The sequence below is a fragment of the Pseudomonas sp. 05N433 genome, assembly GCF_056396925.1.
Map to the genome: position 1 here is coordinate 1 of NZ_JBFTML010000041.1, position 57,474 is coordinate 57,474.

At 59.8% G+C, this 57,474-nt stretch carries 50 protein-coding genes and 2 pseudogenes (1 of these 52 only partly in view); 31 read left to right on the forward strand and 21 right to left on the reverse strand.

Going from position 1 to position 57,474, the window contains the following annotated elements; all coding sequences use genetic code 11:
* The coding region (locus AC1DIS_RS20550) for a VCBS domain-containing protein (protein WP_477781051.1) at window positions 1-2,300 on the reverse strand (2,300 nt) is incomplete at its 3' end.
* Window positions 2,301-3,038: 738 nt separating this feature from the next.
* Between AC1DIS_RS20550 and AC1DIS_RS20555 the strand changes: the two genes are divergently transcribed.
* On the forward strand, window positions 3,039-3,578 hold the full coding sequence (locus AC1DIS_RS20555) for a hypothetical protein (protein WP_086944554.1): 540 nt from the start codon (window positions 3,039-3,041) through the stop codon (window positions 3,576-3,578).
* Window position 3,579: 1 nt separating this feature from the next.
* On the opposite strand, the gene AC1DIS_RS20560 is transcribed toward AC1DIS_RS20555, so the two are convergent.
* Window positions 3,580-7,728 carry a CheR family methyltransferase gene (locus tag AC1DIS_RS20560; RefSeq protein ID WP_477743508.1) on the reverse strand — a complete coding sequence of 1,383 codons (4,149 nt, stop codon included), beginning with the start codon at window positions 7,726-7,728 and terminating at the stop codon, window positions 3,580-3,582.
* A 370-nt stretch (window positions 7,729-8,098) separates the two neighbouring features.
* Between AC1DIS_RS20560 and AC1DIS_RS20565 the strand changes: the two genes are divergently transcribed.
* From AC1DIS_RS20565 to AC1DIS_RS20580, 4 genes are all read left to right on the forward strand, one after another.
* Window positions 8,099-9,703 (forward strand): tetratricopeptide repeat-containing response regulator, encoded by a 1,605-nt coding sequence (locus tag AC1DIS_RS20565; RefSeq protein WP_019650359.1) that lies wholly within the window; start codon window positions 8,099-8,101, stop codon window positions 9,701-9,703.
* A complete protein-coding gene (locus AC1DIS_RS20570) occupies window positions 9,700-10,392 on the forward strand; it encodes a sensor histidine kinase (RefSeq protein ID WP_064616474.1) in 693 nt (230 codons plus the stop codon). The genes AC1DIS_RS20565 and AC1DIS_RS20570 overlap by 4 nt, the downstream gene beginning before the upstream one ends.
* A 221-nt stretch (window positions 10,393-10,613) precedes the next feature.
* Window positions 10,614-11,855 (forward strand): glutamine synthetase family protein, encoded by a 1,242-nt coding sequence (locus AC1DIS_RS20575; protein ID WP_477781055.1) that lies wholly within the window; start codon window positions 10,614-10,616, stop codon window positions 11,853-11,855.
* Window positions 11,856-11,925: 70 nt separating this feature from the next.
* Window positions 11,926-13,308: an MFS transporter gene (locus tag AC1DIS_RS20580; protein WP_064616477.1), complete on the forward strand. Its 1,383-nt coding sequence runs from the start codon at window positions 11,926-11,928 to the stop codon at window positions 13,306-13,308.
* Between the two features lie 63 nt (window positions 13,309-13,371).
* Here AC1DIS_RS20580 and AC1DIS_RS20585 read toward each other — a convergent pair whose 3' ends face one another.
* From AC1DIS_RS20585 to flgA, 4 genes are all read right to left on the reverse strand, one after another.
* Window positions 13,372-14,118 (reverse strand): flagellar brake protein, encoded by a 747-nt coding sequence (locus AC1DIS_RS20585; protein WP_064616479.1) that lies wholly within the window; start codon window positions 14,116-14,118, stop codon window positions 13,372-13,374.
* A gap of 88 nt (window positions 14,119-14,206) precedes the next feature.
* Window positions 14,207-14,674 (reverse strand): flagella synthesis protein FlgN, encoded by a 468-nt coding sequence (locus tag AC1DIS_RS20590; protein WP_064616481.1) that lies wholly within the window; start codon window positions 14,672-14,674, stop codon window positions 14,207-14,209.
* 48 nt (window positions 14,675-14,722) lie between these two features.
* Complete coding sequence (flgM, locus tag AC1DIS_RS20595; RefSeq protein WP_007937499.1) at window positions 14,723-15,049, reverse strand: flagellar biosynthesis anti-sigma factor FlgM; 327 nt, start codon at window positions 15,047-15,049, stop codon at window positions 14,723-14,725.
* A 167-nt stretch (window positions 15,050-15,216) separates the two neighbouring features.
* A complete protein-coding gene (gene flgA, locus AC1DIS_RS20600; RefSeq protein ID WP_064616483.1) occupies window positions 15,217-15,978 on the reverse strand; it encodes a flagellar basal body P-ring formation chaperone FlgA in 762 nt (253 codons plus the stop codon).
* 81 nt (window positions 15,979-16,059) lie between these two features.
* On the opposite strand from flgA, the gene AC1DIS_RS20605 reads away from it, so the two are divergent.
* From AC1DIS_RS20605 to flgE, 6 genes are all read left to right on the forward strand, one after another.
* Complete coding sequence (locus AC1DIS_RS20605; protein WP_007937503.1) at window positions 16,060-16,992, forward strand: chemotaxis protein CheV; 933 nt, start codon at window positions 16,060-16,062, stop codon at window positions 16,990-16,992.
* 46 nt (window positions 16,993-17,038) lie between these two features.
* Window positions 17,039-17,866, forward strand: a complete 828-nt coding sequence (gene cheR, locus AC1DIS_RS20610; RefSeq protein WP_026286437.1) for a protein-glutamate O-methyltransferase CheR — start codon at window positions 17,039-17,041, stop codon at window positions 17,864-17,866.
* A gap of 265 nt (window positions 17,867-18,131) precedes the next feature.
* Complete coding sequence (flgB, locus tag AC1DIS_RS20615; RefSeq protein WP_007937506.1) at window positions 18,132-18,539, forward strand: flagellar basal body rod protein FlgB; 408 nt, start codon at window positions 18,132-18,134, stop codon at window positions 18,537-18,539.
* A gap of 3 nt (window positions 18,540-18,542) precedes the next feature.
* The gene (gene flgC, locus AC1DIS_RS20620) at window positions 18,543-18,986 is read left to right on the forward strand and encodes a flagellar basal body rod protein FlgC (protein WP_007937507.1); all 444 of its coding nucleotides are present in this window, start codon (window positions 18,543-18,545) and stop codon (window positions 18,984-18,986) included.
* A 16-nt stretch (window positions 18,987-19,002) separates the two neighbouring features.
* Window positions 19,003-19,725: a flagellar hook assembly protein FlgD gene (flgD, locus tag AC1DIS_RS20625; RefSeq protein WP_064616485.1), complete on the forward strand. Its 723-nt coding sequence runs from the start codon at window positions 19,003-19,005 to the stop codon at window positions 19,723-19,725.
* Between the two features lie 31 nt (window positions 19,726-19,756).
* Window positions 19,757-21,070 (forward strand): flagellar hook protein FlgE, encoded by a 1,314-nt coding sequence (gene flgE, locus AC1DIS_RS20630; RefSeq protein ID WP_064616487.1) that lies wholly within the window; start codon window positions 19,757-19,759, stop codon window positions 21,068-21,070.
* Window positions 21,071-21,233: 163 nt separating this feature from the next.
* On the opposite strand, the gene AC1DIS_RS20635 is transcribed toward flgE, so the two are convergent.
* Entirely contained in the window at window positions 21,234-24,128 is a 2,895-nt protein-coding gene (locus AC1DIS_RS20635) for a ribonucleoside-diphosphate reductase subunit alpha (protein WP_018926318.1), read from the reverse strand.
* A 738-nt stretch (window positions 24,129-24,866) separates the two neighbouring features.
* Here AC1DIS_RS20635 and AC1DIS_RS20640 point away from each other — a divergent pair.
* Window positions 24,867-25,580 carry a response regulator gene (locus AC1DIS_RS20640; protein WP_086944557.1) on the forward strand — a complete coding sequence of 238 codons (714 nt, stop codon included), beginning with the start codon at window positions 24,867-24,869 and terminating at the stop codon, window positions 25,578-25,580.
* Window positions 25,577-27,187, forward strand: coding sequence for an ATP-binding protein (locus tag AC1DIS_RS20645; protein WP_138866965.1), 1,611 nt, complete (start codon window positions 25,577-25,579; stop codon window positions 27,185-27,187). Before AC1DIS_RS20640 ends, AC1DIS_RS20645 begins: the two co-directional genes overlap by 4 nt.
* Before the next feature lie 143 nt (window positions 27,188-27,330).
* Here the strand turns inward: AC1DIS_RS20645 and AC1DIS_RS20650 are convergent, their stop codons facing one another.
* Together AC1DIS_RS20650 and AC1DIS_RS20655 are read right to left on the reverse strand one after the other, a co-directional pair.
* Complete coding sequence (locus AC1DIS_RS20650; RefSeq protein WP_218281489.1) at window positions 27,331-28,056, reverse strand: 4'-phosphopantetheinyl transferase family protein; 726 nt, start codon at window positions 28,054-28,056, stop codon at window positions 27,331-27,333.
* Window positions 28,057-28,277: 221 nt separating this feature from the next.
* A complete protein-coding gene (locus AC1DIS_RS20655) occupies window positions 28,278-29,069 on the reverse strand; it encodes a dienelactone hydrolase family protein (protein ID WP_477743505.1) in 792 nt (263 codons plus the stop codon).
* A 147-nt stretch (window positions 29,070-29,216) separates the two neighbouring features.
* On the opposite strand from AC1DIS_RS20655, the gene AC1DIS_RS20660 reads away from it, so the two are divergent.
* The 4 genes from AC1DIS_RS20660 to AC1DIS_RS20675 all read left to right on the forward strand — a co-directional run bounded on the left by AC1DIS_RS20660 (window position 29,217) and on the right by AC1DIS_RS20675 (window position 32,659).
* Window positions 29,217-29,819 carry a hypothetical protein gene (locus tag AC1DIS_RS20660; protein ID WP_442115360.1) on the forward strand — a complete coding sequence of 201 codons (603 nt, stop codon included), beginning with the start codon at window positions 29,217-29,219 and terminating at the stop codon, window positions 29,817-29,819.
* 92 nt (window positions 29,820-29,911) lie between these two features.
* A complete protein-coding gene (locus AC1DIS_RS20665) occupies window positions 29,912-30,589 on the forward strand; it encodes a response regulator transcription factor (protein ID WP_064616498.1) in 678 nt (225 codons plus the stop codon).
* Window positions 30,586-31,932, forward strand: coding sequence for an ATP-binding protein (locus tag AC1DIS_RS20670; protein WP_064616500.1), 1,347 nt, complete (start codon window positions 30,586-30,588; stop codon window positions 31,930-31,932). Before AC1DIS_RS20665 ends, AC1DIS_RS20670 begins: the two co-directional genes overlap by 4 nt.
* Before the next feature lie 367 nt (window positions 31,933-32,299).
* Window positions 32,300-32,659 (forward strand): DUF6124 family protein, encoded by a 360-nt coding sequence (locus tag AC1DIS_RS20675; protein ID WP_019581235.1) that lies wholly within the window; start codon window positions 32,300-32,302, stop codon window positions 32,657-32,659.
* Window positions 32,660-32,847: 188 nt separating this feature from the next.
* On the opposite strand, the gene AC1DIS_RS20680 is transcribed toward AC1DIS_RS20675, so the two are convergent.
* Window positions 32,848-33,846 (reverse strand): AraC family transcriptional regulator, encoded by a 999-nt coding sequence (locus AC1DIS_RS20680; protein ID WP_018926307.1) that lies wholly within the window; start codon window positions 33,844-33,846, stop codon window positions 32,848-32,850.
* Window positions 33,847-34,183: 337 nt separating this feature from the next.
* Between AC1DIS_RS20680 and AC1DIS_RS20685 the strand changes: the two genes are divergently transcribed.
* Both AC1DIS_RS20685 and AC1DIS_RS20690 read left to right on the forward strand, forming a co-directional pair.
* Entirely contained in the window at window positions 34,184-35,518 is a 1,335-nt protein-coding gene (locus AC1DIS_RS20685) for a dicarboxylate/amino acid:cation symporter (protein WP_111455173.1), read from the forward strand.
* 144 nt (window positions 35,519-35,662) lie between these two features.
* Window positions 35,663-36,844: a CaiB/BaiF CoA transferase family protein gene (locus tag AC1DIS_RS20690; protein ID WP_477781052.1), complete on the forward strand. Its 1,182-nt coding sequence runs from the start codon at window positions 35,663-35,665 to the stop codon at window positions 36,842-36,844.
* Between the two features lie 24 nt (window positions 36,845-36,868).
* On the opposite strand, the gene AC1DIS_RS20695 is transcribed toward AC1DIS_RS20690, so the two are convergent.
* Both AC1DIS_RS20695 and AC1DIS_RS20700 read right to left on the reverse strand, forming a co-directional pair.
* Window positions 36,869-37,363: a SprT family zinc-dependent metalloprotease gene (locus tag AC1DIS_RS20695; RefSeq protein WP_007937535.1), complete on the reverse strand. Its 495-nt coding sequence runs from the start codon at window positions 37,361-37,363 to the stop codon at window positions 36,869-36,871.
* A gap of 149 nt (window positions 37,364-37,512) precedes the next feature.
* Entirely contained in the window at window positions 37,513-38,115 is a 603-nt protein-coding gene (locus AC1DIS_RS20700) for a Yip1 family protein (RefSeq protein WP_018926304.1), read from the reverse strand.
* 431 nt (window positions 38,116-38,546) lie between these two features.
* Between AC1DIS_RS20700 and ttcA the strand changes: the two genes are divergently transcribed.
* Window positions 38,547-39,371 (forward strand): tRNA 2-thiocytidine(32) synthetase TtcA, encoded by an 825-nt coding sequence (gene ttcA / locus AC1DIS_RS20705; protein WP_007937538.1) that lies wholly within the window; start codon window positions 38,547-38,549, stop codon window positions 39,369-39,371.
* 67 nt (window positions 39,372-39,438) lie between these two features.
* A complete protein-coding gene (locus tag AC1DIS_RS20710; protein ID WP_007937540.1) occupies window positions 39,439-40,113 on the forward strand; it encodes a DNA-3-methyladenine glycosylase I in 675 nt (224 codons plus the stop codon).
* 51 nt (window positions 40,114-40,164) lie between these two features.
* Here AC1DIS_RS20710 and AC1DIS_RS20715 read toward each other — a convergent pair whose 3' ends face one another.
* From AC1DIS_RS20715 to arsC, 3 genes are read right to left on the reverse strand one after another with little or no spacing between them, the layout of a single operon-like run.
* Window positions 40,165-40,590, reverse strand: a complete 426-nt coding sequence (locus tag AC1DIS_RS20715) for a DUF2069 domain-containing protein (RefSeq protein ID WP_477781053.1) — start codon at window positions 40,588-40,590, stop codon at window positions 40,165-40,167.
* Window positions 40,583-41,188 (reverse strand): NAD(P)H:quinone oxidoreductase, encoded by a 606-nt coding sequence (gene wrbA / locus AC1DIS_RS20720; protein WP_018926302.1) that lies wholly within the window; start codon window positions 41,186-41,188, stop codon window positions 40,583-40,585. The genes AC1DIS_RS20715 and wrbA overlap by 8 nt, the downstream gene beginning before the upstream one ends.
* Complete coding sequence (gene arsC / locus AC1DIS_RS20725) at window positions 41,185-41,538, reverse strand: arsenate reductase (glutaredoxin) (protein ID WP_018926301.1); 354 nt, start codon at window positions 41,536-41,538, stop codon at window positions 41,185-41,187. The genes wrbA and arsC overlap by 4 nt, the downstream gene beginning before the upstream one ends.
* A 114-nt stretch (window positions 41,539-41,652) precedes the next feature.
* Between arsC and AC1DIS_RS20730 the strand changes: the two genes are divergently transcribed.
* Entirely contained in the window at window positions 41,653-42,120 is a 468-nt protein-coding gene (locus tag AC1DIS_RS20730) for a TlpA family protein disulfide reductase (protein ID WP_477743503.1), read from the forward strand.
* Window positions 42,121-42,205: 85 nt separating this feature from the next.
* Here AC1DIS_RS20730 and AC1DIS_RS20735 read toward each other — a convergent pair whose 3' ends face one another.
* Both AC1DIS_RS20735 and AC1DIS_RS20740 read right to left on the reverse strand, forming a co-directional pair.
* A complete protein-coding gene (locus AC1DIS_RS20735; protein WP_007937547.1) occupies window positions 42,206-42,610 on the reverse strand; it encodes an META domain-containing protein in 405 nt (134 codons plus the stop codon).
* Window positions 42,610-43,044 (reverse strand): hypothetical protein, encoded by a 435-nt coding sequence (locus AC1DIS_RS20740; protein WP_018926299.1) that lies wholly within the window; start codon window positions 43,042-43,044, stop codon window positions 42,610-42,612. The genes AC1DIS_RS20735 and AC1DIS_RS20740 overlap by 1 nt, the downstream gene beginning before the upstream one ends.
* Before the next feature lie 134 nt (window positions 43,045-43,178).
* On the opposite strand from AC1DIS_RS20740, the gene AC1DIS_RS20745 reads away from it, so the two are divergent.
* Entirely contained in the window at window positions 43,179-43,574 is a 396-nt protein-coding gene (locus AC1DIS_RS20745) for a hypothetical protein (RefSeq protein ID WP_477743502.1), read from the forward strand.
* Between the two features lie 5 nt (window positions 43,575-43,579).
* Here the strand turns inward: AC1DIS_RS20745 and AC1DIS_RS20750 are convergent, their stop codons facing one another.
* Both AC1DIS_RS20750 and AC1DIS_RS20755 read right to left on the reverse strand, forming a co-directional pair.
* Window positions 43,580-44,569, reverse strand: a complete 990-nt coding sequence (locus tag AC1DIS_RS20750) for a 2-hydroxyacid dehydrogenase (RefSeq protein ID WP_477743501.1) — start codon at window positions 44,567-44,569, stop codon at window positions 43,580-43,582.
* A 97-nt stretch (window positions 44,570-44,666) separates the two neighbouring features.
* Window positions 44,667-47,417: a response regulator gene (locus AC1DIS_RS20755; RefSeq protein WP_018926296.1), complete on the reverse strand. Its 2,751-nt coding sequence runs from the start codon at window positions 47,415-47,417 to the stop codon at window positions 44,667-44,669.
* A 215-nt stretch (window positions 47,418-47,632) separates the two neighbouring features.
* Between AC1DIS_RS20755 and AC1DIS_RS20760 the strand changes: the two genes are divergently transcribed.
* The 8 genes and pseudogenes from AC1DIS_RS20760 (at window position 47,633) to AC1DIS_RS20795 (ending at window position 56,247) form a co-directional block, all read left to right on the forward strand.
* Window positions 47,633-48,355, forward strand: a complete 723-nt coding sequence (locus AC1DIS_RS20760) for a response regulator transcription factor (RefSeq protein WP_018926295.1) — start codon at window positions 47,633-47,635, stop codon at window positions 48,353-48,355.
* Window positions 48,356-48,368: 13 nt separating this feature from the next.
* Window positions 48,369-49,085 (forward strand): annotated as a pseudogene (locus AC1DIS_RS20765) (sensor histidine kinase); the annotation flags it as partial.
* Window positions 49,086-49,230: 145 nt separating this feature from the next.
* Window positions 49,231-50,010, forward strand: a pseudogene (locus AC1DIS_RS20770) (PDDEXK nuclease domain-containing protein).
* 104 nt (window positions 50,011-50,114) lie between these two features.
* Complete coding sequence (cysM, locus tag AC1DIS_RS20775; protein ID WP_477743499.1) at window positions 50,115-51,017, forward strand: cysteine synthase CysM; 903 nt, start codon at window positions 50,115-50,117, stop codon at window positions 51,015-51,017.
* The gene (rlmD, locus tag AC1DIS_RS20780; RefSeq protein WP_477743498.1) at window positions 51,017-52,369 is read left to right on the forward strand and encodes a 23S rRNA (uracil(1939)-C(5))-methyltransferase RlmD; all 1,353 of its coding nucleotides are present in this window, start codon (window positions 51,017-51,019) and stop codon (window positions 52,367-52,369) included. The genes cysM and rlmD overlap by 1 nt, the downstream gene beginning before the upstream one ends.
* Window positions 52,370-52,490: 121 nt before the next feature.
* Entirely contained in the window at window positions 52,491-54,734 is a 2,244-nt protein-coding gene (gene relA, locus AC1DIS_RS20785; protein ID WP_477743497.1) for a GTP diphosphokinase, read from the forward strand.
* A 111-nt stretch (window positions 54,735-54,845) separates the two neighbouring features.
* Window positions 54,846-55,679 carry a nucleoside triphosphate pyrophosphohydrolase gene (mazG, locus tag AC1DIS_RS20790; RefSeq protein WP_018926289.1) on the forward strand — a complete coding sequence of 278 codons (834 nt, stop codon included), beginning with the start codon at window positions 54,846-54,848 and terminating at the stop codon, window positions 55,677-55,679.
* A gap of 25 nt (window positions 55,680-55,704) precedes the next feature.
* Window positions 55,705-56,247 (forward strand): DUF2058 domain-containing protein, encoded by a 543-nt coding sequence (locus tag AC1DIS_RS20795; RefSeq protein WP_018926288.1) that lies wholly within the window; start codon window positions 55,705-55,707, stop codon window positions 56,245-56,247.
* A gap of 66 nt (window positions 56,248-56,313) precedes the next feature.
* On the opposite strand, the gene AC1DIS_RS20800 is transcribed toward AC1DIS_RS20795, so the two are convergent.
* Entirely contained in the window at window positions 56,314-56,502 is a 189-nt protein-coding gene (locus AC1DIS_RS20800; protein ID WP_018926287.1) for a hypothetical protein, read from the reverse strand.
* Window positions 56,503-56,780: 278 nt separating this feature from the next.
* Window positions 56,781-57,474: the 3' portion of a beta-ketoacyl-ACP synthase I gene (fabB, locus tag AC1DIS_RS20805; protein WP_007937568.1), read on the reverse strand. It continues 527 nt past the right edge of the window; only the last 694 of its 1,221 coding nucleotides appear in the window; the start codon falls outside the window, past its right edge; the stop codon is at window positions 56,781-56,783.

Here is a 57,474-nt window from a genome sequence, read left to right on the forward strand (position 1 = left end):
CCGCTGGCGAAGCTGAGCACCGGCGCATCGTTGCTGCCGGTGACGGTGACAGTCACCAGATGGGTGGCGACGCCACCGAGGCCATCACTGACCTGCACACTGAACACTTCGTTGTGACTCTCGCCAGCCTTCAGTGATTGCACCGCACTGGCAACACCATCGGTGCCGTTGGCCAGGGTGTAGGTCCACTTACCGCTGCTGTCCACCGCGATCGAGCCATAGCTGCCGGTGTTTGACCCGGCAATGCTCCAGGTCGCGGTGGCTGCATGATCGATGTCGCTTGAACTGAACTGGCCGCTGACGCTGAGGGTGGTGTCTTCCTGCACGGCGCCGACATCGTTGCCGCTGGCGAAGCTGAGCACCGGCGCATCGTTGCTGCCGGTGACGGTGACAGTCACCTGCTGGGTGGCGACGCCACCGAGGCCATCGCTGACCTGCACGCTGAACACTTCGTTGTGACTCTCGCCAACCTTCAGTGATTGCACCGCACTGGCAACACCATCGGTGCCGTTGGCCAGGGTGTAGGTCCACTTACCGCTGCTGTCCACCGCGATCGAGCCGTAGGTGCCAGTATTGGACCCGGCAATGCTCCAGGTGGCGGTGGCCGCGTGATCGATGTCGCTCGAGCTGAACTGGCCACTGACACTGAGGGTGGTGTCTTCCTTCACGGCGCCGGCATCGTTGCCGCTCGCGAAGCTGAGCACCGGTGCGTCATTGCTGCCAGTAATGGTGATGGTCACAGTCTGCGTCGCCGAAGCAGCGTTAGCCGCGCCGCTGTTGTCGGTGGCGACCACGGTGTACGAGAAGGTGACGGTTTCACCCGCGCCGAGGAAATCGAGGTTCTGGCTGGTGCTGTAGTCCCAGCTGTTGTGATCAACCGAGAACCCGGCGACCAGTGCTGAGGCCACACCCGCATCGAGCGTGCCGCCGCTCCAGGCGATGTTGCCGTTGGAGGCGTGCGACACAGTCACCACGTCGATGTTGTCCACATCGGCAAAGCTCAGTGCGCCGCTGTCGCTCAGTGTGGCCGTACCGTTGCCTTCGCTCATGGCGCCGGTGGTGTCGGCAATCGTCAGCGTCGGCCGGTCGTTGGTGCCAGTGATGGTAATGGTCACGGTCTGTACCGTGCCGTCGCCGATCGCCACGTTATAAGTCTGGGTGAGGATCTGGCCTTCGCCCAGGAACTGCACGGCGGCGTTGTCTACCGCGAAGTGCCAGCCCAGCGAACCGCTACCGGTGCCGGTGCTGTCGTGCAGTGGATCTGTGGTGAAGCTGCCCAGGTAGCCGGAAGCGCCCGGTGTGACGGTGACGCTGTGGGTGTCGATCAGGTCGGCGTCGGTGAAGGTGATGCTGCCGTTGGCGGCGTAGTCGCCACTGTCTTCCTTGGCATCGCCGGTCTGCACGCCGCTGGTGATGTGCACCTGGTCGTTGGTGCCGGTGATGGTGATGATCACATTTTGCGTTGTCGACGAACCATGCCCATCACTGACGGTGACCACATAGGTTTCGGTAGCTGTCTGACCCTGGGCCAGGTACTGGGCTGCCGCATTGTTCACGGTGTAAGTCCAGTTAACGGTGCCGTTGGCCGCATTGGCCGCTTCAATGACAGAGGCAAGGCTGAAGTTGCCCAGCGCTGTGGTATTGCCTCCCGCCGCCACGAATGAAGCGGTATGCGTGTCGCTCAGATCGACATCGCTAAATGCAATCGTGCCTGTCGTACTCAGCGAATCGGTAGTGCTCGGCGTTGTGGGCGCATCTTCGGTCACCGTGCCAGCCTGCACGCTGACGTTCATCGTCACACTGTCATTCATACCGGCAAATTGCACTTGCGCAGTGGCCCAGCTGAGGGTGCCATTGCCGAGACGAATCGCATACGTAAAGCTGTCTGCCAGGGACGCTCCGGCAGCAAGCTCCTGAAGTTGCGTCTTGAAAGCAGTCGATAAGGTAGCGGCGTCGTAGCCGACTTTGCCATCCGATGTAATCCAGATTTTTGCCCCGTTGAGGCTGGTGTCGGTGCTCGTCGCCTCAATTCTGCTCGTGTCCTGGACCAGCAGATCGGCCGGGGCATAAACCTTGGTGGCAGTAGAAAGGCTGGTCGCGTTATCAACTGACCAGAGCGTCTTTGCGTTACCGCCCAGGTCATTGGACATGACATCCAGGTACACGACACCCTGCAGGTCTTCAGTGATGGTCACGTTGCTCGTGCCAATGACACCCGTAGTGAAAATGTCGTCCTGCGCCTGCGGCGTATTGGAAAACGAAGTAACGGTGCCGCCGCTGGTCGTGGTGGTGGTAGCCATGTCTTTCTCCCGAGAATGCTTTTTTTATTGGAATTGCCAGGGACTGCTAACAGGACGAAGTCCCGTGCTTGCGCCGCTCAGAGTGTTCAGGAGCGGTACGGGGCGGCTACCGGACATCGTCGACCGTCTGGGCTTGACGGGACAGGTGGTGCCGGCAGAGGGGCGCTGGTCTCGCGGGGGTGAAGAAACTCGCCGTACTTGAGGAGCGAATCGCAGAAGCGGTCGGGCGAACGTGGGCCCAAGCCTGAGGCTGCGCTGCGCGTGGCGCGCAGTATCCTGAGAGCGCCCATAGGGAAGGGACTCCTGAAGTAATGGCTGGATAAGGCCGTATTTTGGTACAGCACTGACTCAGGGATACGGCCTTTCCTGATATCAGTTTGATAGGTGTTTAGTTGTGGGGTCAGGCTTTGTAAAGGTGTTAAGCGCAGGTAACAGTACGATGTGCCAATATTCCGACAAGTGGGTGTTTTGGTGTCAATATTATGTCGATTTGTTTTTGGCGAAGTGACCGCAGGCACTCAATAGTGGTGCATCTCAAATGATCTGAAACCCTTATGCGGCAAGGGCTGGCTGCATAATTCCAGTACAAGGAAACTCTAAAATTGCAGCGTCAGCGGTTAGAAAAGCCCGTCAGAGCATTCCTCTGGCAGTTTTTTTCTTGCTCGAACCACCTGACGACTTACGTGGAAAGTCCGTTATTGCTGTGCCTTACTTCTGACTCCACTCAAGGAGCCAGCAATGCGACACAGAGGTGCACAGTTCTGGTTATGGACCGACACCCGTTTGCCTCACCGCACCCATGAAGAAGTGCTCGGTGACGGGGTACAAGTGGAAGTGCGGGCGCGCGTGGGTCATGAGGGAATCACCCAGGTGTTCATCGGTGTTTACGATGCCCGTGGGATCATGCTGTGTGAGGAGTTTCACGACAGGGGCCGTGATGAGACTTACTGTGCGGCGTTGAAGTGGGGCGCTCTACGAGCGGGCGAGATCGTCGCGGGCACGCAGGCCTTCGTTGCACCTCATCGGGTGCAACTGACGCTCGGCACGGTCATCACCGATGAGTCGGTACTGGCGCTGCGGCGGATGGAAATGAACGAACGTGAGCGTTTCAAGCTCAGCTGTGAAGATGCGTGGTCGGAATACCTGACCGCCAAAGCGGCCATGCTTGACCTCATGCGCGCGCCCAAAGTCGATCCCAGGGTCTGGGCGGACCACAAGGAGCGACTGAAGCAGGCGATTGACCGGCGCGTCTGTGTACAACGCGCCTATTTACGCTGAGCTATTCAGAACCTGATGCCCGGGGCTGTCGCAGGGTCTCGATGGTCGCGATCAGGTCATCGTAGGACACCGGTTTTCCAATGTACTGGTCAAAGCCCGATTGACGAGCCTTTTTAATATCGCTGATAGCGCCATAGCCAGTCAGGGCAATGGCCGGCACATCCTTGACATGCGGCAACTGACGTAATGCTTGCATCAGTTCATGGCCGTTCATGACCGGCATGCCCAAGTCCGAAATGATCAGGTCGAAGTGGCTGTTTGCAGCCGCGTCCAGAGCGTCCTTCGGATGATCGAAGGCAACGACTTCGGCGTCCTCCATTTCCAGCAGCATCTTCAGGGTTTCCAGTACCTCGGCGGAGTCGTCGACCAGCAGAATCGTCAGGCCGCTCAGTTTTCCTGATACCTCATCGGTTGGCGTTGTGGTTTGGGTTTTGCCTTCACTACTGGCCAGGGGCAAATAGACAGTGAAGGTACAGCCTTCCCCAACGCCCGGCGAACTCACTTCAACCGTGCCATGTTGCGCCTCGGTCAATTGGCGCACCAGTGACAAACCGATGCCCAGCCCTTCGCGCTGGTGGTTGGCGTGCTGTGTTTCAGCCTGGCCAAACAGGTCGAATACGTGTTCGAGGTTCTCGGCCGCGATGCCGGTGCCATTGTCCTTGACGTCCAGCTGCGCCATGTTCTCGGCCAGGCTGGCGATCAATTGTACGCGGCCGTCGGGCGGGGTGAATTTCAGTGCGTTATTCACCAGGTTCCAGATGATCTGCTCCAGGCGCGTCGGATCGGCGCGCACCATCAACGGCTCCGAAGGCACATGCAGCTCGACGGTGGTGCTGTGCTGGTCGTTGAGGACGACGGTGTAAATATCGCGCAGCACACTGGCCAGATCCACGGCGATCGGTTTGAGCTTGAGCTTGCCGGTGCGCACGCGGGCGACATCCAGCAGGTCGTCGATGATCCGCGCCTGGCTGCTGACGGCATCGCAAATGGTGTTGACGGCTTTGGCGGCCGGCGCCACCGACTTGGTCACCGGCAAGCGCCGTAACAGTTCGGCGTTGAGCTGGATCAGGTTCAGAGGATGCTTGAGTTCGTGGGACATGACCGCGAAGAACTCATCCTTGAGGTAATTGGTGTTCAGCGTCTCGGCCAGTTGTTGGCTTTGTTCCTCATGCTGGCGTTTGTGACCGGTCAGGTCCCGGGCGATTTTCACGTAGCCGCGAAGGTTGTCACCGCTGAGCAAGGTCACTTCGCCGCTGCAATAGAAGCGGCTGCCGTCCTTGCGCAGGTGCCAGCGTTCATCTTCGGAACGGCCATGGGTGCGAGCCCCCAGCAGTTCGGATTCAGGCACGCCGGAGGCGCGGTCTTCGGCGGAAAAAATGAAGTCGTAGTAAGCGCCTTCGGCCTCAGCCTTGCTGTAGCCGAAGATCAGTTCGGCGCCTTTGTTCCAGGTGGTGATCACGCCTTGTTCATCAAGGGTGATGATCGCGTAGTCGCGGGTGCTTTCGGCCACCAGGCGCATGCGTTCTTCGCCCAGGCGCAGCTCTTCTTCGGCCTCGCGGCGTTTGGTGATGTCAATGAACGTCAGCACGGTGCCGTCGATACGGTCTTCGCTGGAGCGATAGGGCAGCAGGCGGGCGATGTACCAGTGCTTGTCGGTGCTGCTGACTTCACGTTCGATCATGTTCAATGATTCGAACACCGATGCCGCGTCACTCGCCAGGTCGTCGTAGTGCAGGCGATGGGTGATGTCGAGCAGGGAGCGACCGGTGTCCATCGGCAACATGCTGAAAATATCGGTGGCGCGTGGGGTGAACCACTTGATCCGCATACTGCGGTCGACAAACACCGTGGCAATGTCGGTGGAGGCGATCAGGTTGGTCAGGTAGTCGTTGATCTTGTCAGTTTCTTCGACTTTGGTTTTCAGCTCGTAGTTGACCGTCAGCAGCTCTTCATTGATCGATTGCAGCTCTTCCTTGCTGGTTTCCAGCTCTTCGGTGGCCGAGCGCAGTTCTTCGTTGATCGCCTGCATTTCTTCGTTGGAAGCTTTCAGTTCTTCACTGGAAATTTCCGATTGTTCAATGGTGTCCTGCAAGTGCAGTTTGGTGCGTTGCAGTTCACGCTCAAGATTGGACAGCACCTGGCTTTCGGTTTGAAGCAGGGTCTTGGCCGTCGCTTGCGAAGGATCGACTTCGACTTCCTCGAAAATCACCAGAATGAACTCGCCGTCCGCCTCTTCATCCTTGTAAGGCTGCGCCTCGAGGCTGACCTTGTAATGCCGCTCTTCGCGCTTGACCGGCACCTCGCGGGATTTCACGGCCAGGCCGCTCTGCTGGACCTGGAACAGCGTGGTGCGGATTTCCAGGCGCAGCTCTGACAGGATCAGAGTCAGCAGGTTGCGTGACAGCTCACCGCCCACATGCCGAAGGAAACGCCCGGCAGTTTCGCTCATGTGCAGGATGTCGGCGTTGGCATCGACGATCATGCTCGGCGGGGCCGCGCGTTCGAGGGCGCGCTGGTGGATGTCGGCAAACGACAGTTTGCGCTGCACGGCGTGTTGCGGTGCCTGATGGGAAATATTGGAGCGCACATAACCACCGCGCGGCACGGTCGGCGTGCGTCGGCTGTTGGCGGTGCCGGTCTTGGCGCGGAAGATCCGGTTGCGTTTGTCCACCGGCGTGAACAGCTCATGGCAAGCGTCTGCACTTTCGGAGGAACCGAGGAACAGAAAACCGCCGGGGCGCAAGGCGAAGTGGAACATCTGCAGGATTTCGCGCTGTACTTCGCGATCCAGATAGATCAACAGGTTCCGGCACACGATCAGGTCGATTTGCGAGAAGGGTGGATCGGACAGCAGGCTGTGTTTGGCGAACAGCACCTTCTCGCGGATTTCCTTGCGAATCCGATAGTGCTCATCTTCCTTGATGAAGTAATGCCGCAGCCGCGTCGGCGGCACATCCGTCACGATGGCTTGCGGGTACAGGCCGGCCCGGCCGAAGCTGATGGCGCGCTCGTCGATGTCGGTGGCGAAAACTTGCAGTGAGGCCTTGCTGGCTTCCTGTTGCAGCTGATCATTGACCAGCATCGCCAGGCTATAGGCTTCTTCGCCGGTGGAACAGCCAGCCGACCAGACCCGGATTTCTTCCTTTTCAGGCTGCGCCGAAACCGCGGCGCTGACCAGTTGCGGAATGACATCCCGCTCCAGCGCTTCGAAGGCTTCGCGATCACGGAAAAAGTTGGTCACGCCGATCAGCATGTCCCCCAGCAGCGCCTTGGTTTCTTCGGGATTGCTTAGCAGGTAGCGGTAATAAGCTCCCAAGTCGGGCTGGGCCGTGACCTGCATCCGGCGTTCGATCCGCCGCAATACCGTTGCGCGTTTATAGTGCTTGAAGTCATGACCGGTGCCGGTACGCAACTGGATCAGGATGTCGTGCAGCATTTGTTCGGCGAGCACGGCATCACGTTCGGCTACAGAGGCGAAGGATTGCAGTTCCGGATCATTGGCGGCGGGCAAGCTGATTTCCCGGGAGTTGTGCCACAGGTCCAGCAGCTTTTGCGGCATGTCTGCTACGGGCAATACCAGATCGACCATGCCGGTTTCGATGGCCGCCCGAGGCATACCGTCGAACTCGGCGTCTTCCGGTACCTGGGCCAGGGTAATGCCGCCCTGTTCCTTGATACGCGACAGGCCGACTGCGCCGTCGGAACCGCTGCCCGAGAGCACCAGGCAGAAGGCGCGCTCGCGGTGTACTTGCGCCAGGTCGCGGAAGAACAGATCGATCGAGGCATGGCGTCCCAGTTGTGGGTCGTTTTCAATTACCTCAAGGTTATTGCCATTCATCACCAGTCGCCGCGCCGGCGGGATGACATAGACCCGGTTTTTCTCGATCGGTACGGTTTCGGTGACCTGCAGAACCGGCATCCGGGTCGATTCCTGGATGATCTTGTCTGCGACGCTTTGGTGGTCGGGCGACAGGTGAAGAATGATCACAAACGCCATGCCGTTGTCGTTAGGCATGTTCTCGAAAAACAATTTGATGGCTTGCAGCCCGCCAGCCGACGCACCGATGCCCACCACTGGAAAATCCAGGGTACTGAGGGTCAGGGCCTTTCGCTCGGGAGCCGTGGCCGAGTGCTTGGGGGTGGTGGTCATTTCCTGGCCTTTGCCGGCGATTTAGAGCGTATTGGGTTCAAGCGGATAATAATTAGCGTGCTTCAATAAATCAGGATAATCCCGTTTTTCAATAACGCCTTCAAATATTTAGCGCAGCCGTATGATCTTTTGGCAGTAAAAGGAACGATTGCACTCCCGCTGCTTCAAGGGAACGCGACTACTGGCCGATAACGCGACAAGCCGTTGTGATTTCATCGCTGGCGGCCGGTAAAGCTCATCACGCGATTGTGCGAAATTGCTTGATAGCCAATGGCCTCTCGCTATCATCTGCGCGCCTGAAAGGCCGCGAAGCTGAACTCGCAGCCATTGCCTTTAGGTTGTTCTTCCTTAAATTGCCTGGAAATCTTCGATGCTGTCGTATCACCAAAAAAGCTTTTTGATCGTCGATGATTTCTCGGATTTCCGCAGTTCCGTCAGGTCCATGCTGCGGGAGCTGGGCGTCAAGGACGTCGACACCGCTGATACCGGTGAGCAGGCGCTGCGCATGTGCTCGCAGAAGTCCTACGACTTCATCCTGCAGGATTTCCACCTGGGCGATGGCAAGAAAAACGGTCAGCAGGTGCTCGAAGACCTGATGATCGAGAAGCTGATCAGCCACGAAAGTGTGTTTGTCATGGTCACCGCCGAAACCAGCCAGGCCATGGTGCTCAGCGCACTGGAGCATGAGCCCGACGCTTACCTGACCAAACCGTTCAACCGCTCCGGCCTGGCCCAGCGCCTGGAGCGACTGGAACAGCGCAAGACCTTGCTCAAGCCGATCCTGCAAGCGCTTGACCGGGGCAAACCGGTTGAAGTGCTCAACGCCTGCATCGCCTTGTGCAAACAGGACATTCGTTATTCGCCGCTGTGCCTGCGCTACCGCGCCGATGCATTGCGCGACTTGAACCAGAACGAAGCGCTGGAGCGTCTTTACGACAGCATCATTGCAGATCGGCCTTTGCCCTGGGCGTTTGCCGGATTGGGCCAATTGCTGTTCAAGCGCGGGCAGGTCAGCCAGGCCAAGGGCATTTACGAAAAAGCCTTGAAAGTCTTCCCGATGATGCCGGCCCTCTACGATGGCATGGCCGATGTGCTGGTCGCCGAAGGTGACACCAAAGCGGCGCAGAAAGTGTTGGAAGAAGCAATTCGCCTGTCGCCGCTGGCGGTGCGCCGGCAAGCGTTGCTGGGCAAGTTGGCAATGGCCAACGAAGATTTCGACACTGCCTCCAAAGCCTATCGCCAGGCCGTGAACCAAGGGGCGCAGTCACGGTTCAAGGATGCGGAAAGCAACCTCGGCCTGGCCCATGCCTTGATCAGCAAAGGCTCGGAAAAGGGCCTGGACACGCGGACCCGCCTGGAAATCAACACGACGCTGAGTGCAGTGGCGAAGGAGAACCCTTCCGACCCAGGCCTGCAGATTCGTGCGCGTCTGATGAAGGCCACCAGCCTGCTGCTCAACGATGCCGAGACCGCCGAGAAGCTCACCGAGCAAGCGATGATGCGCCTCGATGGCATGGAACAGTTCATGAGCGCCGAAGCGGCGCTGCTGGTGGCCAAGCAGCTGCAAATGCTGGGGCAGGCGAGTGCCGGTGCTTCGATGTTGAAAAACTGTGCGGAAATCTACGGCGACGATCCGACCGTAATGAAGGGCATCGCCAAGCTGACCGACGACCCGACCATCCTCAACTCGGGCAACGCCGCCGCCGACCTCAACCGTCAGGGCGTGCGGGTGTACAAGACCGGCAACCTGGTGGAAGCCCGGGAAGTGTTCCGCAAAGCCCTGGCGCTGCAACCGAAGAACATCAGTATTGCCCTGAACATGGCGCAGTCGCTGCTGCATGGCACCGACACCAGCGTCCCGTCGGCCGAGCTGGAAGAGTGCCGGGCCTGCCTGAAAACGGTCGGCCTGATGCCCGATACCGATGCGCGTTATCCGCGCTACCAGAAACTGAAAATCAAGGCGTTCGGCGAATGATCGACAGCGAACCGTCACTCGACTTCTCTACGGTGATTGCCTCCACCGTGCACGACATGAAGAACTCTCTGGCCATGCTGATGCAGGCGCACAGCCAATGGCTGGCGCGTTTGCCCGACCCTGAGCGGCACACCCCGGAGCAGGGCGTCATCGACTTCGAGTTCGCCCACCTCAATGGCATGCTGGTGCAGTTGCTGGGGCTGTACAAGCTGGGCGTCAACCAGATGCCATTGCAGCCGGCCTACCATGAGCTCGATGACTTCATCGAGGCGCAACTGGCGGCTCATCAAGAAGTGTTCGCCAGCCGCGGCATTATCGCGACCTATGAAGTGGACCCGTTGAGCCCGCTGGGTTTCTTCGATCGGGAGCTGATTGCCTCGGTGCTCGCCAATTGCATCAACAACGCCATTCGTTATGCCCGGCATGCCTTGTTGATCAGTGTCAGCGATGAGGCCGGGCAATTGGTGCTGACCATCAACGACGATGGTGAGGGTTATCCACCCGAGATGATCGAGCGTCAGGCCGACTATGTGCAGGGCATCAACCACAGCAGCGGCAGTACCGGCCTGGGCTTGTACTTTGCCGGGCGGATTGCCGCCTTGCATCAGCGTGATGGTGTGGGCGGACGTACCGAAATCAGTAATGGCGGGCCATTGGGCGGCGGCGTGTTCAGCCTCTATCTCCCCTGAACGACACGTTCCTCACAGGATTGCGCCTTTTTGTTTGACGCTGCTTGATATTCCGAACAGCCGGAGCCTATTTTGTACGGGTCGCCGTTCGCGGCTCGTACAACAACAAGGATTGCGTCATGACAACCGATGGCCATCGCTCACTCGCGCAGCGATTGACGGGCATTGATGAGATTGAATGTGTCACGCCGGACCTGAACGGCGTGCCACGCGGCAAAGTAATGACCGCTGAAGGATTTCTTGAGGGGCGGCGTTTGCAGATGGCGCGGGGAGTGCTGCTGCAATGCATCATGGGCGGCTATCCGCCCGCGCACTTTTACGGCAGCGATGATGGCGATCTGGCGCTGGTGCCTGATCCGGGGCAGATCCACCGCTTGCCCTGGAGTTCGCACCCTCGGGCACTGGCCATATGCGATGCACAGGAACTGACGGGCGAGAGCTCGCACCTGTCGACTCGCGGCCAACTCAAGGCGGTGATCGCTCGCTACGCCGCCCTCGGTCTGGCGCCGGTCGTGGCGACCGAGCTGGAATTCTTTGTGTTCGCGCCCAACCCTGACCCGACGCAACCCTTCCAGCCTCCAGTGGGCCTGGACGGTCGTCGCGAGGACGGTCATTCGGCATTCAGCATCAGCTCCAATAACGGCTTGCGGCCGTTCTTCACTGAAGTCTACGCAGGCATGGCGGCGCTGGGCTTGCCGCGCGATACCTTCATGCACGAGATGGGCGTCAGCCAGTTCGAGATCAACCTGCTGCATGGCGATCCGCTGCTGTTGGCCGACCAGACCTTGCTGTTCAAGCATCTGCTCAAGGAAGTGGCGCTCAAGCATGGCCTGACCGTGGTCTGCATGGCCAAGCCGTTGGCTCACACGCCGRGCAGTTCGATGCATATTCACCAGAGCGTCGTCGAGATCGACAGCGGGCGTAACGTGTTCAGCGACAAGGCCGGCGAGCCGACCGCGACCTTCCGTCATTTCATCGGTGGTCAACAGGCCGGCCTGGCGGATTTCACTGCGCTGTTTGCGCCGAACGTGAACTCTTATCAGCGCCTGTGTCATCCTTTTGCATCGCCCAATAATGCCTGCTGGTCCCATGATAACCGCGCGGCCGGCCTGCGCATTCCGGCCAGTTCACCGGTCGCTCGTCGGGTCGAAAACCGCCTGCCGGGGGCTGACGCCAACCCGTATCTGGCGATCGCCGCGAGCCTGGCGTCGGGGCTGTATGGCATCGAAAACAAACTGGAACCGAGCGAAGCGGCACGGGGCGAATTCGTAGTGCCGGATAATCTTGCGTTGCCGTGTACCTTGCATGCCGCTCTTGAACGTCTGAAACGTAGCCAATTGGCGAAGGAACTGTTCGGCAAGGAGTTCATCGAAGGCTACATCGCTTCGAAGACCCTGGAGTTGACCAGCTTCCTCGATGAAATTACTCCCTGGGAACGGCGTGTTCTAGCAGCCCAGGCCTGACGACCTGTCGCCATCGGGCTATCGTTGTCGATAGCCCGATACTCACTGCAAGGAGCCGCTCGGAACGCCAATGCGCCAAATCCTGAAATCCTTTCGAGGACTTTATTTCGCCTCGCTGATGATGTTGATCGGCTCGGGCCTGTTGAGTACTTACCTTGCCCTGCGCCTGGCGGCCGATAAGGTCGACAGCCTGTGGGTCGGCGCGTTGATGGCGGCCAACTATTTCGGCCTGGTGCTGGGCGGCAAGATCGGCCATCGGCTGATTGCCCGGGTCGGGCATATTCGAGCTTATTCAGCCTGCGCCGGGATCGTCGGTGCGGCGGTGCTGGGCCATGGCCTGGTGGACTGGCTGCCCGCGTGGCTGTTCCTGCGGGTGATCGTTGGCCTGGGCATGATGTGCCAGTACATGGTGATCGAAAGCTGGCTCAATGAGCAGGCAGAAGCCAAGCAGCGTGGCGTGGTGTTCAGCGGCTACATGATCGCTTCGTACCTGGGGCTGGTGTTGGGCCAGCTGATTCTGGTCATGCACCCGGGCCTGGGCCTGGAACTGCTGATGCTGGTCGCTCTGTGTTTCGCCCTGTGTCTGGTGCCGGTGGCCCTGACCCGGCGGATTCACCCGGCGCCATTGCACCCGGCGCCGATGGAACCGCGCTTCTTCATCAAACGCGTGCCGCAGTCACTGAGCACGGTGTTGGGGGCGGGATTGATCGTCGGTTCGTTCTACGGCCTGGCGCCGCTGTATGCCTCCCAGCAAGGATTGTCCACCGAGCAGGTCGGTCTGTTCATGGGCAGCTGCATTTTTGCAGGCCTGGTGGTGCAGTGGCCGTTGGGATGGCTATCGGATCGTTATGACCGGGCGGTATTGATCCGAAGTTTTGCGTTTAGCCTGGCACTGGCCGCGTTGCCGCTGGCGATCATGCCGCAGGTGCAACTGGAGGTGCTGTTCATCGCCGGGTTCCTCTGTTCGTTGGTGCAATTCTGTCTGTACCCGCTGGCGGTGGCGTTCTCCAACGACCACGTCGAGGGTGATCGCCGGGTGTCGCTGACGGCGATGCTGCTGGTGACTTACGGTGTCGGCGCGAGTGTCGGACCGTTGGTGGCAGGGGTATTGATGAAGTTGTTCGGCAGCCAGATGCTGTATGCCTTTTTCAGTTTTTTTGCATTGGTGCTGGTGTGGCGAATCCGCCCGAAAGCAGTCACCAATCTGCATCAGGTGGACGATGCTCCACTGCATCACGTGGCCATGCCGGACAGCATGACGAGTTCGCCACTGGTGGCTTGCCTTGACCCGCGTGTCGATGAGCAGGTGGTGCAGGATCAGATGCAGAACCCGGTCAACCCGGAGGCTGATGTCAATCCGGATGCCGAGCCAGAACCTGAACCTGAACCAGTTTCGGATTCAGAAGACCCGGACGCAGGTCGCGAGCAAAGTTTTACCGAAGCGCGGCCTTGATCAAGACATAAAAAAACGGGCAATCCCCGCAAGGGACTGCCCGTTTTTTATTGGCGGGGTGTATCAGAAGTCGTCTTTGTCAAAGCGCCGCGCTTCACGCTGAAGCTGATAGACGAACCGCTCGACCTGCCGTTGCACCAGGCCGCTCATGTTGTGAAAGCGCACGCCGGCGAAGGTGGTGTTGATCTTTTCTTCAAAGTGCAGGTAACGCAGCTCCACYGGTGCCGTCATGCTGCCGAAGGGCAGGGCGGCGATGAAGCGGTCGTAGACCTGGCCCAATTGCAGCTTGGCGGTGATGTCGCCTTCGAAGCGCAATTTGCAGCCGGTGGCGGAGATGTCCAGCAGTTTGCCAGCGAGGGGCGACTTGAGTTTCTCGCCCCCCAGCTCGACATTGACCAGTTGTGCCAGCTTCAACGCAGCGCGGAAAGCATTGCGGCGCTGGTGGTAAACCACCTCATCGGGCAGCGTGCCGCGGTAGCAGCGGCCATCGCCGGACTCGTCGATGGTCAGCGGGCCATTGCTTTCCCAGGCGATGCGCACGCCGTCGTGGAAGCCTTCGACCTTGAACGGTTCGCCGGCCAGCAGAAAGCGTTCGCCGTCGCGCGGGATCATTTCGTCCAGGGCGATCATGTTGCTGTCACGGTCGACGTCCACCAGATAACTCTGGAAGCGCTGGCTGCGCTCGTGGAACGTGATGATCAGCGGGTCATGGCTGTCTTGCAGCTGACGCAGGTTGCCGGAGATTTCCAAAGGCGTGGTGAGCACCTTGGGTGGCTGCGGAGCATCTTCCGCGCTTAAGGCATTGGACACGGGGTATCAATCTCCAGGCAAATATGACTACTGGCCGGCATTCTGCCAGCATGTTGCGTGTCTTGATAGGGCGTGCTCATTGAAAGGCTTAAGCCTGACTGAGCGGGCGTGGCTTGGCGAGCTTGGAGGTTGATCCGCGGGCATCGTAGAGCGCTGGCGGCTCGCCGCCGGTGAGGATTTTCAGCTGGTTGGCCGTGGCGGCCTGCTGCACCAGAATCGACTGGCCATTGTTGACATTGGCGGCTTGGCACTGGGCCAGGAGGTCGGTGAGCACGTCGCTCTGTCCCAGCAATCGTTCGCCAATGCTCGACTGGCTGGCGAGTTGCTCCAGGCCCTGGCGGTTGGTTGGCAGGTTGAGGCTGGCGAGGATTTCACTGCGCTTGCGGCCATGCTGTTCGAGCAGAATGATCAATGCCTGTTTATGCGCCAGAATTTCTTCGAGCAGTGGCATGTCGCGACCGTGCAAGGCAAGGGACTCGGTTTGCAGTAGCTCCAGCAGTTGTTGCGCCGGGGCGAAGTCGTCGATGATCAGTTGCAGTAATTGAGTGTCGTGCATGGCTGGCCTTGGGTTTTAAGCGTCCAAAAGCCTGGCGCGGGCCGTGGCCTAGCGCTGGGCTTCGAAGTTGAGCAGTTTGCTGGCTACACGGTTGCTGTCGACTTTATAGCTGCCATCGGCAATCGCTGCTTTCAACTCGGCCACGCGGGCGTTGTCGACGGCAGGCTGATCGCGCAGCTTGTCAGTGACCTTCTGCAACTGTTGAGCCTCATTGCTGAGGTGTACCGATTCCCCGCTTTTGGTGGTACTGGCCTGTTCGGCCGGGGTATTCAGCGGCGCGGATTGGCCGGCTTCGGCGGTTTCCTTGGCGGTGCTGGTACGCGTACTGCCCGTAAGTGACGAGGAGCTGTTTAAACGACTGAAATCGATGACCATGACAAAAAACCTCTGGATATTTGGACGCTTGCCATGTTTTCGGCGATTCCCCGAAAAACTTTAGGCCCATTTATCAATGAGCTCGCATGCGCCAGCGCATGCCCTGCATGCGGCACAGTTTAGGCAACCGCCAGGCGGTGCGCCATCACTTCACAAACACAGAGCCCTTACATGGCCACTTCCACCTGGCCGGGCGCTGTGACTTGCGCCTTGATGACCCGCTGGGAGTTAAGGTTCTTCACGCGAATCTGTTCCCTCAGGCCGCCGTTGGACAGCGCTTCACCCGGCATGCGCACACTGAGCGTACCACTGCGGGCGGTAATCACCACCTGGTCGCCCTTGCGAACCACTTCCGCCTGTTCGAGATGCACCAGCGTAATGATCTGATCGGCGACCATTGGTCGGGTAAGTTTTTGCCCGATAGCCTGATCGACGGAAGTCAGAAACCCCTGATTTATCAGGCTGATATCACGCTCGCGCAGGGTTACGTCCTGAGGTTCGATAATCCCTGTGCGCTTGAGCGGACGAGTGGTCGTCACAATGTCGCGAAACAGCTTCACTTGAGCGGGCACGAAGACCGTCCAGGGTGAGGCGCCATCGCAGCGAACCTTGACCGTGACCCGTCCCAGAGGCCTTGCCGGGCTCTCGAGGGTGGCTGTCAATTCCTTGTCGCACATAGGCATGCGCAGGCGCGGATCGAGCTGGTTGACCTGGATTTCGTAGCGACCTTGCGTTTGACTGGTGGCCAGATAGTCCTCTACGGTGAATTCAAGAAAGCCTTGGGTGACGCCGATAAGCATGTCAGGCAAGGTAACCGTATCAGCAAGGGCAGGGCTGCCAGCGTTGAACAGGCAAGCGGCCGACATCGCGCAGAGCAATCTGCGGCAGGTTGATGTCAGGTGTCGGAAAAATGTCGGTTCTGTGTTCATAAGAGTTAAAAAGCAAGCGCCGTGCCGTTTCGTGATGAATGTGCGTCGCAACACACTTAGCGTTGGTGTAGGAGTCTGGGCATGGCTGGTGTAATGGATTCGGTGAACCAGCGCACGCAACTGGTAGGGCAGAATCGCCTTGAGCTGTTGTTGTTCCGTCTCGACGGCCAGCAGCTGTATGGGATCAACGTGTTCAAGGTTCGCGAGGTGCTGCAATGCCCCAAGCTGACCCTGATGCCCAAGTCCAGTCCTGTCGTGTGCGGTGTGGCGAATATTCGGGGGGCAACCATTCCGATCCTGGATCTGGCGATGGCGACCGGTGCCGGTCGGTTGCTGGACCAGAGCAATCCCTTCGTGATCATCACGGAGTACAACACCAAGACCCAGGGTTTCCTGGTTCGGTCGGTGGAGCGCATCGTCAACATGAACTGGGAGGAGATTCATCCGCCACCCAAGGGCACGGGGCGCGATCACTACCTGACGGCTGTGACTCGGGTCGACAACCAGTTAGTCGAAATCATCGACGTCGAGAAGGTGCTGGCGGAAGTGGCGCCGACGCCGGAAGCGATTTCGGTGGGCGTGGTCGATGTTGAGACCCAGCACAAGGCGCTCTCTTTGCGCGTATTGACGGTCGACGACTCGTCGGTGGCACGCAAGCAGGTGACCCGTTGCCTGCAAACGATCGGTGTCGAAGTGGTGGCGTTGAACGACGGCCGGCAAGCGCTGGATTACCTGCGCAAGCTGGTTGACGAGGGGAAGAAGCCGGAAGAAGAGTTCCTGATGATGATCTCCGACATCGAGATGCCGGAGATGGACGGGTACACCCTGACGGCCGAGATCCGCGCCGATCCGCGCATGCAAAAGCTCCATATCATCCTGCATACTTCGTTGTCGGGAGTGTTCAATCAGGCGATGGTCAAGAAGGTCGGTGCCGATGACTTCCTGGCCAAGTTCCGTCCTGATGACCTGGCATCCCGGGTAGTCGACCGGATCAAAGCAGCAGATAACAGCTAGAGGCCTTCTGCCCCTGGCGGTCAACACGATTTAAGAGGCGGTATCTTTGTCTACGGGTAATTTGGATTTCGAACAGTTCCGGGTATTCCTGGAAAAAGCCTGTGGCATTTTGCTCGGTGAAAACAAGCAATATCTGGTCTCGAGCCGTCTCAACAAACTGATGGAACAGCAGGGCATCAAATCGTTGGGTGAGCTGGTTCAGCGCATCCAGACCCAGCCGCGCAGCGGTTTGCGCGAGATGGTGGTGGATGCCATGACGACCAACGAAACCCTGTGGTTTCGTGACACCTATCCGTTTGAAGTCTTGAAGAACAAGGTATTGCCTGAAGCGATCAAGGCCAGCCCCGGTCAGCGCCTGCGGATCTGGTCGGCGGCGTGTTCGTCGGGTCAGGAACCGTATTCGCTGTCGATGTCCATCGATGAGTTCGAACGGGTCAACATGGGCCAGTTGAAGATGGGCGTGCAGATCGTTGCCACCGACCTGTCCGGCAGCATGCTGACCAACTGCAAGACCGGCGAGTACGACAGCCTGGCCATCGGTCGCGGTCTGTCGCCCGAGCGCCTTCAGCGTTACTTCGACCCCAAGGGGCCGGGGCGCTGGGCCATCAAGGCACCAATCAAGAGTCGGGTGGAGTTTCGCTCGTTCAACTTGCTGGACAGCTACGCAAGCCTGGGCAAGTTTGACATCGTGTTCTGCCGCAACGTGCTGATCTACTTCTCCGCCGAGGTGAAGAAAGACATCCTGTTGCGCATTCACAGCACGCTCAAGCCGGGCGGTTATCTGTTCCTTGGCGCGTCCGAAGCGCTGAACGGTTTGCCGGACCATTACCAGATGGTCCAGTGCAGCCCGGGGATCATTTACCAGGCGAAGTGATTCGTTGACGGCATAAAAAACGGGAGTCCATTAGGACTCCCGTTTTTTTATGCCTGTGACACCACGCTCCCACAGGGGCAAGTAGCGTTCTTTGGATGGTGARAAGCGGCAGAAAAGCGGCAGGCGGCGGAAATCGGTTGCCGCTTTTCTGGCATTGCCGCCTCGTTACTGCTCGCAAAGCCCCGGTTTACGGGCTTTTTTGAATTGGCACGCCGCTTGCTATGTTCACGTTACGAAAAATCAGGTCACCCGAAGGTTTCCCGACATGAGCATCAGCTTCGATAAAGCGCTCGGTATCCACGAACAAGCCCTGGGCTTCCGCGCTCAGCGTGCTGAAGTCCTGGCCAACAACATCGCCAACGCCGACACCCCGAACTACAAGGCTCGGGATCTGGACTTCTCGAAAGTGCTCGCCGAGCAGAACGAGAAAACCAAAAACGGCAAGTTCGCCTTGAGCATGACCAACAGCCGTCACATCGAAGCTGAAGGCCTGGGCAATGGCGACGAGTCGCTGATGTATCGCACGCCGATGCAACCGTCGATCGACCAGAACACCGTGGATGCCCAACTGGAACAGTCGAACTACGCGGAAAACGCGGTCAACTTCCAGGCCAGCTTCACCCTGCTCAACAGTAAATTCAAAGGGCTGGTGTCAGCCCTGCGCGGAGAGTAATTCATGTCCCTGTCCAGTGTTTTCAACATTGCCGGTAGCGGCATGAGTGCCCAGACCACTCGCTTGAACACCGTTGCCAGTAACATCGCCAACGCCGAGACCGTTTCGTCGAGCATCGACCAGACCTACCGCGCCCGTCACCCGGTGTTCGCCACCATGTTCCAGGGCGGCCAGAGCGGCGGCAGCGATTCGCTGTTCCAGAACCAGGACGCGGCCGGTCAAGGCGTGCAAGTGCTGGGTGTGGTCGAAGACCAGAGCAACCTTGAAGCGCGCTACGAGCCGAATCATCCGGCCGCCGATGCCAAGGGCTACGTCTACTACCCGAACGTCAACGTCGTCGAAGAAATGGCCGACATGATTTCCGCAAGCCGTTCGTTCCAGACCAACGCCGAAATGATGAACACCGCCAAAACCATGATGCAGAAGGTCCTGACCCTCGGTCAGTGATAAGGGGCGACTTTCGATGAGTGTTACCGATACCACCAGCGGCGTAAGCCTCAAGGATGTCCTGGCCAACTCTTCGGTCAAGACCACGACCACCAGTGATGGTCTTTCCGCGGCGACCAGCAGTGCCACCGGCAGCAAGGCATTGGGCAAGGATGCGTTCCTGCAACTGCTGGTCACCCAGCTGAAAAACCAGAACCCGCTCGATCCTCAGGACAACAGCGCGTTCGTAGCCCAGTTGGCGCAGTTCAGTAGTCTGGAAGGCATCACCACGCTGAACGACACCGTCAGCGGCATTGCCAGCAACTACAACTCGTCGCAAGCTCTGCAGGCTTCTTCGCTGGTGGGCCGTTCGGTCATCGCGCAGACCGGCAAAGCCGTGGTCGACACCTCCAAGAACCTCAACGGTACGGTTGTGCTGCCGGCGTCGGCGAACCCGGTTACGCTCAAAATCAGTGACGCCGAAGGCAAGACCATCCGCACCATCGACATGGGCAGCCAGAGCGCTGGCAACGCCAGTTTCATCTGGGACGGCAAAAACGATGCCGGAGCAGTCGCCGCGGCCGGCACGTACTCCTTCTCTGCCAGCGCAACCTACGACGGCAAAGCGACCTCACTGGTTACTTACCTGCCGGCAACCGTCAACAGCGTGACCATCAGCCAGACCGGCGGTGAGCTGATGCTGAACCTGGCAGGCCAGGGCAGCGTTGCCCTGTCCAAAGTGCAAACCATTGGTCTATAGAGCCGACTAACACGGCACAAAGGAGTGGAATATGTCTTTCAATATCGGCCTTAGCGGTCTCTATGCAGCCAACAAACAACTGGACGTGACCGGCAACAACATCGCCAACGTCGCGACCACCGGTTTCAAATCGTCCCGTGCAGAATTCGAAGACGTGTACTCGGCCACTCGCCTGGGTACCGGCAGCAAGACCATCGGTAACGGCGTGCGCCTGGCCAACGTTTCCCAGCAGTTCAGCCAGGGTGATGTGAACAACACCGGCAACGTGCTGGACATGGGCATTCAGGGCAACGGCTTCTTCATCCTCAGCGACAACGGTTCCCTGAGTTACACCCGTGCCGGTGCGTTCAAGACCGACGCTCAAAACTTTGTGGTCGATAACAACGGCAACCGTTTGCAGGGTTATGGCGTCGATTCCAATGGCAAGATCATCAACGGTGTGTTGACTGACTTGAAGATCGACACCTCGAGCCTGAAGCCGAATCCGACTACCAAGGTTGATCAGACGATGAACCTGAACTCGGCGGAAACCACGCCGACCGTGGCCCCGTTCAGCCCGACCGATACCAACAGCTATAACAAGACCATCTCCACCAAGGTCTACGACAGCCAGGGTAACGAGCACACCATGGATCAGTACTACGTGAAGACGGGTACCAATGCCTGGCGTGTCTATACCTACATGGACGGTCGCTCCCCGGCCAACCCTGCAACCACGCCTCCAGTGCCGATCACCGCTGACATCACTTTCAACTCCGACGGCAGCATTAACACGCTGACGGCGGGTGCCGGCTGGACCCAGACTGGCAACACGTTGACCATGACCGGTTGGGTGCCAGGTGCCATTACCAACGCCGCAACGATTCCTGTGACCTGGGGGCCGAACGGTTCCGTCGCTGCCACTGGCGGTATCGCGTTCAACATGGCGCTGACCACTTCTTACAACTCGCCAACCGCCCGTACCGCCCAATACCAGGACGGCTACGCCACCGGCCAGATCTCCAGCCTGACCATCGACGCCAGCGGCGTCATGACCGCCAACTTCAGCAACCAGCAAACCAAGGCCATCGGCCAGGTGGCTGTGGCGAGCTTCGCCAACGAGCAAGGCTTGCAGCCAATTGGCGGTACGCGCTGGAAAGAAACCTTCGCCTCCGGTGTGGCCGGTGTCGATGCGCCGAAGACCGGTACCCTGGGTTCGGTCGTGTCCAACTCGCTGGAAGAGTCCAACGTCAACCTGACCAACGAACTGGTTGATTTGATCAAGGCGCAGAGCAACTACCAGGCGAACGCCAAGACCATCTCCACCCAGAGCACCATCATGCAGACCATCATTCAGATGACTTGATGCTTGATAGTGCTGCATAAGAAACCCCTCGCAAGAGGGGTTTTTTCATTCTGTAGGAGCGAGGCTTGCCCGCGAAGAATGCACTGCGGTTTTTCAGCCCCCGACCAGCCAGAGGCTCATCGGGGGTTTCAGGTAAGCGCCCTGGAGCGCCTACCGGCTCAGCTTATTGGCAAGCTTCGCAATCCGGCTCGTCGATGGCGCAGGCCTTCGGCACTGGAGCTGGACCGGCTGGGGCTGCCAGGACCGAGTCGTCACCGTGGTTGCCGCCGCTGGAAACAGCGTTCAGCTTACCGGTGTTGATGGTCGACTTCTCGGTGCTGGTTGCGGCCAGGGCACGGAGGTAGTAAGTGGTTTTCAGACCACGGTACCAGGCCATGCGGTAGGTCACGTCCAGTTTTTTGCCCGAAGCGCCGGCGATGTACAGGTTCAGCGACTGAGCCTGGTCGATCCACTTCTGACGACGGCTGGCGGCGTCGACGATCCACTTGGTGTCCACTTCGAAGGCCGTCGCGTAGAGCTCTTTGAGTTCTTGCGGGATGCGCTCGATCTGCTGCACCGAACCGTCGTAGTACTTCAGGTCGTTGATCATGACCGAGTCCCACAGGCCGCGAGCCTTCAGGTCGCGAACCAGGTACGGGTTGATCACGGTGAATTCGCCCGACAGGTTCGATTTCACATAGAGGTTCTGGTAGGTCGGTTCGATCGACTGCGACACGCCGGTGATGTTGGCGATGGTTGCGGTCGGTGCGATGGCCATGATGTTGGAGTTACGAATGCCTTTCTGCACACGGGCGCGAACCGGTGCCCAGTCCAGGGTTTCGTTCAGGTCAACGTCGATGTACTTCTGGCCACGCTGCTCGATCAGGATCTGTTGCGAATCCAGCGGCAGGATGCCTTTGGACCACAGCGAACCCTGGAACGTCTCGTAGGCGCCACGCTCGTCAGCCAGGTCGCAGGAAGCCTGGATCGCGTAGTAGCTGACCGCTTCCATCGACTTGTCGGCGAATTCGACGGCAGCGTCGGAACCGTAAGGGATGTGCTGCAGGTACAGAGCGTCCTGGAAGCCCATGATGCCCAGACCGACCGGACGGTGCTTGAAGTTGGAGTTCTTCGCTTGCGGCACCGAGTAGTAGTTGATGTCGATCACGTTATCGAGCATGCGCACGGCGGTGTTCACGGTGCGTTGCAGCTTGGCGGTGTCCAGCTTGCCGTCGACGATGTGGTTCGGCAGGTTGATCGAGCCCAGGTTGCAAACGGCGATCTCGTCCTTGTTGGTGTTCAAGGTGATCTCGGTGCACAGGTTCGAGCTGTGGACCACGCCCACGTGCTGCTGCGGGCTGCGCAGGTTGCACGGGTCTTTGAAGGTCAGCCATGGGTGGCCGGTTTCAAACAGCATGGACAGCATTTTGCGCCACAGGTCTTTGGCCTGGATGGTCTTGAACAGCTTGACCTTGCCCGGGTACTCGGTCAGGGCTTCGTAGTACTCGTAACGCTCTTCGAAGGCCTTGCCGGTCAGGTCGTGCAGATCCGGTACTTCGGACGGCGAGAACAGGGTCCACTTGCCGTCATCGAAGACACGCTTCATGAACAGGTCAGGGATCCAGTTGGCGGTGTTCATGTCGTGGGTACGACGACGGTCATCACCGGTGTTCTTGCGCAGTTCGATGAACTCTTCGATGTCCATGTGCCAGGTTTCCAGGTAGGCACAGACAGCGCCTTTGCGCTTGCCACCCTGGTTAACGGCGACGGCGGTGTCGTTCACCACTTTCAGGAACGGCACGACGCCCTGGGATTTGCCGTTGGTGCCCTTGATGTACGAACCCAGCGCCCGAACCGGGGTCCAGTCGTTGCCCAGGCCGCCTGCGAATTTCGACAACATGGCGTTGTCGTGGATCGCGTGGTAGATGCCCGACAGGTCATCCGGCACGGTGGTCAGGTAGCAGCTCGACAGCTGTGGACGCAGGGTACCGGCGTTGAACAGGGTCGGGGTCGAGGACATGTAGTCGAAGGACGACAACAGGTTGTAGAACTCGATCGCACGGTCTTCTTTCTGCTTCTCTTCGATCGCCAGGCCCATGGCCACGCGCATGAAGAAAATCTGTGGCAGTTCGAAGCGGATACCGTCCTTGTGGATGAAGTAACGGTCGTACAGGGTTTGCAGGCCCAGGTACGTGAACTGCTGATCGCGCTCGTGGTTGATCGCCTTGCCGAGTTTTTCCAGGTCGAAGGACGCCAGAACCGGGTTCAGCAATTCGAATTCGATACCTTTGGCGATGTACGCAGGCAGTGCCTTGGCATACAGGTCGACCATTTCGTGGTGGGTCGCGCTGTCGGCGACACCGAGGAAGCCCAGGCCTTCGGCACGCAGGGTGTCCATCAGCAGGCGGGCGGTCACGAACGAGTAGTTCGGCTCACGCTCGACCAGCGTACGGGCGGTCATCACCAGGGCGGTGTTGACGTCGGTCAGGGCCACGCCGTCGTACAGGTTTTTCAGGGTTTCGCGCTGGATCAGCTCGCCGTCGACTTCTTCCAGGCCTTCGCACGCTTCGGTGACGATGGTGTTCAGGCGACCCATGTCCAGCGGTGCGAGGCTGCCATCGGCGCGGGTGATGCGGATCGATGGGTGAGCGTTGACGGCTTCTTCGGCAGGGGAGTGCGCTGCGCGCTCTTTGGCGCGGGAGTCACGGTAGATCACATAGTCGCGGGCGACTTTCTGCTCGCCGGCACGCATCAGGGCCAATTCGACCTGGTCCTGGATTTCTTCGATGTGGATGGTGCCGCCCGAAGGCATGCGACGCTTGAAAGTCGCGGTGACTTGTTCGGTCAGGCGGGCAACGGTGTCGTGGATTCGCGACGAAGCGGCAGCGGTGCCGCCCTCAACTGCGAGAAACGCTTTGGTGATGGCGACGGTGATCTTGTCATCGGTGTAAGGGACGACAGTGCCGTTACGCTTGATCACGCGCAGTTGGCCAGGCGCGGTGGCGGACAGATCCGAATTCGAATCGGCGGCCTGCGGCAAGGTGCCTTGCGGGTTCTCGCGAGTTGTGTCGGTTTGCATGGGGGGTTGTCTCCACATTCTCTATGTTTGTTTGGGCACCATCACGGTGCCCACCGTTCTGTCCTGAAGCACTACAACCGGCGAGGGCCGGGCATACCAACTTCGGGACAGATCAGGAAGGGGGCTATTGGGCGCCGCTTCCATGCCGAAGTCTTTGGTGTCACGCCTTGGGCCTGAAACCGAATTCCGTTTTGAGTGGCAGTAAATGACTGCAACACCCGTACCGTTATCGCCGTTTCGGGCTTAAAAACAGTAGCCATCCGCACACGCGGTTTGGTCTTTCGAAAATACGTTTGGTTCAACCGGAAAGAGGCAATAAAAGCGCTTGAAATCGGTGTCCGGTTTGTGTTTGGTTTTTGGCGTAAAACCCTACATGTAGGGTTTTTTTTGCGCCGAGGTACAAGATAATGCGTTTTGGAGGGTGTTGCAACGTACTACCTGTGGATAAACCTGTGCGTAAATTGTGTGTGAAAGAGGGAACGGGCGTGTAGGCCGCGACCTAGCTGGAGCCGACCATTTTTCACTGATTTTCAGCGACAGAAAACAGTCATCCGGATTTTTAAGGGCGCGAACCCTATCACAAAAAACCGTTGTGTCCGAACGCATTTACCGGCTTGTGTTCCAGACGTGTGGCGTTTATACAATCGGCCCATGCAGATGCATTCTTATCCTCCCCAATCATTACAAAAAGACGGGTGGATCCTTCCTTATTGATGGTGTTGGCAAGCAGAGGTCGTCGTGGAGCAAGAAGCCTGGCAGGTATTGATTGTCGAGGACGACCAGCGTCTGGCCGAACTGACCCGCGATTACCTGGAAGCCAATGGCCTGCGAGTATCGATCGAGGGTAATGGCGCCCTGGCCGCAGCACGCATCATCAAGGAGAAACCGGACCTGGTGATTCTCGACCTGATGCTCCCCGGCGAAGATGGCTTGAGCATTTGCCGCAAGATTCGCGACCGCTATGACGGGCCGATCCTGATGCTCACCGCGCGCACCGATGACACCGATCAGATTCTTGGCCTGGACCTGGGCGCCGACGACTACGTCTGCAAACCGGTGCGTCCACGTTTATTGCTGGCGCGCATCCAGGCTCTGCTGCGGCGCAGTGAAACCCCTGAAGTGCCCCAGGAAAAACAACGGCGCCTGCAGTTCGGCCCATTGGTGGTGGACAACGCATTGCGCGAAGCCTGGCTGCATGACAAAGGCATCGAATTGACCAGTGCCGAGTTCGATCTGCTCTGGCTGCTGGTGGCCAATGCCGGGCGTATTCTGTCCCGCGAAGAAATATTCACCGCGCTGCGCGGTATCGGTTATGACGGCCAGGACCGCTCGATCGACGTGCGCATCTCGCGCATCCGCCCCAAGATCGGCGATGACCCGGACCATCCGCGGCTGATCAAGACCGTCCGCAGCAAAGGCTATTTGTTCGTGCCGGAAGCCTGCACCCTGTGAACTCGATCTTCCTGCGTATTTATGGCGGCATGTGCGCGGCGCTGATTCTGGTGGCCGTACTCGGCGTGCTGGCGTTGCACCTGCTTAACCAGGTGCGCAGCGAGCAGTACCGCGAGCGCCTGGCCCACGGCACCTTCTCGCTGATGGCCGATAACCTGCAACCGATGAACGAAACCGAGCGCCATCGGGCGTTGCTGTTGTGGGAGCGCTTGCTCGGGATTCCGCTGGCGCTGAAGACGTTCCCCCAGACCGACCTCGACCTGACCCAGCGCACCCGCGTGTTGCACGGCCAGGCCCTGGTGGAGCAGACCGGTCCGCATGCGGCGAAGGTTTATCGCCTGGTCAGCGAAAAGGAGCAGTTGGTGCTCACCGGTGAAGTCCAGCAGATCAGCGAGCAACTGGCGCGGGCGACCATCTACCTGCTGGCCGATGAACTGGTGCGCTACCCGGTGGCCGAGCAGCCCAAGCGTCTGGAGCAGTTAAAGGAAGATAAGGGTTTCGGCTTCGATCTGCGGCTGGTGACGGTTGATGAGGCCGACATGGACGAAGACCAGAGCCGCCGCGTGTCAGAAGGCGACACGGTGATGGCGTTAGGCAAGGGCGGCGATTCGATTCGGGTGTTTGCCGGCATGGTCGGTACGCCGTGGGTGTTGGAAATCGGCCCGCTGTATCAGATGAATCCTTACCCGCCCGAGTGGCTGGTGCTGATCGCGGCCCTTGGCCTGAGCCTGATCGGTTTGATTGTCTATCTGTTGGTGCGGCAACTGGAGCGTCGTTTGCGCGGTCTGGAAGCCGCCGCCACGCGAATTGCCAAGGGCAGCCTGGAAACCCGCGTACCGGCCCGTGGCGCCGACTCGGTGGGGCGGCTGGCCTCGGCGTTCAATGGCATGGCCGAGCACTTGCAGCAATTGTTGGCGATTCAGCGAGAACTGGTGCGTGCCGTGTCCCACGAATTGCGCACACCAGTGGCGCGCCTGCGTTTTGGCCTGGAGATGATCGGCTCGGCCACCACGCCTGAGGCGCTGGAGAAATACCGCGAGGGCATGGACCACGACATTGAGGATCTCGATCGGTTGGTCGATGAGATGCTCACTTATGCGCGGCTGGAGCAGGGCTCGCCGGCGCTGAATTTCCAGCGGATCGATCTGGATGCGTTGGTCAATCAGGTGATCGAGGAACTGGCGCCGTTGCGCGCCGAGGTCACGGTGCAGCGCGGCTTGTGCCTGTCCGCCGCCGATTGCGACGGCGCCTGGGTTGAAGCCGAGCCGCGCTACTTGCACCGGGCGTTGCAGAACCTGGTGAGCAACGCCATGCGCCATGCCCGTTCACGGGTGACTGTCAGCTATCAGGTGGGGCAGCAGCGCTGTCGGGTGGATGTCGAGGATGATGGGCCGGGCGTGCCGGAAACCGCGTGGGAGAAAATCTTCACCCCGTTCCTGCGCCTCGACGACAGCCGCACCCGCGCTTCGGGTGGTCATGGGCTGGGGTTGTCGATCGTGAGGCGGATCATCCATTGGCACGACGGGCGAGCGCTGATCAGCAAGAGCAAAAGCCTGGGCGGGGCGTGTTTCAGTTTGAGCTGGCCGAGGAATCAGGAGCGGCGTTGAGGTTGTTGGTGTCAGGGCAATCGCCTTCGCGGGCAAGCCTCGCTCCTACAGATCGGGGGGGCGTTCACCCATTTCGTTATCGACACAAACCCCGTAGGAGCGAGGCTTGCCCGCGAAGAGGCCCTGACAGCCACTACAAAACCTCAGGCCTTGATACTGACCAGGCTCAACAACTGCCCATCCATCACCGCAAACTGCGCGTCCAGTTCGGTGCCGCTGCGCCACTCACTGGACAGGTCGGTCAGCAACTGCAACCGCACTTCACCGCCCTCGCTCCACTCCAGCACTTCGGCGTGTTCGAAATAGAAGCGCTTTTGGACGATCGGGTAGAGCGCCTTGAACAGGCTTTCCTTCACCGAAAACGTCAGCGTCACCACCATCGCCAACTGATCGCGAGCCCCGGCGGTCATGCGCTGCAACTCAGGCCCGGTGAGAATCTCTCCGGCCAGGCGTTCGGCCCGTTCTGCGTCGAGCAGATTTTCCAGGTCCATTCCCAAGCCGCGCCAATGGGCCTTGTTCGCGACAATCGCCGCGGCCCGGCCGGTGCTGTGGGTGATCGAACCGGTGATATGCGCTGGCCACACCGGTGCGCGGTCTTCACCAATGGCCGGAATGAAGCTCAGCCCTTCCAGCTGTTGCAACGCGGCCCGAGCGCAAATCCGCCCGGCAAGAAACTCGGCCTGACGCTTGGCCACCGAACGCTGGATGCTCGCGGGCGGCTCGATGGCGCTGCGCTGGAAATCATCGCTGGCCAATTGCTTGGTATCGAAGTGAGTGCCCAGCAGGACCGTATCGGGCAGCACAAACGGCAGCGGCCAATGGGCGTCGAGCGGGGTGCAGCAGGCGGGTAGGGCGGGGACGGGATTCATGACGGGCATTTTGCCGGGTTGCCTTGAGGCTGGGTAGTGGCAGCAGGGCTTTTGTGGTGAGGGAGCTTGTCGGATCGCCGCACCGTCCCGCTCGGCTGCGTAGCAGTCGTAAAGGCGGAAAACGCGTTGTACCTGACGAAATACGGTTGCAGGTTTTGGGGCCGCTTCGCAGCCCAGCGGGAGCAAGCTCCCTCGCCACAGGGAGCAATGCTGTCGGTGTGTCAGCCAAAGATCTTCTTGAAAAACGCCTGCATGTCCGCCCACGATTTCTCATCGGCGGCCTTGTTGTAACCAATGTCCGGCCCGCCATGATCGCCGTGGCTCAGACGATCCGCATCAGGGTTGCTGAAGCCATGCTTGGCGCCTTCGAGGCTGACAAATTTATAGTCGGCACCGGCCTTGTCCATTTCCGCCTTGAACGCCGCCACATTATCCGCCGTCACCATGCTGTCCTGCGCGCCATGCTCCACCAGGATTTTCGCTTTCACACTGCCAGGCACCGCCGGCGTATTGGTCGCCAGTGCACCGTGGAAACTCACCACGCCCGCCAGCGGCAATCCCTGGCGTGCGGCATTCAGCACCACTGCGCCACCGAAGCAATAGCCGATGGCCGCCAGTTTGGCCGGATCGGTCTGTGGCTGTTTCTTCAGCAAATCGAGCCCGGCCTGAAACCGCGCGCTGGCTGCTGCGCTGTCCTTTGTCGCGGCTTGCATGAACGCCATGGCGTCCTTGGGGTGTTCGGTGTTCTTGCCGTCGCCATACATGTCGATCGCCAGTGCGCTGTAGCCCAGACCCGCCAGATCGCGGGCGCGCCGCTTGGCGTAGTCGTTGAGCCCCCACCATTCATGTACCACCACCACACCCGGACGCGGACCTTTAATGGCGTCGTCGTAGGCGTAATAGCCAATCAGCTTGGTGCCATCGGCACTCTGATAGGGAATTTCCTGGGTCTTGATGGCGGCCTGGCTGACCCCGCTCACGGCCAGTAATACAAGGGCGAGCAACACACGCATGGCTGAATCTCCTTATAAACAAACGTCAAGAAAGCGTAGCCGATTTGATTCAGCTCAGGTTCAGAGTGCGTTCAGGGGCTGTACAGGGTGAGGTCAGTAACCTTGCCCCGTACCCAAAAAGCACATAGCGCATGAGGAAATTCCCCAATGACTACTTTGAAAAAGCTGCTGCTGGCTTTCACCGTGATGGGCGCCAGTGTTGCCGCCCACGCCGACACCACCAATTTTGCCGGGCTGACCTTTGGCCAGACCAGCGACAAGATTAAAAAATCCAGTGCCCTGAACGACAACCTCAACCACCCGAACGCCGACGGTGTGATCGGCAAGGACAACACCTGGGGTTTGCGTGTGGGCCAGCAAGACAGCCAGGGCCGCTACTACGCCACTTACGACAACGTGTCGGGCTCGCATAATGGCATTAAACTGCGTCAGGAAAACCTGCTGGGCAGCTACGATCTGTTTTACCCAGTGGGTGGCAGCACCAAACTGTTCGGCGGTGCCACGGCCGGTTTGACCAAAATGACCCAGGAATCGCCAGGCTTCAGCCGCGACAGCGACATCGGTTACGCCATTGGCGGCCAGCTCGGCGTGTTGCAGCAAGTTTCGCAAAACACCTCGGTCGAGCTGGGTTACCGTTACCTGCGTAGCAACGCCAGCACCGAGATGAGCGAGCGCGGCGGCAGCAAACAGGGTTCGCTGGACTTGACCAGCAGCGCCCAGACGTACTTGTCCGCCAACTACGCTTTCTAAACAGCGTTTGGTTGCCAGTCAGTTAAGCCTCGCAACCTGTGGGAGCAGGCTTGACTGACCTTTGGAGATGTTGATTTGCCCCGGAGAGCCTTATGAAATTGCTGGTTGTCGAAGATGAAGCGCTGTTGCGCCATCACCTGCAGACCCGTTTGACGGACAGCGGCCACGTGGTCGAGGCCGTGGCCAACGCCATCGATGCGTTGCATCAGGCCGAGCAGTTCAACCATGACCTGGCGGTGATCGACCTCGGTTTGCCGGGCATGGGCGGGCTCGACCTGATTCGTCAGCTGCGCTCCCAGGGCAAGACGTTTCCGATCCTGATCCTCACCGCGCGCGGCAACTGGCAAGACAAGGTCGAAGGCCTCGCCGCCGGTGCCGACGACTACGTGGTCAAGCCGTTCCAGTTCGAAGAGCTGGACGCCCGGCTCAATGCCTTGCTGCGTCGCTCCAGCGGTTTCACCCAGTCGACCATCGTCGCCGGTCCCTTGGTGCTGGACCTCAATCGCAAACAGGCGTCCCTCGATGACCAGCCGCTGGCGCTGACCGCCTACGAATACCGGATCCTCGAATACCTGATGCGCCATCACCAGCAAGTGGTGGCCAAGGACCGCTTGATGGAGCAACTCTATCCGGATGACGACGAGCGCGATCCGAATGTGATCGAAGTGCTGGTCGGCCGCTTGCGTCGCAAACTCGAAGGCCCGGCCGGGTTCAAGCCGATCGATACCGTGCGTGGCCTCGGCTACCTGTTCAATGAGCGCTGCACTTGATTCGTTCCCTTCGTGTCCGCTTGATGCTCGCCGCCACCACCCTGGCGGTGTTGTTCATGCTGGCGTTACTGCCGGCGATGCAGGGCGCGTTCAGCCTGGCGTTGCAGGACTCCATCGAGCAGCGCCTGGCGTCGGACGTCACCACGCTGATCTCCGCCGCCCGGGTGGATAACAACCGCTTGCAGATGCCGGCGCAGTTACCCGATGAGCGTTTCAACCTCACCGACAGCCGTTTGCTCGGCTACATCTATGACCGCGAAGGTCACCTGGTCTGGCGCTCGAGGGCCACCCAGGAAGAGAACATCAACTACAAGCCGCGTTACGACGGGCGCGGGAACGAGTTCGCGAGGATTCGCGAGGCCAATGGTGAAGAGTTTTTCGTCTATGACGTCGAGGTCAAGCTGCTCGGCGGCAAAAGCGCGGCGTTCAGCATCGTCGCGCTGCAACCGGTGCGCGAATACGAAGTCACCCTCGAAGGCCTGCGGGAAAACCTCTACCTGGGCTTCGGTGCCGCGTTACTGGTGTTGCTCGTCTTGCTCTGGGTCGGCCTGACCTGGGGCTTGCAGGCGTTGAGCCGGCTGAGCCAGGAGCTGGACCAGATCGAAAGCGGCACCCGCGAAAGCCTCAGCGAACAACACCCGCGCGAACTGCTGCGCCTGACCGGCTCGCTCAACCGTTTGCTGCACAGCGAGCGTGAACAGCGCAGCCGTTACCGCGACTCCCTCGACGACCTGGCCCACAGCCTGAAAACCCCGCTGGCGGTGTTGCAAGGGGTCAGCGAAGACATGGCGCAAAAGCCGCAAGAGCGCGATCAGGCCTGGGTGCTGCAAACCCAGATCGAACGCATGAGCCAGCAGATCAGCTATCAACTGCAACGGGCCAGCCTGCGCAAAAGTGGTCTGGTGCGCCATCAGGTACGCCTGCGCCCGGTGCTGCAAAGCCTCTGCGACACCCTGGACAAGGTCTACCGCGACAAACGCGTTCGGGTCGCCTTCGATCTGCCGGATCAGTGCTACGTGCCGATCGAGCAGGGCGCCTTGCTGGAAATGATGGGCAACCTGCTGGAAAACGCCTATCGCCTGTGCCTGAACGAAGTACGCATCAGCGTGCGCGAAACCCTCAGTAGCATTGAGCTTTGCATTGAAGACGATGGCCCCGGTGTACCACCGGACCAACGCGCACGGATTCTCGAGCGCGGCGAGCGGCTGGACCGCCAGCATCCGGGGCAGGGGATTGGCTTGGCGGTGGTCAAGGACATCATCGAAAGCTACAGCGCCAAGTTGACGCTGGGGGATTCGCCGATGGGCGGCGCGGCGTTCCGGATTCATTTTCCGGTGGTTTGATGTAGGGGCTTGGCCGAAAAGATCGCAGCCTCGTTGCACTCGACAGCTCCTACAGGGATTTGCGTCCACCTGTAGGAGCTGTCGAGTGCCTTGCGCCGCTGCCTACGACTACGCCAGAATCCGCCGGCTAGTGCGCCTGGGGCGTGGGCTATATCGTTTCCTTGTCGTTGACGAATCAGCGATCGGGTCTCGCAGCCCGTGTATCTCTAGACGCACAACATCCTCCGTTCATGTTATGGCGGCTGTACGTGGGAGACCTTCGGGTCTGCCGGTTCTAGAGTCCCGGTCTGCGACCCGCGTATAGCTGCCACCTTCTTTCGTCTCGCAGCGAACAGTGGTGGCTCCATGACTCTAGGAGGCTTTATCCATGTTCAAACCAACACCTAATCCACCAGCACCCGACGACGTCTCCCCCTACGAATCCCTCGATTCCAAAAAACTCCACGAAGCCGCCGACCGCGCCCTCGACCACTACCTCAAACCACCCACTCCCAAAGACACCAAGCGCAAACCCAGCACCATTTACCATGTGGGTGCGAAGGTCGATAACGAAACACTGCTGGTCAACGCCTGCGAATCCCTGGCATCGGCGAGCGTGATGCTCAGTGAGTTCGCCGGGTTGATGGACATGCCCCATCGCAACATGATGTTGGGGATTCAATCGGTGGTCATGCTCGGTGAGCTGGCCGTCAACCGGGTGCTGGATAACCTCGATCCGCAAGGCTAACGAAAGTCTGTGGTGAGAGCACTTATTGTGGCGAGGGAGCTTGCTCCCGCTCGGCTGCGAAGCAGTCRCAAAACCTGAGTTTGCGGTGTGTCTGAAAAACCGTGATTGCCGGGTTTGGGGTCGCTTCGCAACCCAGCGGGAGCAAGCTCCCTCGCCACAACAGCATGGCTGCCTGCAAAGTTGTGAAATCAGTTCTCCTGCGCCCGATAGGCCCCCGGCGTCAAACCCGTCCACTTCTTGAACGCCCGATGAAACGCCGAAGGTTCGGAAAACCCCAACTGCTCGGCAATCTGTTGCAACGATAGATCCGCCCGCCCCAGGTGATAAATCGCGATGTCCCGGCGTAACTGATCCTTCAATTCCTGAAAACTCGTGCCTTCCTCACGCAAATGCCGACGCAAGGTTTGCGGGCTGATGTGCAGGTGCGCCGCCACTGCTTCCAAGTCCGGCCAGCGTGCACTGTCGCGGCTGAGCAAGCGCCGCAATTGGCTGCTCAGGCTGTCGCCTTCGTCGGGGCGTGACAGCAGGTCGGCGGGGGAGCGCTCGAGAAAGTGCTTGAGGGTTCGTTCGTCCTGCAACAGCGGCATGTTCAGGTAGCGGCTGTGGAACAGCAGGCTACTCTGAGTAGTATCGAACGTTAGCGGGCAGGAAAACAGCAAGTCGTATTCGGCCCCGTGCTCGGGCCTCGGGTAGCTGAATGTGGCGTGCTCCAGACGAATGCGCTGGCCGATCAGCCAGCTGCCGAACCGATGCCAGATCACCAGCAGGCTTTCGCTGAGGAAGTGGTCCGGGTCCCACAGCGGTGAATCGTCGAGGCTCAGGCGAATCATCTCGCCTTCGCGGCTCAAGGTCAGACGCGGCGCCCCGGGAAACAGGCTGTAAAACAACAGGCCGCGATTGAGTGCTTTCTCCAGCGTGCGGCAGTGGATCACCGCGTGGCACATCATCGCGAAGCTGCCGGGTTTGCTCGGGGCCTGCCCGAAGCCCAGGTATTCGTCGTCCAGGGCCAGCCACAATCCCTGGATCAACCGGGTGAACTGTTCCGGCGCGATTCGGGCGCGCGGTTCTTCAAGCAACTCGGGGCTGATCCCCAGTTGCTGCAGCAGGCTCGAATAGTCGTAGCCACGTCGGCGTGCGCCGCCGAGGGCGGCACGGGCGAAATGGCTGGCGATGGTGCGTTCACGCATGGGGCAGGTCCGTCCACTGAGCAATGGATGGTAGCGGTGCCCATCGACGATGAACAAGGCGGATATCCGCCAAATTGCAGGACGAGGTCAGGTGGGTTGGCGGAAATCCGCCACATGGTGGTAACTGGTTGGTGACCAAAAGAAACCTGTAACCCTTGATGTCAAAAGGCTCGCAGGCTTTTTGGCGAATGTGGCACGGGCCTTGCGATACAACCAGCAGATGCCTGCCGTTGCGCAGCTCGACAAAACAAATCCCTCCAGTGCAGGAGGGTTCGCAATTGAAGTGTCTTGGGCAACAGATGGATGTTGTCACCGGGCGCTCTTGAGGAACTTTGCAATGACGACTCGTCAGCCACTGTACAAATCCCTGTATTTCCAGGTGATCGTTGCCATCGCCATCGGCATCCTGCTCGGTCACTTCTACCCGCAGACCGGTGTAGCCCTCAAGCCGTTGGGTGACGGGTTCATCAAACTGATCAAAATGATCATCGCTCCCATCATTTTCTGCACCGTCGTCAGCGGTATCGCGGGCATGCAGAACATGAAGTCGGTCGGCAAGACCGGCGGTTACGCGCTGCTCTACTTCGAAATCGTTTCGACCATTGCACTGCTGGTCGGTCTGGTGGTGGTCAACATCGTGCAGCCGGGTAACGGCATGCACATCGATGTCACCACGCTGGATGCCTCAAAAATCGCTACCTATGTGGCTGCCGGTGCGGATCAAAGCGTCGTTGGCTTCCTGCTTAACGTGATCCCGACCACCATCATTGGTGCGTTCGCCACGGGCGATATCCTGCAAGTACTGATGTTCTCGGTGATCTTCGGTTTCGCCCTGCATCGCCTGGGTGCCTACGGCAAGCCGATCCTGGACTTCATCGACCGTTTCGCCCACGTGATGTTCAACATCATCAACATGATCATGAAGCTCGCGCCGCTCGGTGCCTTGGGTGCCATGGCGTTCACCATCGGTGCTTATGGCGTTGGCTCGCTGGTGCAACTCGGTCAGTTGATGGCTTGCTTCTACATCACCTGCCTGCTGTTCATTCTGGTGGTGCTGGGTGGTATCGCTCGCGCTCATGGCTTCAGCGTGCTGAAAGTGATCCGCTACATCCGTGAAGAACTGCTGATCGTACTGGGTACTTCCTCTTCGGAGTCGGTACTGCCACGCATGCTGATCAAAATGGAGCGTCTGGGTGCGCAGAAATCCGTGGTAGGTCTGGTGATCCCGACCGGCTACTCGTTCAACCTCGACGGTACGGCGATCTACCTGACCATGGCGGCAGTGTTCATTGCTCAGGCAACCGACACCCACATGGACATCACTCACCAGATCACTCTGCTGGTGGTGTTGCTGCTGTCCTCCAAAGGCGCTGCTGGCGTGACCGGTAGTGGCTTCATCGTACTGGCCGCTACCTTGTCCGCTGTTGGCCACCTGCCGGTTGCCGGCCTGGCGCTGATCCTGGGTATCGACCGTTTCATGTCCGAAGCCCGCGCGTTGACCAACCTGATCGGTAACGCGGTTGCCACCATTGTTGTGGCCAAGTGGGTCAAGGAACTCGACACCGACGTGCTGCAATCCGAGCTGGCCTCGGGCGGTCGCGGCATTGCCGACGAGCCTAAAGATGATGTTTTGGGCCACGTCGAAGGGGCAACCCCGACGAACGCCAAGTAAGCCTTGTTGTAAATGAAAAACCCGCTTCGGCGGGTTTTTTGTTGCCTGCGATTTGAGCGTAACGGTCAGTGTCACTGGCACATAAGGTGATTGCTGCAATGTCCCGGGCTGCCTAGGCTTGGGGGACTGCACTGGAGAACGCTCATGCTCGGTCCACTGGCATCACTCAAGGTTCTGGATTTCTCGACATTGCTGCCGGGGCCGTTCGCCTCGTTGCTGTTGGCGGACATGGGCGCCGAGGTGCTGCGCATCGAATCGCCGACCCGCACGGATTTGCTGCGGGTGCTGCCGCCCCATGATCAGGGGGTGTCGGCCAGCCACGCCTACCTCAATCGCAACAAGCGCAGCCTGGCGCTGGACCTCAAGCAGCCCGAGGCGCTGGAGGTGATCAAGCAATTGCTTGTGGACTACGACATTGTGCTGGAGCAGTTCCGCCCTGGCGTGATGGAACGGCTGGGCCTGGGGTATGAAGCCTTGAAGGCGATCAATCCACGGTTGATTTATGTGTCGATCACCGGCTATGGCCAGACCGGCCCTTACAAGGACCGCGCCGGCCACGACATCAACTACCTGGCGCTGGCGGGCCTTTCGAGCTACACCGGCCGCGCCGACAGCGGCCCGTTGCCGTTGGGTATGCAGGTGGCAGATGTCGCGGGCGGTTCGTTGCATGGGGTGATCGGGCTGCTGGCAGCGGTGATCGCGCGGCAGCAGACCGGGCAGGGACAGCATCTGGATGTGAGCATGACTGACTGTGCCTTCAGCCTGAACGCCATGGCCGGTGCCGGCTACCTGGCCTGCGGCGTTGAGCCGGGCAGGGAAGAGCAGATGCTCAACGGCGGCAGCTTCTACGATTACTACCGGTCGCGCGATGGCCGCTGGTTGTCGGTGGGCAGTCTGGAACCGGGGTTCATGCAGCAATTGTGCACGGTGCTCGGCCRTCCGGAACTGGCGGCCGAGGGATTGTCGTCCGACCCCGCCCGGCAACGGGCGCTCAAGGACGCGCTGAACATTGAATTCGAAAAACACGACTTTGCCTGGCTGTGTGAGCTGTTTGCCGGGGCCGATGCGTGTGTCGAGCCGGTGTTGAGCCTGGGCGAAGCGGTCGGGCATCCGCAGTTGCAGGCGCGGGAATTGGTGGCTGAGGTGCCGCGGGGCGATGGCTCGACCCAGGCGCAGATGGCCTGTCCGTTGAAGTTTTCAGCGGGGTTGCCTGAGCCACGGCACATCGGCGCCCGGCTGGGGCAGCATACGGATCAGGTGTTGGGGGAGTTGGGGTTTAGTGTTGAGCGGATTGAAGCGCTGCGGCGGGCCAAGGTAGTTATCTAGCGTCTGTCCCGGCCGAAGCTCAACTTATTCGACCCGCATTTCCCCGCTGAACACCAACGTACTGCGACAGCGCCGGCACAAATACCGCCGCCCCTGACGTACCAGGCTATGACGCTGGGCCGAAAACGGGAAATCGCTGTCGGCGCAGGGGCATTTGTAGATGTAGCGGGTCACGCTGCGACGTTTGACGTCATAGGTGTGGCAGCGGTTGGGCGGCAGTTCGTAGACGCCGCGCATGATCAGTTGCCATTCTTCGCCATGGGGCTGGATGCGGTCGCCGAACAGTTGATGGGCGATCAGGTGCGCGACTTCGTGCGCCACGGTCTGCTTGAGGAAGTCTTCGGTGTTTTCCCGGTACAGCTGCGGGTTGAAGCGCAGCAGGTTCTCGTGCAAATGCGCGACACCGGCTTTTTGCCCGCGCAGCTTGAGGCTCACCACGGGGCGTTTGAAAGGTCGTTTGAAAAAGGATTCGGCTTGCAGGAAACAGTCTTCGACGCGGGTATTGAGTTGCTCGGGCATGCTTGATGGATCTCCAAGGATGTCGAGTATGCCGCAACCCCGAGGGCTTGCGAATCGCTCAGGCGCCGAATGGTCGTTGCTCGCATTAGAAGGCCGCCTTGCGGCGGCCTGTAGTGGCGGAACGTGTTTTTTATGTCGGCGCTGGTTTGTCAGTTGGTATAGACCGGTCCCACGCCAAGGCCCCAGACAATCACGGTAAACGCCATGATGGCCACCAGCACCACCAGTCCTACGGCGAGCACCGAGCTCGAAAACAGGAAGCCCTCGTCAGATGGAATGTTCATGAACGTTGGTAGCCCTACATACAGCAGGTACACCGTGTAGCAGACAGCCGCGGTGCCGACGATCATCCCCAGCCACAAGTGCGGGTACAGCGCCGCCAGGCCGCCGACGAACAGTGGGGTGGCGGTGTACGTGGCGAATGCGATACAGCGCGCCAGGCTCGGGTTGGCGTCATAGGTACGGGCCATCCAGTGAATGAAGGCGCCCATCACCGCGACACCGCCGAGCATTGCCAGGTACGACATGATGGTCATCCATAGCGCGCTTTCCATAGTCAGCATGACCGGCGCTCGGTTACCGATGACCCAGCCGACTTGCGTAGTGCCGATAAACGCCGATATGGCAGGGATCGCCGCCAGAATCAGGGTGTGCGTCAGGTACATGTGGCTGATGCTTTCTTCCTCGTCGCCACGGATTTCTTTCCATTCCTGGTCAGGGTGGGTAAAGAGTCCCACTACGTGATGGATCATGCCAGTCACTCCTCTTGTTGTTGCCATCGCCCCCCAGCGGAGCGCTTACAGGCCAAAGTGGCCAGGTAAGAACAGGTCTGAATACGCGTGCGACCTTATGTCGCAGTATAGAAAGGAGTTACTTGCAATAGTGCGAGGGCTTTAGAGCAAATCGCGCTGTAAACAAATCTGTTAATCGCCGCAAGGTCTGTGCCGAATGGAACCTGTGGCGAGGGAGCTTGCTCCCGCTGGGGCGCGAAGCGGCCCCAAAACAGTCCACCCTGTTGTGTCAGGCAAACCGCGGTGGCAGGTTTTGCGACTGCTGCGCAGCCGAGCGGGAGCAAGCTCCCTCGCCACAGGGGTATGCTCAAGTCATATAAGTGCAGGCTTCGCCCCGCCAGGGTTTTTGCGTAAAATGCCGGCCTTTCGTCACACCTCACGGATTTCGCGTCATGGGCACTCTTACGGTCAACCAGAACAAACTGCAAAAGCGCCTGCGCCGCCAGGCCGGTGAGGCTGTTGCCGATTTCAACATGATTGAAGACGGCGACAAGGTCATGGTCTGCCTGTCCGGTGGCAAGGACAGCTACACCATGCTCGACGTGCTGATGCATTTGCAGAAAGTCGCCCCGATCAAGTTCGAGATCGTCGCCGTGAACATGGACCAGAAGCAGCCAGGCTTCCCCGAGCACGTGCTGCCGGCTTACCTCAAAGAACTGGGCATCGAGTACCACATCGTCGAGAAAGACACCTACTCGGTGGTCAAGGAGCTGATCCCGGAAGGCAAGACCACTTGCTCGCTGTGCTCGCGCCTGCGTCGCGGCACGCTATACACCTTTGCCGACGAAATCGGCGCGACCAAAATGGCCCTCGGTCACCATCGTGACGACATCGTCGAGACGTTCTTCCTGAACATGTTCTTCAACGGTTCGCTCAAGGCCATGCCGCCAAAGCTGCGCGCCGACGACGGGCGCAACGTGGTGATTCGCCCGCTGGCCTACTGCAACGAAAAAGACATCCAGGCCTACTCGGACCTCAAGCAATTCCCGATCATCCCGTGCAATCTCTGCGGCTCCCAGGAAAACCTGCAACGCCAGGTGGTTAAAGAGATGCTGCAGGAGTGGGAACGCAAGACCCCGGGCCGCACCGAGAGCATTTTCCGCAGCCTGCAGAACGTGATCCCGTCGCAACTGGCGGACCGCAACCTGTTCGACTTCACCAACCTGCGTATCGACGAAAGCGCCGCATCGCGGTTCGTCAACGTAGTGAACCTCTGACGGTTCAAGTCACTCAGACACACGGCGCTCGCGGGCGCCGTTTTCATTTCATCCCGTAGGAGAGGGCATGCGCGATTACAAGTGGCTGCACGAATACTGTCTGAACCGCTTCGGTTCGGCGGCTGAACTGGAAGCCCATCTGCCGGTTCCCAAGACCCCGGCGCAATTGCGCAAGATCAGCGACGACCGCTACCTCTCGACCATGGCGTTGCGGGTATTTCGTGCCGGGCTCAAGCACAGCCTGGTGGATGCCAAGTGGCCGGCGTTCGAAGAAGTGTTCTTCAAGTTCGACCCGGAAAAAGTCGTGCTGATGAGCGCCGAACATCTGGAGCGCTTGATGCAGGACGCGCGAATCATCCGCCACCTGGGCAAGCTCAAGAGTGTGCCGCGAAATGCGCAGTTCATTCTGGACGTGGCCCATGAGAAGGGTAGTTTCGGTGCGTTGATCGCCGACTGGCCGGTAACCGATATCGTCGGCTTGTGGACCTACCTGAAAAAACACGGCCATCAGTTGGGCGGGTTATCCGCACCGCGATTCTTGCGGATGGTCGGCAAGGACACCTTCGTGCCGAGCTACGACGTGGTGGCAGCGCTGAATGCACAGCAGATCATCGACAAGGTGCCGAGCAGTTTGCGCGACCTGGCCACGGTGCAGAATGCGTTCAACCAATGGCACGAAGAGAGTGGTGGACGGCCGATGAGCCAGATTTCGATGATGCTGGCGTATACCGTTAACCACTGACGAAGATGATCATTCCCACGCAGAGCGTGGGAATGATCACGGTGGGGGCCGTCAGGCGACGGAAATCTCGCCTTCCCCCGCCAACTTGCGGTTCAACTGGTACCGCCACCGCACATACAGCATCGCCGAGCAGAACACCGCCAGGCTCGCGCCCATCTCCAGCAAACCGAACAGCTGCCGGTTCGGGTCATAGGCGGCCAATGCGCCCTTGATGAAATACAGATTCACCACAAAACACATCCACGAATGCCCACGGGCACTGCCGACGATCATTCCCGGTGCCAGCAACAGCAGCGGCACCAGTTCGATCAGCAGAATCACCCACGGCCGCGCGCCATGCAGGTCGRCGAACACCAGGTAGTAGGCGCAAAGCAGCCCCGCCAGGCCGAAAAAGCACAGCAGGCTGATGACGCGCATCGCCCGTACACGCGGTTCGAGCCATTCGATGGCAGGCAACACCTTAGGCTTCTTAGCCACGATGGCTCTCCAGTTTCTGCGCAGTCTTCGCCAGGCGCAGGCCCAAGGCACGGCACAATGCGACTTCATGTTCGTTCAAACCGCTTTTGCCATCGGCCCCAGCGTGATGACTGGCGCCGTAAGGCGTGCCGCCGCCACGGGTTTCCAGCAGCGCCGATTCACTGTAAGGCAGGCCGGTGATCAACATGCCGTGGTGCAGCAACGGCAGCATCATCGACAGCAGTGTGGTTTCCTGGCCGCCGTGCAGGCTGGCGGTCGAGGTGAAGACTCCGGCCGGTTTGCCCACCAGGGCGCCGGTCAGCCACAGGTTGCTGGTGCCGTCGAGGAAGTATTTCAGCGGTGCGGCCATGTTGCCGAAGCGGGTCGGGCTGCCCAGGGCCAGGCCGGCGCAGTTCTTCAAATCGTCGAGGCTGGCGTACAGCGCGCCTTCATCGGGAATGTCCGGCGCCACGGCTTCGCATTCAGTGGAGATCGCCGGCACCGTGCGCAACCTGGCTTCAAGGCCGGCCTGCTCGACACCGCGGGCAATCTGCCGGGCCATTTCATTGGTCGAGCCGCTGCGGCTGTAATACAGCACCAGAATGTACGGCGCGCTCACGGCAGCAACTCCAGTACATTCTCCGGCGGACGGCCGATGATGGCTTTGTCGCCGACTTCGAGAATCGGCCGCTCCATGAGTTTCGGGTGTGCGGCGATGGCGGCGATCAATTGCGCTTCGCTCAAGCTGCTGTCGGCCAGGTTGAGGGTTTTGTACTCGTCCTCGCCGGTGCGCAGCAATTGCCGGGCGCTGATGCCGAGTTTGCTCAACAGGCTCTGGATTTGCGCGGCGTCCAGTGGTGTTTCCAGGTAGCGGACGACCGTTGGCGTCAGGCCACGGGCTTCGATGAGTTCGAGCGCACCGCGGGATTTCGAGCAGCGCGGGTTGTGATAAAGCGTCAGATCGGTCATGTGCGGGTCGCTTCTTGCGTAAAGTGGCGGCTATTCTAACTGTGCGGCGCGTAATCCAGAACCTTGGGAGGCGATGGGTCGCAGGTGCATTCTATTTTTGACAAGGATTGAGACATGACAAGGCGACTGGCAGCAGCATTGGCGATCATGGGGGCGTTATTGCTGGGGGGCTGTGGCAACGACTATGGCATCGACCAGAATGGTCACAAGGTCGCCGCCGAGCGTCTGGATAAACAATGGCTGGTGCTCAATTACTGGGCCGAGTGGTGCAGCCCGTGCCGGACCGAAATCCCACAGTTGAATGTGTTGGCCGAGCAGCTCCAGGGCAAGAAGATCGGCGTGTTCGGGGTCAACTTCGACAATGTGCAGGGCGAAGAGCTCAAAGGCGCCAGTGAGAAACTGGGGATCAAGTTCACCGTGCTGGCCCAGGATCCGGCCGACCTTTTCGAATTGCCGCGCAGTGAGGCGCTGCCAGTGACTTACATCATTGATAACAAGGGCAAGGTGCGGGAACAGTTGATGGGCGAGCAGACGGCGTCGGGGGTGATGGCGAAGCTTGAGGCGTTGCAGGCGACCAACTGACCGAGCACCGCCTGTGGCGAGGGAGCTTTGTGGCGAGGGGGCTTGCCCCCTCGCCACAAGTCACTTGGCTACAAACGAGGGGCAATCACCCCTCTTCAAGCCACCAACGCAATGGCTTGCCTTCGGCCGGCCAGAAGCGCATCTGGTCAATCGGTGAGACGTCCCAGCGCTGGACGTTTTCCAGCGCCTGCAGGAAGCGTTTTTCCTGCTCCATCAACGCCGGCGCGCAGAGTTTGCGGGTACTGCCGATCTTGCCGAAGCTGAGCTTTTCACCTTCCAGGGAATACGGCGCGAACCAGTGGTTGCAGCCGCCGTTACCGTAGGCCCGACCGTCGTCACCGAGCGTGATGGTCAGGTGGCTGTAGTCCATCAGCGGACGTTCGCCGATCCACTCCAGAATGTAACTGCGGTTCTGTTGCAACTTTACCGGCTCGGCGGCGCAGCCCAGCAGGCTGGCACCGACCATCGTGGTCAGAGCAAGGCGTTTCATCACGCAGGCTCCTGGCACTTCGGGCACAGGTGTTTTTCGCCGGCTGCGGTCCAGCCCAGCTCGGCAATCCGTGCGGTGGCGGCCGGTTTTTCAGCCTTGTTGCCCAGCTTGGCGTCGACCGCGAACTCGAAGCTCAGCTCTTTGGCGCAGCTGTCGCAGTTGACTTTCCAGGTGTGGATCGCCAGTTCGCCGAACACCGGACCACTGGCCACCGCGACCCATTGGCCGGGCGGGTTGATCAGGTGGCGAACCGTTTCGACGGTCAGGCGCATGGACAAGTCCTTGCTGCCTTTGAGGGTCACTACCAGCACGTCGTTATTGCGAATCGAGCCACCGTTGCCGGTGACTTGATAACGCCCCGGCACCAGGGCGCGGCATTCGGTGAGGGTGTGTTGCGGGTTCATCAGGCTGTAGCGGAAATCGTGTTCGACCATGGGTCCTCCAAATATGCGCGATATGCTAGCACGGGCATCAGCGCAGCATGGCGTGGGCATGTGACCTTCGATCAGGTTCAAATTGCCTGCTAATCCATGGCAAACTGCCACTTTTGCATCTCTAAGGAACAGAAATGGCGTTGATCGAATGTTACGAGTGCAAGCAAAGCATCAGCTCCACGGCGCCTGCTTGCATTCATTGCGGTGCGCCTGCGGCAACGGTGCAAGCGGCCACTTCGACGGCAGCGCCTGTGGAAGCACCGCTTTCTTTCGGGCGTTTGCCGAGCAATGAGAGTGTGCCTCGGGTGACCCCGGCTGCGTTCGGGCGTAAACGAAAAACCGAAATCCAGGCTGAGGTCCCGGCACCGGTGCTCAATGGACCGCGTCCGGTGGAACTCTGGCTGAAACTGATGATTTTCTTTCTGCCGCCGTTTTTTGTCTGGTTCCTGCTGCGTCGCGGGCATTCGCTGGGGCAGCGCTTGCTGGGCTTCGGCTGGCTGGGCCTGATGATCCTCTTGTCCAAGGCCTGAGCCGTTCAGCGCTCGACCTGATTGTGTGGCGAACCGGCCGCCCAGGCCGCGATGTTCTGCAAAGTTGTCGCGGCAATCGCGCCCAGGGCTTCGCGAGTGAGGAAGGCCTGGTGTGCGGTGATGATCACGTTCGGAAAGGTCAGCAGGCGCGCCAGCACATCGTCTTGCAGTGGCAGGTCGGAGCGGTCCTCGAAGAACAACTGCGCCTCCTCTTCATAGACATCGAGTCCCAGATAGCCCAATTGGCCGTTTTTCAATGCGTCGATCAGCGCCGGCGTGTCCACCAGACCGCCACGCCCGGTGTTGATCAACATCGCGCCGGGCTGCATGTGCGCCAGTGACTCGCGGTTGATCAAATGTTTGCTCTGCTCGTTGAGCGGGCAATGCAGGCTGATGATCTGAGACTCGGCCAGCAGTTGCGGCAAGCTCAGGTAGCGCGCGCCGAGGGCTTCGACCTGTGGGTTCGGATAGGGATCATAGGCCAGCAATTGGCAGCCGAAGCCGTGCATGATCTTCGCAAAGGTCGCGCCGATCTGCCCGGTGCCGACCACGCCGACGGTCTTGTTCACCAGGTCGAAACCGGTCAACCCGTGCAGGCTGAAATCGCCCTCGCGGGTACGGTTGTAGGCGCGGTGCAGACGGCGGTTGAGCGCCAGGATCAACGCCACCGCGTGTTCGGCCACGGCGTGGGGCGAGTACGCCGGGACCCGCACAACCGTCAGCCCCAGGTGCTTCGCCGCCGCGAGGTCGACATGGTTGTAACCGGCCGAGCGCAGGGCGATCAGGCGTGTGCCGCCTGCTGCCAGGCGTTCAAGCACCGGGGCGCTGAGGTCATCGTTGATGAAGGCGCAGACCACCTCGTGATGCTCGGCCAGCGCCGCCGTGTCGAGGCTCAGTCGTGCCGGCTGGAAATGCAGTTCGATGCCGGCAGGCAGGACGGCGGCGAGAAAACTCTCGCGGTCGTAGGTCTGGCTGCTGAAAAGAATCGTGCGCATGCTGTCCTCCTGGAAGTCTCAAACCCCGTAGCAGCCTTCGGCAGCTGCCATAGGGTTTAAGCTTAGCGTTCAGGCCTTCCTGCGTTATTGCGCTGCATCAGGCATTGATGCGCGCATGGGCCGCGAGGCGATTGATGGCGCGTTCGAGTTCTTCCAGCGCGACGGGGGCTTTCGGGTCCTGTTGCTTGAGCAGGGTTTCGCTGCGCTGGCAGGCGGCGCGCAGTTGCGGGACGCCGCAATAACGGGTTGCCCCGTGCAGGCGATGGACCCGCTCGATCAGGGCGTTCTGGTCGTTGGCTTCACGGGCCACGCGGATGGCCTCGCGGTCGGCTTCCAGGGAGGCCAGCAGCATGGCCAGCATGTCCGCCGCCAGATCGGCCTTGCCGGCCGCCAGGCGCAGGCCTTCTTCGTGGTCCAGCACCTGCAGTTCATGACCGCTGTTGTTATCGCTATTACGCTCCGGACCCTGATTGCGCAGCGCCAGGCCCGTCCATTTCAACACCACTTGCGCCAGTTGCCGTTCGCTGATGGGTTTGGTCAGGTAGTCGTCCATGCCGCTTTGCAGCAATGCGCGTTTTTCATTGGCCATCGCATGGGCGGTGAGGGCCACGACCGGCAGTGGCGTGCAATGCCGCTCGCTTTCCCATTGGCGAATGGCTTCGGTGCTTTGGCGCCCATCCATGCCGGGCATTTGCACGTCCATCAACACCAGATCGAAAGTCTCGTTCTGTACGGCCTTGACCGCGGCGTAACCGCTTTCTACCGCGAGCACCTTGGCGCCCATGTCTTCGAGCAGGGTTTGCACCAGCAGCAGGTTGGCCGGGTTGTCGTCCACGCAAAGGACCTTCGGCGCGCGGCTGGAAACGGGCTCGGCGGGGTCGCTGCGCTGCTGGCGCGGGTTGACCAGATCAGACAGGGCCCGACGCAGCTTGCGGGTGCAGGCGGGTTTGGACTGGAGCTGGCTGTGGGGGTTGGGCACCGAGAGATGGAACAGCGTCAGTTCGGTGGTCGGGCACAGCACCAACACTCTGCAGCCCAGGTGTTCAAGGTCCCAGATGTGCTGGTTGAGGCGCTCCGGCGGCATGTCGTTGCTGGTGATGCCGAGCACCGCCAAGCCGATTGCCTGATCGGTCTGGTGAGCGCCGGTCACGCCATTGGCCAGGCTTTCCAGGGTATTGAACGGCGTGACGCTCAGGCCGCAGTCTTCCAGTTGATGCTGCAATGCCTGACGGGCCAGTTCATGGTTTTCCAGGACAGCCACCCGCTGCCCGAGCAACGGTGGGCCGGGCAGGTCTTCGGCGTCGTCGCGGGTTTTGGGCAGGCTCAGGCTGATCCAGAATTCCGAGCCTTCGCCCGGCGTGCTGTCGACGCCGATCTCGCCGCCCATTTGTTCGATCAGCCGTTTGGAAATCACCAATCCGAGGCCGGTGCCGCCGGGTTGTCGGGAGAGCGAGTTATCGGCCTGGCTGAAGGCCTGGAACAGGGCGCGCACGTCCTGGTTCGACAGACCGATGCCGGTGTCCTGAATGCTGATGCGCAGTTGCACGCTGTCTTCATGCTCTTCTTCGAGCATCGCCCGGGCGACGATGGTGCCTTCGCGGGTGAACTTGATCGCATTGCTCACAAGGTTGGTGAGGATCTGCTTGAGTCGCAACGGATCGCCCACCAGCGACAGTGGCGTATCGCGATAAACCAGGCTCACCAGCTCAAGCTCTTTGGCGTGGGCGGCCGGGGCGAGGATGTTCAGGGTGTCTTGCAGCAGGTCGCGCAGGTTGAACGGAATATGGTCGAGCACCAGTTTGCCGGCCTCGATTTTCGAGAAATCGAGAATCTCGTTGATGATCCCCAGCAGGCTGTCGGCGGACTTTTCGATGGTGCCCAGGTAATCGAGCTGGCGCGGCGTCAGTTCGCTTTTTTGCAGCAGGTGCGTGAAGCCGAGAATGCCGTTGAGCGGCGTGCGGATTTCATGGCTCATGTTGGCCAGGAACTCGGACTTGATCCGGCTCGCCTCCAGGGCTTCCTTGCGCGCCAGGTCCAGCTCGATGTTCTGTATTTCGATGGTTTCCAGATTCTGACGCACGTCTTCGGTGGCCTGGTCGACGCTGTTTTGCAATTCTTCCTGAGCGTTCTGCAGCGTCCCGGCCATGCGGTTGATGCCGGACGCCAGTTCATCCAGTTCCTGGCTGCCGAGGGGCGGCAGGCGGGTTTCCAGGTGACCGTCCTTGAGTTGCGCCACGGCCTGTTTGATCTGGCTCAATGGCCGATTGATGGTTCGGCCCATGCGTAACGCCAGCAGCGCCGCACCGGCCAGGCCTCCGCCGATCAGCAGCAGGCTGGCGAACAGGCTGCGGTAGCCGCGCAGCAGCATGCCGTTGTGGGACAGTTCGAGTTCGACCCAGCCCAGCAGGCGGTCGGCTTCATCGGGGATCAGGTCACCAGCCAGGTTGCGGTGCTTGCCGAACACCGGCAGCAGGTAACGCGTGGCGTCATTGCCACTGCGGCGCAGCAACTGTGAACCGTTGCCCAGGGGCGCCTGATTGAGCATGGTCGGGCCGGCATGGGCCAGCGGCGTGCGGTCGGGGGCGAGGAAGGTCACCGCGCGCACGTCGGTCTGTTCCAGGGACTGGGTGGCGATGCGCTCCAGCAGCTCGTTGTCTTTGCGACCCATGGCCGGGGCCACCAACGGTGCCAGCTGTTCGGCGATCATTTCGCCGCGTTGCATGAGCTGGGCTTGCAGGTCCGATTGCTGCATCCAGGTGAAATAGCCGCCCAGGACCAACGCCATCAGGGTGGTCGGCAACAGGGTCAGTAACAGCACGCGGCCTTTAATTCCCAGTTTCTTGAGCACGCATCTCTCCTGCATCCAGCTGTTTATTGACCTGCACATGCGTCCGGCACGCGCCACCTGCGCAGTGTAGCGATTTGCATGCGGGCAATCTTCGTCAAATTGATGTCGTCATTCGTCGGTCAGTTCAATGCTTTGGTCCTGGGAGACAAACCTTGGGTTGCCCCTGGAGAGGCAATCTTGAATAATCAGCAATTGAGAATTATTTGCAGATACTCATGACTCCCATCGCGATTGGCCATCCTCGCATCCTCTCTATCGAAGACGATCCAGTGCTCGGTGCTTATGTTCATGAGCATCTGGGGCGCTGCGGTTTTCAGGTGACCTGGTGCCAGAACGGGCAGGAAGGCCTGGCGATTGCGCGCCAGCAGGCCTTCGATGTGGTGTTGATGGATATTCTGTTGCCGGGGCTCGATGGCCTGGCGGTGCTGACCCAATTGCGCCAGAGCCATTCCACGCCAGTGGTGCTGATGTCGGCGCTGGGTGCCGAGGCGGATCGCATCAGTGGTTTTCGCCTCGGGGCCGACGATTACCTGCCCAAGCCTTTCAGCATGGCCGAGTTGCGGGTGCGCATCGAAGCGATCCTGCGGCGGGTGGCGTTCGACCGTCGACCAGCGCCGATACCGACGCCCCCTGCGACGGACTGCCTGCGTTTTGACGATGAACTGGGCGAGGTCTTTTGTGGTGAACTCGCGGCCGGCCTGACCCGCAGCGAGTACCGCTTGCTGGACACGCTGAACCGCAACGACGATGAAGTGTTGAGCAAGGCGTTCCTTTATCAGCAGGTATTGCAGCGCGGTTATGCGCCCCATGACCGCAGCCTCGACATGCACATCAGTCAGATTCGCCGCAAGCTCAAGGCCATCGGTTACACCGAGCGTGAAGTGCGCACGGTTTGGGGCAAAGGGTACGTATTGAGTGCGGTCGATGAAGTGGTCTGACGCGCCGGGCCGCACGGTGCTCCTGCAACAGCAATTGCTGCGCGATCTGTCCCACGAATTGCGCACGCCGCTCAGCCGGTTGCGGGTGGCCTGTGAAAGTGAGCAGGACCTGGAGCAATTGCGCGAGCGCATTAGCCGGGAAGTCGACGGCATGCAGCGCCTGGTCGAGGATGCGCTGCAACTGGCCTGGCTCGACACCGAGCGCACGTCTTTGCCCGATGAAGCGATCCAGGTCCAGGCCTTGTGGGAAATGCTCACGGAAAACGCTTGCTATGAAAGCAGCTGGCCGGCGAGTCAGTTGCACTGTGCGGTGGATGCCTCCTGCTGGGTGCGCGGCCATCTCAATACCCTGGCCCAGGCGCTGGAAAACATTCTGCGCAATGCCATTCGTCATTCACCGCAGGGCGGTGTCGTGATGTTCGATGGCCGGCGTGATGGCGACTTTTGGCACCTGTGGCTGGAGGACGAGGGCGGTGGGGTGGCTGACGAGGATCTTGAGCGAATCTTCTCGCCGTTCATCCGGCTCGACGGTTCACGGCCGGGGGATGGTGGGTTCGGATTGGGGTTGAGCATTGCGAGGAATGCGGTGCAGCGGCAGGGCGGGCGGCTTTGGGCGGAGAATGCAGGGCGGGGCTTACGACTGAATATGCTGTTATTGGCTGATCTCCATGGCGACAATGATGACGCCCCCGCTCCCACAATTGATATGTGTCGACCACAAATTGCGTGATCAACCCCGGCCGCGAAGAGGCTTGCTGATTTTGCCGGAGCGTTCCCGTTATTTTGTACGACCTTTCTTAAAGGGTATCGCCGACACCTTAAGCCTGACTTGACGGAATAGACTCGCGTTTTTCCTCGTCCTCCAGGAGTTCGGTATGAATGCATCCAGCGTCCCCGGCAACGCACACGACGACCGTTTCAATGAAGTGCTTGCGCTGATTCAAAATGCCAAACAGCAGGCCATGCAGGCGGTGAATACCCAGTTGATCGAGCTGTATTGGCAGGTCGGTGCTTACATCAGCCGCAAGCTGGAACAGGCTGAGTGGGGCGATTCTGTGGTCAGCCAACTGGCTGAGCATCTGGCTCAGACTCAACCGGGGTTGCGCGGGTTTACCCGGTCGAACTTGTTTCGCATGCGCCAGTTCTATGAGACTTATCACGCTGAAGAGAAAGTCGCACCACTGGTGCGACAATTGTCCTGGTCGCATAACCTGATCATTTTCAGCCAGAGTAAACGGCCGGAAGAGCGGGAGTTCTACGTGCGTTTGGCAGTTCAGGAAAATGGTCGAAGCGCGAACTAGAGCGTCAGTTCAAAACCGCACTGTTTGAACGAAGCGTGACCCAACCAGCAAAAATCTCAGCAGTGCTGAGACAAGCCCACCCGGCAGCGCTTGAGATATTCCGCGACGCCTACATGCTCGAGTTTCTATTTGGAAGCGCTGGATCGCAAGGAGCGCAAACCCCACGAAAACCCGGCCATCGGTGTGTTGCTCTGCGCCAGTAAGGATGACGAAGTGGTCGAATACGCCCTTAACCGCAGCCTGTCGCCAGCGTTGATCGCTGAATACCAGGTCCAGCTTCCGGACAAACAGCTGCTGCAGGCCAAATTGCATGAGTTTTATGCATTGAATATTGCACAAGGAGAAGAGGAGTGAACTGCTTATTCCCATAAGCCATAAGCCCCTTACTTTGCGTGATATGGCCTGCGCACGTTTGCCGGTATGATAGGCGCCCCCGCAGTCCGGATTGCGAATACGCCATGACCTTGCAGTACCCAACCATCGCCGATTGCGTCGGCAACACTCCGCTGGTCCGTTTGCAGCGCCTGCCTGGCGTCACCAGCAACACGCTTTTGCTCAAGCTCGAAGGGAACAACCCGGCGGGTTCGGTCAAGGATCGTCCGGCGCTGTCGATGATCACCCGCGCCGAATTGCGCGGGCAGATCCACGTCGGCGACACGCTGATCGAAGCGACTTCGGGTAACACCGGGATTGCCCTGGCCATGGCCGCCGCGATCAAGGGTTACAAGATGATCCTGATCATGCCGGACAACTCCAGCGCCGAGCGTAAAGCCGCGATGACGGCCTATGGCGCCGAGCTGATTCTGGTCAGCCAGGAAGAAGGCATGGAAGGCGCGCGCGACCTCGCCCAGCGAATGGAAGCCGAAGGCCGTGGCAAGGTGCTCGATCAGTTCGCCAACGGTGACAACCCCGAGGCGCACTACACCACCACCGGTCCGGAAATCTGGCGTCAGACCCAGGGCACCATCACGCATTTCGTCAGCTCGATGGGCACCACCGGCACCATCATGGGTGTCTCGCGCTACCTGAAAGAACAGAACGAGAACGTGCAGATCATCGGTCTGCAACCCATGGAAGGCTCGGCAATTCCGGGCATCCGCCGCTGGCCGCAGGAATACCTGCCAAAGATTTATCAGGCTGATCGCGTGGACCGGATCGTCGACATGGCGCAAAGCGAGGCCGAGGACGTGACCCGTCGTCTGGCGCGCGAAGAAGGCATTTTCTGCGGCGTGTCTTCGGGCGGTGCCGTGGCGGCGATGCTGCGCCTGTCCAAAGAAGTTGAAAACGCGGTGATTGTCGCGATCATCTGTGACCGTGGCGACCGTTACCTGTCGACCGGCATTTTCGACGCGGCCAACTGATGGCCAAGCAAGAGAGAGGCCTGCGCTTTCAGCCCACGGGCGGCAGCAAGGCCCCGCAAGTCCCGACCGGCAAAAAGCAGCGTTTGACCATCGAGCGCCTGGTTAATGACGGTCGCGGTATCGCATTTTTTGAAGGTCGCACCTGGTTCGTCATCGGCGCCTTGGCCGGTGAAGAGGTCGAGGCGCGGGTCTTGGGTGCCCACGGTAAAGTGGTCGAGGCGCGTACCGAGCGGGTGTTCCAGGCCAGCCAATTGCGCCGCCCGGCACCGTGCGCCCATGCCGGTCGCTGCGGTGGTTGCAGCGTGCAGCATCTGCCCCACAACGAACAACTCGCCCTGAAACAGCGCATGCTCGCCGAGCAATTGTCGAGGGTTGCCGGCGTCGAACCCGAAGAGTGGGCTGCGCCATTGAGCGGTCCGGAATTCGGCTACCGGCGTCGTGCCCGGGTGGCGGTGCGTTGGGACATGAAGGCGAAAAAACTCGAAGTCGGTTTCCGCGCTGCCGGCAGCCAGGACATCGTTGCCATCAACGAGTGCCCGGTGCTGGTACAGCCCTTGCAGCCGATCATGACCTGCTTGCCGGATATGCTGCGGCGCTTGAGCAAACCTCAGGCACTGGGGCATGTGGAATTGTTCAGCGGTTCGTCATTGGCGGTATTGCTGCGGCACATGGCGCCGTTGTCCGAAGCCGATATGACGATCCTCAAGGAATTCTGCGCGCTCCATGAGGCCCAGTTGTGGCTGCATGGCGACGGCGAGCCGCAACCGGTCGACGCCGATCAGGCCCTGGGCTATCGCCTTGAACCGTGGGACTTGAATCTGGCGTATCGGCCTGGAGATTTCATCCAGGTCAACGCCGGGGTCAACGAAGCGATGATCGCTCAGGCGCTGGAATGGTTGGCGCCGAAAGCCGATGAGCGGGTTCTGGACCTGTTCTGCGGGTTGGGCAACTTTGCCTTGCCGCTGGCCAGGACCGTTCGTGAAGTGGTGGCGGTGGAAGGTGTGCAGGCCATGGTCGAGCGGGCCGCCGCGAACGCCGCTAGTAATAATTTGCATAACGCGAAATTTTTTCAGGCCGATTTATCCCAGCCTTTGGCTGATGCCGAATGGGCCAGCGAAGGCTTTTGTGCGGTACTCTTGGACCCACCTCGCGACGGTGCTTTCGAGGTGGTGCGCAAGCTTGCGTCCCTGGGTGCCGAACGATTGGTTTATGTGTCGTGCAACCCTGCAACTCTGGCGCGCGACACGGTCGAATTGATCAAGCAGGGCTACCGGTTAAAACGTGCCGGGATTCTCGATATGTTTCCTCAAACGGCGCATGTCGAGGCCATGGCGTTATTTGAAGCGAGCTAGGATGGCTCGTCTGGTCCGACTGACCGTCCGTGCCGCCACGCATCAGCCCGGCGGGGCGCCCGGACAATGAAGGTCAGCGATTTGACGCATTGAATCTGCGTCGTAGGGAAGGTAAAGCAAGATGGTACAGGTGAGAGCACACCAGCCGATCAACACTGACGGCAGTATCAATCTCGAGGCTTGGCTCGATCACGCGGTCAGTATCGATACGGCACTGGATCGCAAAGCCTTGAAAGAAGCCTGCGAGTTCGCTCGCGAGGCCGAACAACAAGCCAATGCGGCGAAAAACCTGTGGTCCGAAGGGACCTCGAGTTTCCGCACCGGCCTTGAGATCGCCGAGATTCTCGCCGACCTCAAACTCGATCAGGATTCGTTGGTCGCGGCAGTCTTGTACCGCGGCGTGCGCGAAGGCCAGATCCAGTTGCCGGCGGTCAGCCAGCGCTTCGGCCCGGTGGTCGCCAAACTGATTGACGGCGTGCAACGCATGGCGGCGATCAGCGACAGTCTGAGTCCGCGTAAATCCATGGTGATGGGCACCCAAGGCCAGGTGGAAAACCTGCGCAAGATGCTCGTGGCCATGGTCGACGACGTGCGCGTCGCGCTGATCAAACTGGCCGAGCGCACCTGTGCGATCCGTGCGGTAAAAACCGCCGATGACGAGAAGCGTAACCGCGTCGCCCGTGAAGTCTTCGACATCTACGCGCCGCTGGCTCACCGCCTCGGTATCGGTCATATCAAGTGGGAGCTGGAGGACTTGTCCTTCCGTTACCTTGAGCCCGACCAGTACAAGCAGATCGCCAAGTTGCTCCATGAGCGACGGCTGGATCGCGAGCGCTTCATCAGCGATGTGATGACCCAGCTCAAGAACGAGTTGCAGGCCACCGGCGTCGAGGCTGACATCAGCGGCCGGGCCAAACACATCTATTCGATCTGGCGCAAAATGCAGCGCAAGGGTCTGGAGTTCAGCCAGATCTACGACGTGCGCGCCGTTCGCGTGCTGGTGCCGGAAATGCGCGACTGCTACACCGCGCTCGGCATCGTCCACACCCTGTGGCGGCACATCCCGAAAGAGTTCGACGACTACATCGCCAACCCGAAAGAGAACGGCTACCGCTCGCTGCACACCGCGGTGATCGGCCCTGAAGGCAAGGTGCTGGAAGTGCAGATCCGCACCCACGCCATGCACGAAGAAGCCGAGCTGGGGGTTTGCGCGCACTGGCGATACAAGGGCACCGACGTCAAGTCCGGCTCGAACCACTACGAAGAGAAAATCTCCTGGCTGCGTCAGGTTCTCGAGTGGCACGAAGAGCTGGGCGATATCGGCGGCCTTGCCGAACAGCTGCGGGTCGATATCGAGCCGGACCGGGTTTATATCTTCACTCCCGACGGTCATGCCATCGACTTGCCGAAGGGCGCGACACCGCTGGACTTCGCTTACCGCGTGCACACCGAAATCGGTCACAACTGCCGCGGCGCCAAGATCAACGGGCGCATCGTGCCGCTCAACTACAGCCTGCAAACCGGTGAACAGGTCGAGATCATCACCAGCAAGCACGGCACTCCGAGCCGCGACTGGCTGAACCCGAACCTGGGCTACATCACCACGTCACGGGCGCGGGCGAAGATTGTTCACTGGTTCAAGCTGCAAGCCCGCGATCAGAACGTTGCGGCCGGTAAAACCTTGATCGAGCGCGAACTCAATCGCCTCGGCCTGCCGCAGGTGGATTTCGACAAGTTGGCCGAAAAGGCCAACATGAAGACCGCCGAGGACATGTTCGCTGCGTTGGGCGCAGGCGATTTGCGCCTGGCGCAACTGGTGAACCTGGCGCAGCAACTGGTCGAGCCGGAACGCGGCAACGAACAGCTGGAGTTGATCCCGCGCAAAGCCACCGGCTATAAACCGGGCAAGCGCGGCGATATCCAGATCCAGGGCGTCGGCAACCTGATGACCCAGATGGCCGGCTGCTGCCAGCCGTTGCCGGGGGACGCCATCGTCGGTTACATCACCCAGGGCCGTGGCGTGAGCATCCACCGTCAGGACTGCGCCTCGGTGCTGCAACTGGCCGGGCGCGAGCCGGAGCGGATCATCCAGGTCAGCTGGGGGCCGGTGCCGGTGCTCACCTATCCGGTGGACATCATCATTCGCGCTTACGACCGTTCCGGTCTGCTGCGTGACGTGTCGCAGGTGCTGCTCAACGAGCGGATCAACGTGCTGGCGGTCAACACCCGCTCGAACAAAGAGGACAACACTGCGTTGATGTCCCTGACCATCGAGATTCCGGGGCTGGATGCGCTGGGGCGGTTGCTGGGGCGGATCTCCCAGTTGCCGAACATCATCGAAACCCGCCGTAACCGCACACCGTAAGGCGTTCACTTTTTTGTGGCCGCCAAGCTTTTGTGGGGCTGGCTTGTCGGATCGCGGCGGTGCGGCGATCCGACAAGTCAGGTTCCCACAGGTTCTCGCAGAGATTGATTGATGTATTCACTTGAAGACCTGCTGCACCTGATGAACCGTCTGCGCGACCCGCAGTACGGCTGCCCGTGGGACATCAAGCAAACCTACGCCACCATCGTCCCGCACACCCTGGAAGAAGCCTACGAAGTTGCCGATGCTATTGAACGCGGCGATTTCGATCACTTGCAGGGTGAGTTGGGCGACTTGTTGTTCCAGGTGGTTTATTACAGCCAACTGGCTCGGGAAGAAGGGCGCTTCGAATTCGCTGGCGTGGTCGACAGCATCACGCGCAAGTTGATCCGCCGTCATCCTCACGTATTTCCCACCGGGGATCTGTACGCGCCGCTGGACGTCCCGCGTCTGAATGAAGAGCAGGTCAAGCAACGCTGGGAAGAGATCAAGGCCGAAGAACGCGCCGAGAAGTCTTCGGCGCCGGAGCAGTTGTCCTTGCTCGATGACGTACCCGCGGCACTGCCGGCGTTGTCCCGTTCGGCAAAACTGCAGAAGCGCGCAGGGCAGGTCGGGTTCGATTGGCCGGACGCCTTGCCGGTGCTCGACAAGGTTCGCGAAGAGCTCGATGAAGTGCTTGAAGCCATGGCCGACAATGACTCGGCGGCGATTGCCGATGAAGTCGGCGACCTGCTGTTTTCCGTGGTCAATCTGGCGCGTCACCTCAAGGTCGATCCGGAAACCGCACTGCGTGGTGCGAACACAAAATTTGAAAGACGCTTCCGATTTATCGAACAGGCATTGCGCGACACCCACCGTCCCATAGAAGATTGCACCCTCGAAGAGTTGGACGCCTTGTGGGGCGAAGCCAAACGTCAGGAAAAGAATTTGCCCAGCTGCGGCTGAGCTGTTGCCYAAGTGAGTAAGCACCATGAGCCTTTCCCTTCGCGACCAGTTGCTCAAAGCAGGGCTGGTCAACCAAAAGCAGGCCAAACAGGTCGGCAAAGAAAAACAGAAACAACAGCGTCTGGCCCACAAAGGCCAGATCGAACTCGATGACTCCCAGCAGCGTGCGGCTCAGGAAGCCATGGCCGAGAAGGTCAAGCGCGATCAGGAGCTCAACCGTCAGCAGCAGGAGAAGGCCGAGCAGAAGGCCCGAGCCGCCCAGGTCAAGCAATTGATCGAAGTCTCGCGCCTGCCCAAGCTGAACACCGAGGACTACTACAACTTCGTCGACGACAAAAAGGTCAAGCGTATCTCCGTCAACACCCTGATGCGCAACAAGCTCAGCAGCGGTTCCCTGGCGATCGTGCATCACGCTGGCGGTTATGAAGTGATCCCTCGTGAAGCGGCCCTGAAGATTCAGGAGCGCGACCCACAGCGCATCGTGCAGCTGAATGTGAAGACAGAAGAAGTCAGCACCGAAGACGATCCGTACGCGGCCTATCAGATTCCTGACGATCTGATGTGGTAAGCCGTTAGCAGCTGCAACAACGACAAACCCCGCTCATGGCGGGGTTTGTCATTTTCAATGCGGTGGTTATGCAGAACGCGCTTCGCGTTGCTGCTCCAGTGATTCCAGTTCGGCCTTGTATTGGTGGGCTTCGGTCTCGGAATGGAACATCCCGACCAGCAGGTCTTGTTGATGTACATCCCAGATGCGGATACCGGCGGCGATGCCTTCATGGGACATATGTGAATCGTCGCGTTCAGTTACTTTTACAGTCATCTGCTAGCTCCAATCTCTGTTATCTGCAGCAAGGCGTGTGCAGGCCTTTGTTATAAGTTTTGTTAGCTGGCTAAGTAAACGACTGAAATCGGTAACGGACTTTTTCAAAAACGGAGAAAGTGCTGCAGCCCGCGAAATACGCGACATTCAGTCGCAGGCTGTTGAGTTCCATGACAAATGTTTCATGTTTAAAGGGCTGTCTGGCCGTAGATAAAACCTGGCCAAAAAAAACGCCCCGAACCAGTCGGGGCGTTTTTATGTGTGGCGTAGGCGGGGTATTACTTACCCTGCCAGCGCTTCAGTACCAGCGTGGCGTTGGTGCCACCGAAGCCGAAGCTGTTGCTCATCACGGTGTTGATGGTGGCGTCTTCGCGAGTCTTGGTCAGGATTGGCATGTCTGCCACTTCCGGGTCCAGTTCGTCGATGTTGGCGGAACCCGCCATGAAGTTGCCTTCCATCATCAGCATGCAGTAGATCGCTTCGTGAACGCCGGCGGCGCCCAGGGAGTGACCCGACAGGCTCTTGGTGGAGCTGATGGCCGGAGCGTTGTCGCCGAACACTTCACGCACACCTTTCATTTCCATCACGTCGCCGACCGGAGTCGAGGTGCCGTGGGTGTTCAGGTAGTCGATCGGTGCGTCAACGGTGGACATGGCCATCTGCATGCAGCGGATGGCGCCTTCGCCGCTTGGGGCGACCATGTCGTAGCCGTCGGAGGTCGCGCCGTAGCCAACGATTTCCGCGTAGATCTTCGCGCCGCGGGCCAGAGCGTGTTCCAGCTCTTCGACCACGACCATGCCGCCACCGCCGGCGATGACGAAACCGTCACGCTTGGCGTCGTAGGCACGGGAAGCTTTTTCCGGAGTTTCGTTGTACTGGCTGGACAGGGCGCCCATGGCGTCGAACAGGAACGACTGGCTCCAGTGCTCTTCTTCACCGCCGCCGGCGAATACGATGTCCTGCTTGCCCATC

Excerpts from the sequence above, each read along its gene's own strand:
- AC1DIS_RS20555 (WP_086944554.1), top strand. The coding sequence starts at position 3,039 with ATGCGACACAGAGGTGCACAGTTCTGGTTATGGACCGACACCCGTTTG.
- AC1DIS_RS20560 (WP_477743508.1), bottom strand. The coding sequence starts at position 7,728 with ATGACCACCACCCCCAAGCACTCGGCCACGGCTCCCGAGCGAAAGGCC.
- AC1DIS_RS20565 (WP_019650359.1), top strand. The coding sequence starts at position 8,099 with ATGCTGTCGTATCACCAAAAAAGCTTTTTGATCGTCGATGATTTCTCG.
- AC1DIS_RS20570 (WP_064616474.1), top strand. The coding sequence starts at position 9,700 with ATGATCGACAGCGAACCGTCACTCGACTTCTCTACGGTGATTGCCTCC.
- AC1DIS_RS20580 (WP_064616477.1), top strand. The coding sequence starts at position 11,926 with ATGCGCCAAATCCTGAAATCCTTTCGAGGACTTTATTTCGCCTCGCTG.
- AC1DIS_RS20590 (WP_064616481.1), bottom strand. The coding sequence starts at position 14,674 with ATGCACGACACTCAATTACTGCAACTGATCATCGACGACTTCGCCCCG.
- flgM (WP_007937499.1), bottom strand. The coding sequence starts at position 15,049 with ATGGTCATCGATTTCAGTCGTTTAAACAGCTCCTCGTCACTTACGGGC.
- flgA (WP_064616483.1), bottom strand. The coding sequence starts at position 15,978 with ATGAACACAGAACCGACATTTTTCCGACACCTGACATCAACCTGCCGC.
- AC1DIS_RS20605 (WP_007937503.1), top strand. The coding sequence starts at position 16,060 with ATGGCTGGTGTAATGGATTCGGTGAACCAGCGCACGCAACTGGTAGGG.
- flgB (WP_007937506.1), top strand. The coding sequence starts at position 18,132 with ATGAGCATCAGCTTCGATAAAGCGCTCGGTATCCACGAACAAGCCCTG.
- flgC (WP_007937507.1), top strand. The coding sequence starts at position 18,543 with ATGTCCCTGTCCAGTGTTTTCAACATTGCCGGTAGCGGCATGAGTGCC.
- flgD (WP_064616485.1), top strand. The coding sequence starts at position 19,003 with ATGAGTGTTACCGATACCACCAGCGGCGTAAGCCTCAAGGATGTCCTG.
- flgE (WP_064616487.1), top strand. The coding sequence starts at position 19,757 with ATGTCTTTCAATATCGGCCTTAGCGGTCTCTATGCAGCCAACAAACAA.
- AC1DIS_RS20635 (WP_018926318.1), bottom strand. The coding sequence starts at position 24,128 with ATGCAAACCGACACAACTCGCGAGAACCCGCAAGGCACCTTGCCGCAG.
- AC1DIS_RS20650 (WP_218281489.1), bottom strand. The coding sequence starts at position 28,056 with ATGAATCCCGTCCCCGCCCTACCCGCCTGCTGCACCCCGCTCGACGCC.
- AC1DIS_RS20655 (WP_477743505.1), bottom strand. The coding sequence starts at position 29,069 with ATGCGTGTGTTGCTCGCCCTTGTATTACTGGCCGTGAGCGGGGTCAGC.
- AC1DIS_RS20660 (WP_442115360.1), top strand. The coding sequence starts at position 29,217 with ATGACTACTTTGAAAAAGCTGCTGCTGGCTTTCACCGTGATGGGCGCC.
- AC1DIS_RS20665 (WP_064616498.1), top strand. The coding sequence starts at position 29,912 with ATGAAATTGCTGGTTGTCGAAGATGAAGCGCTGTTGCGCCATCACCTG.
- AC1DIS_RS20675 (WP_019581235.1), top strand. The coding sequence starts at position 32,300 with ATGTTCAAACCAACACCTAATCCACCAGCACCCGACGACGTCTCCCCC.
- AC1DIS_RS20680 (WP_018926307.1), bottom strand. The coding sequence starts at position 33,846 with ATGCGTGAACGCACCATCGCCAGCCATTTCGCCCGTGCCGCCCTCGGC.
- AC1DIS_RS20685 (WP_111455173.1), top strand. The coding sequence starts at position 34,184 with ATGACGACTCGTCAGCCACTGTACAAATCCCTGTATTTCCAGGTGATC.
- AC1DIS_RS20695 (WP_007937535.1), bottom strand. The coding sequence starts at position 37,363 with ATGCCCGAGCAACTCAATACCCGCGTCGAAGACTGTTTCCTGCAAGCC.
- AC1DIS_RS20700 (WP_018926304.1), bottom strand. The coding sequence starts at position 38,115 with ATGATCCATCACGTAGTGGGACTCTTTACCCACCCTGACCAGGAATGG.
- ttcA (WP_007937538.1), top strand. The coding sequence starts at position 38,547 with ATGGGCACTCTTACGGTCAACCAGAACAAACTGCAAAAGCGCCTGCGC.
- AC1DIS_RS20710 (WP_007937540.1), top strand. The coding sequence starts at position 39,439 with ATGCGCGATTACAAGTGGCTGCACGAATACTGTCTGAACCGCTTCGGT.
- arsC (WP_018926301.1), bottom strand. The coding sequence starts at position 41,538 with ATGACCGATCTGACGCTTTATCACAACCCGCGCTGCTCGAAATCCCGC.
- AC1DIS_RS20730 (WP_477743503.1), top strand. The coding sequence starts at position 41,653 with ATGACAAGGCGACTGGCAGCAGCATTGGCGATCATGGGGGCGTTATTG.
- AC1DIS_RS20735 (WP_007937547.1), bottom strand. The coding sequence starts at position 42,610 with ATGAAACGCCTTGCTCTGACCACGATGGTCGGTGCCAGCCTGCTGGGC.
- AC1DIS_RS20740 (WP_018926299.1), bottom strand. The coding sequence starts at position 43,044 with ATGGTCGAACACGATTTCCGCTACAGCCTGATGAACCCGCAACACACC.
- AC1DIS_RS20745 (WP_477743502.1), top strand. The coding sequence starts at position 43,179 with ATGGCGTTGATCGAATGTTACGAGTGCAAGCAAAGCATCAGCTCCACG.
- AC1DIS_RS20750 (WP_477743501.1), bottom strand. The coding sequence starts at position 44,569 with ATGCGCACGATTCTTTTCAGCAGCCAGACCTACGACCGCGAGAGTTTT.
- AC1DIS_RS20760 (WP_018926295.1), top strand. The coding sequence starts at position 47,633 with ATGACTCCCATCGCGATTGGCCATCCTCGCATCCTCTCTATCGAAGAC.
- cysM (WP_477743499.1), top strand. The coding sequence starts at position 50,115 with ATGACCTTGCAGTACCCAACCATCGCCGATTGCGTCGGCAACACTCCG.
- rlmD (WP_477743498.1), top strand. The coding sequence starts at position 51,017 with ATGGCCAAGCAAGAGAGAGGCCTGCGCTTTCAGCCCACGGGCGGCAGC.
- relA (WP_477743497.1), top strand. The coding sequence starts at position 52,491 with ATGGTACAGGTGAGAGCACACCAGCCGATCAACACTGACGGCAGTATC.
- mazG (WP_018926289.1), top strand. The coding sequence starts at position 54,846 with ATGTATTCACTTGAAGACCTGCTGCACCTGATGAACCGTCTGCGCGAC.
- AC1DIS_RS20795 (WP_018926288.1), top strand. The coding sequence starts at position 55,705 with ATGAGCCTTTCCCTTCGCGACCAGTTGCTCAAAGCAGGGCTGGTCAAC.
- AC1DIS_RS20800 (WP_018926287.1), bottom strand. The coding sequence starts at position 56,502 with ATGACTGTAAAAGTAACTGAACGCGACGATTCACATATGTCCCATGAA.